The sequence below is a fragment of the Myxococcota bacterium genome, from assembly GCA_039030075.1.
Lineage (GTDB): Bacteria > Myxococcota_A > UBA9160 > UBA9160 > SMWR01 > JAHEJV01.
Genome location: JBCCEW010000005.1, coordinates 173,015 through 230,685, shown reverse-complemented (window position 1 = coordinate 230,685; position 57,671 = coordinate 173,015). Strand labels below are relative to the sequence as shown.

47 protein-coding genes and 1 pseudogene (2 of these 48 running past the window's edge) are annotated in these 57,671 nt (G+C 69.2%); 18 read left to right on the top strand and 30 right to left on the bottom strand.

What is annotated here, in order from left to right; all coding sequences use genetic code 11:
* The 8 genes from AAF430_07685 to AAF430_07650 all read right to left on the bottom strand — a co-directional run.
* Nucleotides 1–119 carry the start of a hypothetical protein gene (locus tag AAF430_07685; protein MEM7410096.1) on the bottom strand. 1,543 nt of this gene lie to the left of the window's left edge, so 119 of the gene's 1,662 nt are visible here — the first part of the coding sequence; it begins with the start codon at nt 117–119; its stop codon lies off the left edge, out of view.
* A gap of 49 nt (nt 120–168) precedes the next feature.
* A complete protein-coding gene (locus tag AAF430_07680) occupies nt 169–1,299 on the bottom strand; it encodes a response regulator (protein ID MEM7410095.1) in 1,131 nt (376 codons plus the stop codon).
* Nucleotides 1,300–1,314: 15 nt separating this feature from the next.
* Nucleotides 1,315–2,661 carry a glutamate--cysteine ligase gene (locus tag AAF430_07675; GenBank protein MEM7410094.1) on the bottom strand — a complete coding sequence of 449 codons (1,347 nt, stop codon included), beginning with the start codon at nt 2,659–2,661 and terminating at the stop codon, nt 1,315–1,317.
* 22 nt (nt 2,662–2,683) lie between these two features.
* Nucleotides 2,684–3,139: a hypothetical protein gene (locus AAF430_07670; GenBank protein ID MEM7410093.1), complete on the bottom strand. Its 456-nt coding sequence runs from the start codon at nt 3,137–3,139 to the stop codon at nt 2,684–2,686.
* A gap of 206 nt (nt 3,140–3,345) precedes the next feature.
* Nucleotides 3,346–4,653 carry a peptidoglycan DD-metalloendopeptidase family protein gene (locus AAF430_07665; GenBank protein MEM7410092.1) on the bottom strand — a complete coding sequence of 436 codons (1,308 nt, stop codon included), beginning with the start codon at nt 4,651–4,653 and terminating at the stop codon, nt 3,346–3,348.
* A gap of 277 nt (nt 4,654–4,930) precedes the next feature.
* Nucleotides 4,931–6,271, bottom strand: coding sequence for an aminotransferase class I/II-fold pyridoxal phosphate-dependent enzyme (locus AAF430_07660; GenBank protein ID MEM7410091.1), 1,341 nt, complete (start codon nt 6,269–6,271; stop codon nt 4,931–4,933).
* 24 nt (nt 6,272–6,295) lie between these two features.
* The gene (locus AAF430_07655; GenBank protein ID MEM7410090.1) at nt 6,296–6,769 is read right to left on the bottom strand and encodes a GNAT family N-acetyltransferase; all 474 of its coding nucleotides are present in this window, start codon (nt 6,767–6,769) and stop codon (nt 6,296–6,298) included.
* Nucleotides 6,770–6,836: 67 nt separating this feature from the next.
* Nucleotides 6,837–8,372, bottom strand: coding sequence for an FAD-dependent thymidylate synthase (locus AAF430_07650; GenBank protein MEM7410089.1), 1,536 nt, complete (start codon nt 8,370–8,372; stop codon nt 6,837–6,839).
* A 492-nt stretch (nt 8,373–8,864) separates the two neighbouring features.
* Here AAF430_07650 and AAF430_07645 point away from each other — a divergent pair, with 492 nt between their 5' ends.
* The 6 genes from AAF430_07645 (at nt 8,865) to AAF430_07620 (ending at nt 16,944) form a co-directional block, all read left to right on the top strand.
* The gene (locus tag AAF430_07645; protein MEM7410088.1) at nt 8,865–10,820 is read left to right on the top strand and encodes a hypothetical protein; all 1,956 of its coding nucleotides are present in this window, start codon (nt 8,865–8,867) and stop codon (nt 10,818–10,820) included.
* 130 nt (nt 10,821–10,950) lie between these two features.
* Nucleotides 10,951–13,077 (top strand): FAD-dependent oxidoreductase, encoded by a 2,127-nt coding sequence (locus AAF430_07640; GenBank protein MEM7410087.1) that lies wholly within the window; start codon nt 10,951–10,953, stop codon nt 13,075–13,077.
* A gap of 164 nt (nt 13,078–13,241) precedes the next feature.
* On the top strand, nt 13,242–13,592 hold the full coding sequence (gene tatB / locus AAF430_07635) for a Sec-independent protein translocase protein TatB (GenBank protein ID MEM7410086.1): 351 nt from the start codon (nt 13,242–13,244) through the stop codon (nt 13,590–13,592).
* A complete protein-coding gene (tatC, locus tag AAF430_07630; protein ID MEM7410085.1) occupies nt 13,585–14,349 on the top strand; it encodes a twin-arginine translocase subunit TatC in 765 nt (254 codons plus the stop codon). The genes tatB and tatC overlap by 8 nt, the downstream gene beginning before the upstream one ends.
* 108 nt (nt 14,350–14,457) lie before the next feature.
* The gene (locus AAF430_07625; GenBank protein ID MEM7410084.1) at nt 14,458–15,819 is read left to right on the top strand and encodes an MBOAT family O-acyltransferase; all 1,362 of its coding nucleotides are present in this window, start codon (nt 14,458–14,460) and stop codon (nt 15,817–15,819) included.
* Between the two features lie 9 nt (nt 15,820–15,828).
* Nucleotides 15,829–16,944 (top strand): hypothetical protein, encoded by a 1,116-nt coding sequence (locus tag AAF430_07620; protein MEM7410083.1) that lies wholly within the window; start codon nt 15,829–15,831, stop codon nt 16,942–16,944.
* A 7-nt stretch (nt 16,945–16,951) separates the two neighbouring features.
* Here AAF430_07620 and AAF430_07615 read toward each other — a convergent pair whose 3' ends face one another.
* The 11 genes and pseudogenes from AAF430_07615 to AAF430_07565 all read right to left on the bottom strand — a co-directional run bounded on the left by AAF430_07615 (nt 16,952) and on the right by AAF430_07565 (nt 34,685).
* Nucleotides 16,952–17,626 (bottom strand): PaaI family thioesterase, encoded by a 675-nt coding sequence (locus AAF430_07615; GenBank protein ID MEM7410082.1) that lies wholly within the window; start codon nt 17,624–17,626, stop codon nt 16,952–16,954.
* Nucleotides 17,627–17,678: 52 nt separating this feature from the next.
* Nucleotides 17,679–18,581: an NAD(+) diphosphatase gene (gene nudC, locus AAF430_07610; protein MEM7410081.1), complete on the bottom strand. Its 903-nt coding sequence runs from the start codon at nt 18,579–18,581 to the stop codon at nt 17,679–17,681.
* A 39-nt stretch (nt 18,582–18,620) separates the two neighbouring features.
* Nucleotides 18,621–19,553, bottom strand: coding sequence for a mechanosensitive ion channel domain-containing protein (locus AAF430_07605; protein MEM7410080.1), 933 nt, complete (start codon nt 19,551–19,553; stop codon nt 18,621–18,623).
* 14 nt (nt 19,554–19,567) lie between these two features.
* Nucleotides 19,568–22,885, bottom strand: a complete 3,318-nt coding sequence (locus AAF430_07600; GenBank protein ID MEM7410079.1) for an ATP-binding protein — start codon at nt 22,883–22,885, stop codon at nt 19,568–19,570.
* A gap of 24 nt (nt 22,886–22,909) precedes the next feature.
* Nucleotides 22,910–23,848, bottom strand: a complete 939-nt coding sequence (locus tag AAF430_07595; protein ID MEM7410078.1) for a nucleoside hydrolase — start codon at nt 23,846–23,848, stop codon at nt 22,910–22,912.
* A 12-nt stretch (nt 23,849–23,860) separates the two neighbouring features.
* Nucleotides 23,861–26,605 (bottom strand): biotin/lipoyl-containing protein, encoded by a 2,745-nt coding sequence (locus AAF430_07590; GenBank protein MEM7410077.1) that lies wholly within the window; start codon nt 26,603–26,605, stop codon nt 23,861–23,863.
* Nucleotides 26,606–28,135 carry a carboxyl transferase domain-containing protein gene (locus tag AAF430_07585; protein ID MEM7410076.1) on the bottom strand — a complete coding sequence of 510 codons (1,530 nt, stop codon included), beginning with the start codon at nt 28,133–28,135 and terminating at the stop codon, nt 26,606–26,608.
* A gap of 317 nt (nt 28,136–28,452) precedes the next feature.
* Nucleotides 28,453–29,700, bottom strand: a pseudogene (locus AAF430_07580) (malic enzyme-like NAD(P)-binding protein).
* 171 nt (nt 29,701–29,871) lie between these two features.
* Nucleotides 29,872–30,663 carry an IclR family transcriptional regulator gene (locus AAF430_07575; protein MEM7410075.1) on the bottom strand — a complete coding sequence of 264 codons (792 nt, stop codon included), beginning with the start codon at nt 30,661–30,663 and terminating at the stop codon, nt 29,872–29,874.
* Between the two features lie 914 nt (nt 30,664–31,577).
* Nucleotides 31,578–32,096 carry a signal peptidase II gene (gene lspA / locus AAF430_07570; protein ID MEM7410074.1) on the bottom strand — a complete coding sequence of 173 codons (519 nt, stop codon included), beginning with the start codon at nt 32,094–32,096 and terminating at the stop codon, nt 31,578–31,580.
* A gap of 165 nt (nt 32,097–32,261) precedes the next feature.
* On the bottom strand, nt 32,262–34,685 hold the full coding sequence (locus AAF430_07565) for a PBP1A family penicillin-binding protein (GenBank protein ID MEM7410073.1): 2,424 nt from the start codon (nt 34,683–34,685) through the stop codon (nt 32,262–32,264).
* 113 nt (nt 34,686–34,798) lie between these two features.
* Here AAF430_07565 and argH point away from each other — a divergent pair, with 113 nt between their 5' ends.
* From argH to AAF430_07535, 6 genes are all read left to right on the top strand, one after another.
* Nucleotides 34,799–36,226, top strand: coding sequence for an argininosuccinate lyase (gene argH / locus AAF430_07560; GenBank protein MEM7410072.1), 1,428 nt, complete (start codon nt 34,799–34,801; stop codon nt 36,224–36,226).
* Nucleotides 36,223–36,414, top strand: coding sequence for a hypothetical protein (locus AAF430_07555; protein ID MEM7410071.1), 192 nt, complete (start codon nt 36,223–36,225; stop codon nt 36,412–36,414). The genes argH and AAF430_07555 overlap by 4 nt, the downstream gene beginning before the upstream one ends.
* Before the next feature lie 5 nt (nt 36,415–36,419).
* Nucleotides 36,420–37,274, top strand: a complete 855-nt coding sequence (gene dapF / locus AAF430_07550) for a diaminopimelate epimerase (GenBank protein MEM7410070.1) — start codon at nt 36,420–36,422, stop codon at nt 37,272–37,274.
* A complete protein-coding gene (gene dapA, locus AAF430_07545; GenBank protein ID MEM7410069.1) occupies nt 37,274–38,149 on the top strand; it encodes a 4-hydroxy-tetrahydrodipicolinate synthase in 876 nt (291 codons plus the stop codon). The genes dapF and dapA overlap by 1 nt, the downstream gene beginning before the upstream one ends.
* On the top strand, nt 38,146–38,946 hold the full coding sequence (gene dapB / locus AAF430_07540) for a 4-hydroxy-tetrahydrodipicolinate reductase (GenBank protein ID MEM7410068.1): 801 nt from the start codon (nt 38,146–38,148) through the stop codon (nt 38,944–38,946). Before dapA ends, dapB begins: the two co-directional genes overlap by 4 nt.
* A gap of 149 nt (nt 38,947–39,095) precedes the next feature.
* Nucleotides 39,096–39,380: a helix-turn-helix domain-containing protein gene (locus AAF430_07535; GenBank protein MEM7410067.1), complete on the top strand. Its 285-nt coding sequence runs from the start codon at nt 39,096–39,098 to the stop codon at nt 39,378–39,380.
* 227 nt (nt 39,381–39,607) lie between these two features.
* On the opposite strand, the gene AAF430_07530 is transcribed toward AAF430_07535, so the two are convergent.
* Entirely contained in the window at nt 39,608–41,071 is a 1,464-nt protein-coding gene (locus AAF430_07530; GenBank protein ID MEM7410066.1) for an outer membrane beta-barrel protein, read from the bottom strand.
* 541 nt (nt 41,072–41,612) lie between these two features.
* Between AAF430_07530 and AAF430_07525 the strand changes: the two genes are divergently transcribed.
* Together AAF430_07525 and AAF430_07520 are read left to right on the top strand one after the other, a co-directional pair.
* The gene (locus AAF430_07525; GenBank protein ID MEM7410065.1) at nt 41,613–42,983 is read left to right on the top strand and encodes an ammonium transporter; all 1,371 of its coding nucleotides are present in this window, start codon (nt 41,613–41,615) and stop codon (nt 42,981–42,983) included.
* A 9-nt stretch (nt 42,984–42,992) separates the two neighbouring features.
* A complete protein-coding gene (locus AAF430_07520) occupies nt 42,993–43,334 on the top strand; it encodes a P-II family nitrogen regulator (GenBank protein ID MEM7410064.1) in 342 nt (113 codons plus the stop codon).
* A 90-nt stretch (nt 43,335–43,424) separates the two neighbouring features.
* Here AAF430_07520 and AAF430_07515 read toward each other — a convergent pair whose 3' ends face one another.
* The 7 genes from AAF430_07515 to AAF430_07485 form a co-directional block, all read right to left on the bottom strand.
* The gene (locus tag AAF430_07515; GenBank protein MEM7410063.1) at nt 43,425–44,138 is read right to left on the bottom strand and encodes a DUF4349 domain-containing protein; all 714 of its coding nucleotides are present in this window, start codon (nt 44,136–44,138) and stop codon (nt 43,425–43,427) included.
* A 76-nt stretch (nt 44,139–44,214) separates the two neighbouring features.
* The gene (locus AAF430_07510; GenBank protein ID MEM7410062.1) at nt 44,215–44,466 is read right to left on the bottom strand and encodes a hypothetical protein; all 252 of its coding nucleotides are present in this window, start codon (nt 44,464–44,466) and stop codon (nt 44,215–44,217) included.
* 127 nt (nt 44,467–44,593) lie between these two features.
* Nucleotides 44,594–44,869 carry a hypothetical protein gene (locus AAF430_07505; protein MEM7410061.1) on the bottom strand — a complete coding sequence of 92 codons (276 nt, stop codon included), beginning with the start codon at nt 44,867–44,869 and terminating at the stop codon, nt 44,594–44,596.
* Between the two features lie 232 nt (nt 44,870–45,101).
* Nucleotides 45,102–45,440 (bottom strand): P-II family nitrogen regulator, encoded by a 339-nt coding sequence (locus AAF430_07500; GenBank protein MEM7410060.1) that lies wholly within the window; start codon nt 45,438–45,440, stop codon nt 45,102–45,104.
* 308 nt (nt 45,441–45,748) lie between these two features.
* Nucleotides 45,749–46,465 carry a TIGR04282 family arsenosugar biosynthesis glycosyltransferase gene (locus AAF430_07495; protein MEM7410059.1) on the bottom strand — a complete coding sequence of 239 codons (717 nt, stop codon included), beginning with the start codon at nt 46,463–46,465 and terminating at the stop codon, nt 45,749–45,751.
* Nucleotides 46,462–47,472, bottom strand: coding sequence for a hypothetical protein (locus AAF430_07490; GenBank protein MEM7410058.1), 1,011 nt, complete (start codon nt 47,470–47,472; stop codon nt 46,462–46,464). Before AAF430_07490 ends, AAF430_07495 begins: the two co-directional genes overlap by 4 nt.
* Nucleotides 47,469–48,473 carry an NTP transferase domain-containing protein gene (locus AAF430_07485; GenBank protein MEM7410057.1) on the bottom strand — a complete coding sequence of 335 codons (1,005 nt, stop codon included), beginning with the start codon at nt 48,471–48,473 and terminating at the stop codon, nt 47,469–47,471. Before AAF430_07485 ends, AAF430_07490 begins: the two co-directional genes overlap by 4 nt.
* Nucleotides 48,474–48,565: 92 nt before the next feature.
* On the opposite strand from AAF430_07485, the gene AAF430_07480 reads away from it, so the two are divergent.
* Both AAF430_07480 and AAF430_07475 read left to right on the top strand, forming a co-directional pair.
* Complete coding sequence (locus tag AAF430_07480; GenBank protein MEM7410056.1) at nt 48,566–49,741, top strand: glycosyltransferase family 4 protein; 1,176 nt, start codon at nt 48,566–48,568, stop codon at nt 49,739–49,741.
* Nucleotides 49,738–50,760, top strand: coding sequence for an isocitrate/isopropylmalate family dehydrogenase (locus tag AAF430_07475; protein ID MEM7410055.1), 1,023 nt, complete (start codon nt 49,738–49,740; stop codon nt 50,758–50,760). Before AAF430_07480 ends, AAF430_07475 begins: the two co-directional genes overlap by 4 nt.
* A gap of 9 nt (nt 50,761–50,769) precedes the next feature.
* Here AAF430_07475 and AAF430_07470 read toward each other — a convergent pair whose 3' ends face one another.
* Nucleotides 50,770–54,180 (bottom strand): PA14 domain-containing protein, encoded by a 3,411-nt coding sequence (locus tag AAF430_07470; protein MEM7410054.1) that lies wholly within the window; start codon nt 54,178–54,180, stop codon nt 50,770–50,772.
* Nucleotides 54,181–54,473: 293 nt separating this feature from the next.
* Here AAF430_07470 and AAF430_07465 point away from each other — a divergent pair, with 293 nt between their 5' ends.
* Nucleotides 54,474–55,334, top strand: a complete 861-nt coding sequence (locus AAF430_07465) for a LamG domain-containing protein (protein MEM7410053.1) — start codon at nt 54,474–54,476, stop codon at nt 55,332–55,334.
* Here AAF430_07465 and AAF430_07460 read toward each other — a convergent pair.
* Complete coding sequence (locus tag AAF430_07460) at nt 55,331–55,921, bottom strand: hypothetical protein (protein ID MEM7410052.1); 591 nt, start codon at nt 55,919–55,921, stop codon at nt 55,331–55,333. The genes AAF430_07465 and AAF430_07460 overlap by 4 nt on opposite strands.
* Nucleotides 55,918–56,427, bottom strand: coding sequence for a hypothetical protein (locus AAF430_07455; protein ID MEM7410051.1), 510 nt, complete (start codon nt 56,425–56,427; stop codon nt 55,918–55,920). The genes AAF430_07460 and AAF430_07455 overlap by 4 nt, the downstream gene beginning before the upstream one ends.
* A gap of 311 nt (nt 56,428–56,738) precedes the next feature.
* Between AAF430_07455 and AAF430_07450 the strand changes: the two genes are divergently transcribed.
* Nucleotides 56,739–57,671: the 5' portion of an MFS transporter gene (locus AAF430_07450; GenBank protein ID MEM7410050.1), read on the top strand. The gene runs 363 nt beyond the window's last position; the window shows 933 of its 1,296 coding nt (coding positions 1–933); it begins with the start codon at nt 56,739–56,741; its stop codon lies beyond the right edge, outside the window.

Below are 57,671 nucleotides of genomic sequence, written 5' to 3'. Positions count from 1 at the left end.
CCGCGATCGCACTCGAAGCGCACCTCGCGCGCGTGGAAGGCATAGGTGAGGCGGAAGGTCAGCCGCAGGCGCTCGACGCGCAGCTCGAGCCGGTCGAGGATCGATGTGGAGCGCGTCACGGCGTCGCGATCGGCGGCTCGGGGCGCAGCGCGCGACACACAGCGAGCACTACAGGGTCGTCTCGCGGGTCTGCTCGCCCGTCTCGTAGTAGTCGACCACCCGCTGGGCCAGACGCGACACCCGCTCGGGCACCTGCTCACCCAGCGGCCAACGTGCGCCGGCCAGGCGCATGCGGTCCTGCAGCACCTGAACGTCCGGGAAGTCTTCCTGGGCGAGCGCGTCATCGACGGCCAGCCAGTTCTCCAGGGACGTCCGAGCCCGCGAGATCCGGTCGGCCAGCTGGGTCATGCCGGGCGACTGGATCGTCGACTTCTGGACCGACTCGGAGAGTTCGGCGAGCTGATCCCGCCCCGCTTCGAACTCGCCGCGCAGCGACTCGGACGAAGCGAGCCAGCCGTCGACCAGCTCGTCGAAGCGACGGCGCAGCGGCTCGTGGGAGATCTCTCGGAACAGCACCACGCGACCCAACTCGTCCCCGCCCGAGGTGAGCTTGCGCGCGGTGACGCGGAAGCGGTGGTTGTCGACGTCGACCTCGTGGTAGGTGACGTCGTCGTCCTCGGCCTCTGCGGGAAGCGCGTCGCGCACGGCCACCAGCCCCTTGGCCTCGAGCAGGTCCTTGAAGCAGTGTCCGCGCGGATCCTCGGAGAGGTCGAAGTACTCCCGCACCGGGCGATTCGCCGCCTGGATGACGTCTTCCGAGTCGAGCGCGATCGCGCCGGAGTCGAGCTCGTCGATCACCGCTTCGAGGAAGCGGTTCGCCTGGGAGAGATCTCCGAGCAGGCGCTCGTTCTCGACGGCCAGGTGATGATGCTCGACGGCCTGCTTCATCACCTGCTTGAGCTGGTCCGGCTCCCAGGGCTTGGTGATGTAGGCGTAGACGTGTCCGTCGTTGATCGCCTGGATGATGGCGTCCATGTCCGAGAAGCCGGTGAGGATCATCCGCACGGTCGCCGGGTGCCGCCGCCACACCTCGGCCACGAACTCGACCCCGCTCATGTCGGGCATGCGCTGGTCGGTCAGGACCGCAGCGAAGGGTCCATCACGATCGAGCACGTCGAGGGCGCGACGCGGATCGTTCGAGGTGTGGACCTCGTAGTCGTCCTCGAAGGTGAAGCTCATCGTTTCGAGGATGGCTTCTTCGTCGTCGACGACCAGGATTCTCGGGCGGTCGTTACTCATCAGGCTCGCAAAGGTTCAGTATTGGGCGTACTCGATCAGCCGGTCCACCGAGCGTTGCCAATCGCCTTCCCAACGCTCGACGACGACCTGACCGGGGCTCCGCCCCTCCGCGAGCTGCTCGTGGATGGGGTCCAAGAATCCCGTCTCGTCGGCGTCTCGTCGACCCGCGTGCCCGATCCGCGCCAGGCCCTCGGTGGCCAGGCGCGCGAGGTCGCGGGCAATCTCGATGACCGGCTCCTCACCGTAGCGCGCCGCGAGGCCACGCCGAGCCACGTCACCCCGGGCGGCCTCCCGGGCCTCGGAGCCCAGGTGGGCCACGCGATCCCAGGCGGCCTGGCGCGAGCGGGCGTCGTAGAGCAGGCCCTTCCAGAGCGCCGGCAGCGAACAGGTCAGGCCCGGCGGGACCGCGTCGGCGCCGCGCACCTCGAGGAAGCGCTTCAATCGCACTTCCGGGAAGAGGGTGGTCAGATGGCGGTCGAAGTCCACCAGGGTCGCCCGATGCCCCTCGAAACCGCGCTCGACGAACTGGCGGAAGGTGAGCTGGGTGGCGTCGTGGTAGGTGCCGTCCCGGATCACGAAGAACATCGGTACGTCTAGCGCCCACTCGACGTAGCTCCGGTATCCGAAGTCTTCGGAGAAGGCGAGGTCGAGCATGCCCGTGCGGTCGGGATCCGTGTGCTGCCAGGCGTGGATGCGCCGGGACACGAAGCCGTTCGCCTTTCCCTCCGAGAGGCTCGAGTTCGCGAAGATCGCCGATACCACCGGCGAGACGGCCAGCGCGGTGCGTAGCTTCTCGATCATGTCGGCCTCGTCGGCGAAGTCGAAGTTCGCCTGGACGGTGGCCGTCGCGAACATCATCTCGAGCGCCAGCGATCCCTGACCGGGCAGGTAGCGCCGCATGATCTGGTAGCGGGCCTTCGGCATCACCGGGATCTCGCTCACCGGGTAGAGCGGGTTGATCCCGAGGCCGAGGAAGACGATTCCGAAGGGTTCGCAGAGCTGCTTCATCAGCGAGAGATGCGTGTGGAACTCGTCGCAGGTCTCGTGAATCGTGCGAAGCGGCGCGCCCGACAGCTCGAGCTGACCGCCTGGCTCGAGCGTGATGCTGGCGCCCTCGTGGGTGAGCGCGATCGGGTTCGGCCCCTCGAACACCGGCTCCCAATGCTCGCGCTCGGCGATGCGCTGCAGCAGCGCGCCGATACCGCGATCGCCTTCGTAGGGAACCGGCGCCCAGGTGCCGGTGTAGAGGCCGATCTTCTCGTGCTCGGTGCCCACCTTCCAGCGCTCGGGCGGTTTTTCGCCCTCACGGAGGAAGGACACCAGCTGGTCGACCGATTCGACGGGGTCGGAGGCCTGGCTCAAGCGGAGTCCGTCCAGCGGGCGCTCACGGGGTCGCGGCCTCCTCGAGGAAGCTCTCCAGGAATCGGGCCAGGTTCGCCTGCAGCTCGTCCCCGGTGTCGAAGGGGAAGCTCTTGCAGGGACCCTCGGTCTTGCCGCTGCGGAACGGGCCGACGAAGGTCACGTCGCCCCGACTCTTGGCGGTGATGATCGCGCGGTAGCGCCCACGCGTGAGGTCGAACTCGACCGAGCGCAGGTGCTTGTCGTCGGTGCGGACCGGCGAGAGCTCGACCCGCAGATGGGGGGCTCCGGCGGCCGCGGCGGCCGCGTGGAAGCTCGCCAGGGCGGCTTCGACTTCGCCCCGGAGTCGCTCGGCGCAGGCCCGAGCGGCGCCCAGACCATCGCCGTGGGCTGCCTCGCGCTCACCCAGAGCCGTCCCGAGCGCCGTCATGCGCTGGTCGAGACTGGCGGATTCCGGGAGGGCGGGGGGGGAGGAGGCCATGCGAGGATGCTCGCACAGATGCCCCGGGCCAGAAATGGTTACCGCCAACCGCTGGCGTCAGGCGACGACCGCGGCTTCCGGATCGCCAGCAAGCGTCCGCAACCGGCCAGGCGAGCGAGTTTCGGTCGCCGGCAAGGCGCTCGAGCGAAGCCGTAGGTCCCTACGGCGAGCGAAGAGCAACGCAGCCCGCGGCCGCAAGACGCCGCCTAGGGGCGGGCCTCGGCCAGGCGGCGGCCCGTGTCCAGCTGGGCGAGCAGGAGGTCCCGCTGCGCCATGAACCGCGGCACGTCGTCCTTCTCGATCGGCGACCCGGAGGGCGCGCGCAGCGTCGCCGGGTTGACGTACTCGCCGTCCTTCTTGACGCGGAAGCACACGTGCGGCCCGGTCGCGAGGCCGGTCTGGCCGACGTAGCCGATCACCTGCTTCTGCTTGACGCGGTCTCCGACGCGCAGCCCCTTCGCGTAACGCGAGAGGTGGGCGTAGGACGAGACGTAGCCGTTGTCGTGCTTGACCTTGACGAGGTTGCCCGAGCCGCCCGCCCAGGATCGGTGCACGATGGTGCCGTTCGCGACGGCCCACACGGGCGTGCCGGCAGCCGCGGCGTAGTCGATGCCGGGATGCCGTCGGGTGACCTTCAGGATGGGATGGCGCCGGGCCGCGCTGTAGTGGGATGTGATGCGGGCATGACGCACGGGCGACATCAGGAAGGCGCCCTCGACCGACGAGCCGTTGGGGCGGTAGTAGCCGCCGCGTCCGGGCTCGGCCTCGAAGTACACCGCGGTATGCGAGCCGCTCCGCGCCACGAAGCGCGCGGCCAGGATCCGGCCGGGGCGCAGGTAGTCGCCGCCGCCCGGTCCCTTCCGGTAGAGGCGCTCGTAGAGGATCTGGTAGCTGTCGCCGGGCTGGACCGTGCGCTGGAAGTCGACGTCCCACGCGAAGATGTCGGCGAAATCGCGGGCCAGCTGACCGTCCTCGCCGAGGTGGGTGATCGATTCGTAGAGCGTCGAGGTGATGACGCCGGCGATGCGCGTCGGGCGGGCCTCGAGCTCCTCGGCCTGTTCCAGCACGTGGAAGCCGTCGTCATGACGCGCGACGTACCAGCCCTTGGTCTTCGACAGGCGGTAGCGGAACTCGACCATGCGGCCTGCGCCATCCAGGACCAGCCGATACTGGTGCCCCGGACGCGCGCGGCGGAAATTGAAGTGGCCCTTCAGGGCCTTTGCGATCTCGGCGATCGTCGACGCGCTCACCCCTTCCGCACGGAGCAGCGCGGACAGGGTCTTCCCCCGCACGATCGTGCCCTCGTGGATGGTGCGGCGCGGGGCCGGCGGCGGCGTGACGGCAGCCGACGGGGCGACGGCCAGGGCTTCGAGTCGGGGCGGCGCCGCGACATCGAGCGAGTCGGCCGCGTCGACCTCGGCGGCGGCGGGGCCCGCACCACACAGCAGGCCCAGCGCGAGCGCCCAGGGCGCGATGACCAGGGAACTGGGGTTTCGATGGCGTCGAAGAATCATCGACGAGAGTCGCCTCTTGCTCCGTCCTCGCAGCGCTCGGAGGCCTGGGTTCGACGGTCGGTGGGAAGCACCCACACCCGCCGAACGCAGCGCCCGATGACTGGCTTCGCGGAATCCGTTGTCGCTTCGCGTGGTGGTTTGGAGGAGGAGCGGGAAGCCCCGGGTACCTTGCGCAGCCCGCCCCCCAGGGGGCGTGCAAGACGCCGTTCGAGTGGTTTCATCGACCGGCATGTCCCCGGCAATCGGCACGGAACACTACCGACTTGACTGGGGATTGTCAGCCAGAACGTAGTTCCTGAATGGCCTGGTGGAGGGCCTCGAAGAGCGGCTCGATCTCGTCGAGCTCGAGGCACGAGAACGCGATCCGCAGATCATGGGTGCCGGTCGCGATGGTTCCGATCCCGAAGGCGTCGAGCAGGTGGACGCGGAGCCGCTCGGCTTCGACGCCCAGGGTCTCCACGCACATGAAGTAGCCGCTGTTGAACGGATAGACGTTCCAGCTCTCGCGGAAACGAGGCTCGTTCGCGATCGCGTACACCTTCTCCGCCCGCGCGCGCAGGGTCTCGATCTTCGCGTCCCGCTCGGCGTCGATCGTCGGCGCCGCGAGAGCGTGCGAGACCAGCGACTGGGAGATCTGGGGGATGTTCGAGATGGCGCTGCGGATCGCGCCCTTCACCTTCGCCTCGATCACGTCGCAGACCTCGTCCGCGGTGTCGGCCCGGCCGGGCCCGAGGGTGAAGAAGCCACAGCGCAGGCCCCAGACGAAGAGCTCCTTGGTGGCTCCGTCGAGCCGGAGGGCGAGCAGGTTCGGGTGGCGATTCACCAGGTGCGCGAACAGCGACTGGGTCATCGACTCCTGGCCGAGGTGGTAGAAGAGACCGAAGTAGGCGTCGTCGAGGATTGCCAGGACGCGGGTGCCCCGCTCGGCCTCGGCAACGAGCGCGTCCACGATCGCGGCGCCCTCGGCCTCGGTCGGCATGTAGCCCGTCGGGTTGTTCGGGAAGTTGAGCATCACGATGACCTTCTCGTGCTGCTCACCCGCCGCGCGCAGCGCATCGGCGAAGCCCTTCGTGTCGTAGCCCTGGCCGGCGAAGAACGGGTAGGTGGCGATCCGCGCACCGAGCCGGACCTCGAAGGTCAGGCGGTAGTTGCCCCAGAGCTTGTCGGGCAGGACGATCACGTCGCCCGGGTCCACGAAGAGATCCCCCGCGAGCATCAGGCCGTGGGTGATCGCGCTCGTGACGATCGGGAGGCCGAAGCTGCGACCGCGCAGCCCCGGGTTCTCGGCGAGGGCCTTCTCGCGCCAGGCCTCGCGCAGGCCCTGCTGGCCGGCCGGCGGCGCGTACGGGAAGACCTCGGCGGGCGGCAGGTCGACGTGGCTCGCCACGCTCGGCAAGTGCATCGGGCCGCCGCCTTCGGTGGCGATCCCGATCGTCGCGTTCATGCGGTGCGCCTTCTGCTTCGCTTCGGCGCTCTGCGTGAGGATCCCCTTCGGAAAGTACAGGCGACGACCGAGCGCCGAGAGCATGCCGAAGACTTCCGGCGCGGCCTTCTCGAGGCGGTCGTTCAGGGCCTGTGCGAGGGGGAGGATGTTCTCGTGGGTGGGGGGAGGGGACATGGGTTGCTCCAGAGTCGGCGGAATCTACAGCCGGCGGTCGAGCACGTCCATGTGCGCGGCATAGCCGCAGGCCTCCCAGAAGGCGCGCCCCTCCGGATTCGACCGGGCTACCCGCACCTCCATGCGCTCGGCCCCGCGCTGGCGCGCCCAGGCGCTGGTCTCGGCGACCAGGCGGCGGCCCCAACCCCGCCGTCGGGCCTCGGGAGCCACGAAGAGATCCGTGATCTCCGCGCGACAGCGCTCGGCATGGATGGGGGGTGCCTGAGCCACCCGGACGATGGCGAGGGCCTGGGCCGCCCCGGCGCCCGGGGCGAGGTAGACCGCCGTGTCCGGATCGCGGAGCAGCGCCTCCACCAGCCGCCCGGCTTCGTCTCGGGCGCCCGCGGCCAGGGAGTAGCGAGCGTCGAAGGCCGCGTGGTGCTCGGTGAGGGCGAGCCAGAGTGCGCTGACCTCGGCACGATCCGCGACGCCCGCCCGTCGCAGCTCGGGGTCCCTCATGGCGCCAGACGCTCGGCGGGAATCGACGCGCGCGAGGGCCGGCCCCGCGCCCGCAGCCGCTGGAAGCTCAGAGCACGCGCTCCACGTTCGGGAAGTCGCGCCAGACCGGCACGCCGCAGAAGTGGGAGCCCTCGGTACAGCGCGGCCGGGCGTGCCCGTTGCGCACCACACACGGAGGCCCGACGTGGTCCATCAGGCTGGGATGGACCCCGCGCACCTGCTCGATCTCGTCCATCGACGCCTGCCAGATCTCGCTCTGCGCATTCAGGCAACTGCGCATCGTCCACTTGTGGATCAGGTCGAGCAGGGTGCCCGACTCCTCGAAGCGCACGGCCAGCGCGTTCGGCAGGACGTAGAGCGCCTGCTCCGCGGACACGCCCCGGTCGAGCAAGGCCGCGCGCGCCTCCCACTGGGCGGCGACCGTGTCTTCGAAGAGCTGGTGGCTCACCGGGTCGTCGCGGATCAGATCGGGCTCGATCACGTCGGGCATGAGCGGCACGGTGCGCGAGAGCAGCGGGCGCGACCCGGGCACCGTGCGGTGACGCTGGTCCTGGGAGTCGGCCGTATGCGAGAGCTTCTTGCGGAACACGTAGTGGGCGTGGGCCAGGGCGCGCATCGCCGGCGCGTGGGTCGAGACGTTGAGGCGCTCCACGCGGTAGCGATTGACCCGCGGGTCCAGCGCCAGGGCCAGCGCATCCGCATCGTCGAGATCGCTCTTTCCCACGACGTGGCGAATCGCGTCGGCCACTACCTCGGGGGCGCGCGCACTCCAATCGATCAAGCGCGAGGTCCGTCCGTCGAGGGACTTGTCGAAGGCCTCGATCGCGACCGGGTCGCCCACACCGGCGGGCGCCCATTCCGTCTCGAGGATCTCGCTCTCGGTGAGCGGCGCGTCGCCGACGCGTCCGAAGAAGCTCGGGTCGAGCTGCTCGACGCAATAGACCATGCGGTCGATGACATCGACCGCTTCGACGGGCACGTCGCCCACGCGCGACATGCGTCGCAAGCGGTGCAGGACGAGTCCGGAGATCGTGTAGACCATCGCCGTGTGGCAGGCGATCGGGATCACGTAGCGCGCCGTCTCGATCGCCTTCTTCTCGGCCTCGCGGGCCACGTTCTTGCCGAAGGCGCGATTGGCGCGGGCGTCGAGGCGCCAGAGATCGCCGAGGATCTCGCGGGTCCGCGGCTTGAGCTGGTCGGTGAGGTCGCGGTAGGCCTGCCAGGCGCGCTCGATCGAGGCTTCGTAGAGCTGACGGGCCTCGGGGTCGAGCCCGCGCGGCACGTGAGCCTCGGCCTCGCCCAGTTTCACGTAGCGCTGGCTCTGTTGCTCGGTGTTGTAGAAGGGAAAGCCGTGGAGCATCGACCAGACGAGCTGCCGCGAGATCCCGGACAGCTCGAACTCGAAGGTCGCGTGTTGGAACACCGTATGGTGTCCGCCGCCGTAGGTCAGCGGGCCGATGTTGCGGCGCTGCTGCTCGGTGATCTCCGCGGGAGAGACGACGCGCGGCGAGTAGCAGGTGCGTGCCGCGGCGATCGCGTCGTCGTAGGGCTCGTCCGTCGCGTGGCGCAACTGCACCCGCGGGCCCGCATCGATCACCGCCACCGCACCCCTCCTGCCGGTTCGTCTCTCGGCCGGCGCCACCCGCGACGCCGGGTTGCTCCACCTCCGGAGCGTTACGCCTTCGAGACCGCTCTTTCCAGATCGCTCCGCGTTCCCCAGTGCTCCGAACTCCAGAGCATGCGGCGACCTACCGTGCGTCCGCCGACGAGCGGCCACGTCGCGTGCGTCGCGCAGGAGCGATGCACCGTGCGGAACCTCGCGTCGGACGCCCCGAGCCACCCCCGGATTCAGAGCGAGGCTTCACTCTGGCAGAGATCCCAGAGGGTCGCGAGGGAAATCCTTTTCCCAAATCGCGGCGCCCGAGGGTCGACCCAGACGCGTCTCCCCCGACGGGAAGGGGCTTTCCAGGGGAACGGCTTTCGACCGCCGCCGCAACGCCTTCTGCGCGGTGTTGCCGGCTCGAGAAGGACTCCGTCAGCTTGGCACGGGGCTTGCGCCAGGAACCGTAGAATTTTTCAATCTCCGTGGACCTTCATGCCCTCCCTCTGGATCGTTCATCGCGCCGATCGTGAACGGCAAGCGCTCGCCCGCCTCGCGGGTGAGGAGCCCGCCGTGCTGGGCGCGCCGGGAGACGCCGTCTTCGACGAAGCCGCACCGCCCCAGACCGTCGTGTTGGGCGTGACGGGAGTGCCCGGCCAGGGCAGAGGGTCTTCGGAGGTCGCGGCGTCCCCCAACTGGGAGCCCGAGCTCGAGTTCGTGCACCGGCAGCGCGCACGCCTCGTCGGAGCGCAGTGGATCGTCGTCGGCGCACCCGAGGCCGCGCCCTGGGTCGAAACCCTGTTCGATCAACTACCCGTCACGTTCCTCGCGTACCCGCCGCACCCGGCGCGCCTGCGCGAGCAGCTGCAGACGCCTCCGGCGCCGCTGCCTTCCCTTTCCCAACGGGCCGAGCGCGACGCGGTCGCGGCGCGCTTTCGGCGCTGGTTCGGCGAGGGACCGCCGGAGCTGCTGCGCGCCCTCGACCCGCGTCTCGCCGGCGTCCCCCTGCTGGTACGCGGTGAACCGGGCAGTGGCCGCGGCGCCCTGCTGCAGTACGTCCACCATTTCGGTGGGACCTCCGACGGGGCGTGGCTCCATTGCCCGTGCTCCGAAACGACGCGCCTCGAGCAGCTGGCCGAACGGCTACGCAGTTTCGCCGCAGACGACCCCGGGGCCCGGCGCGTGTGTTGCTGGCTCGACGATGTCGGCCGGCTGCAACCCGCGGTGCAGCGCGAACTCGCCGGTTGGGTCGAGCAGACGCGCCCCCGCGGTGTCCGGAGCGCCGTGCGCTGGGTGGCGAGCTTCGACGAGACCGGACCCGCCCTCGAGCCCACCCTCGCCCAGGCCCTCGGCACCCTCGAGCTCCGCGTCCCGACGGTCCGCGAGCACCCCGAACGCATCGCGACCTGGGCCCACGCGGCCGTGGAGGCCTTTTGCAAAGCGCGTCGCGTGCCGCCGCGCGCACTGGGCGCCGACGCCCTGACCGTTCTCCAGGAGTACCCGTGGCCGGGCAACCTGCGCGAGCTCGAGGCCGTCATCGACCAGACCCTGGCGGCGACGGACGACGACCCGGTGGGCGCTTCGGACCTCTCGCTCGACGGCATCGCCCTGGCACCGCTCGATGCGAGCGCGGTCGGCACCCTGTTGCCGGACCCGGCGCCGGAGGCCGCCGCCAACCGGCTGGAACGACCCGACCTGGTCGAGCGATCCGACGAGGCCCCGCGACTGGGCGCGGGCCCCTGGGTGGTCGGTGCCGCGGATTCGGAACCGGCAGCGATCGCAGAACCGCCGCCGGCGACGCCCATCGACGCCGACCCGGCGGCCGAACCGCCCCTCGTAGCGCTCGCCCGCGCGCTGTCGGGCGAGGTGCGCAACCCGCTCAAGACGCTGCAGACCTTCGCGGAGCTGCTGCCGAAGCGCTTCGACGACCCGAACTTCCGCTCGCGCTTCGCCGAGACGGTCATCGACGACGTCGCGCGGATGCAGCGAGGCCTCGGACGCCTCGAAGATCTGGCGGCGCTTCCGGCCCCGCACACCCCCACGCGCGTCGACCTCACCTCCATCCTCGAGGCGCTCCTCGAAGAGCGACGCAGCGTCTTCCGGCGCCGAGACCTGCTCGTCTTGAAGGAGCTCGACCCGGAAGCCGAAGCCGTGCGCGGCGACGCCGTCCGACTGCGCCTCGCCTTCGACGCCCTGATCGAGAAGGCCTTCGAGGCGGTCCCCGAGCGAGGCGATCTCTACGTGGCGTCGCGGCGACAGGGCCACCAGGTGAGGGTGATGCTGCGCTTCCACGACCCGCAGCTGGAGCGCGGAGCCGGGCGCCACGAGCTCGAGCACTCGCTCGGGTGGCTCGTGGCCGACCACCTCTTGACCGAGCTCGGCGGGCGGATCGCCGTCGCCGACGGAGGGAGCGGCGAACGCGTCGTGCTCGCCGAGTTGCCGGCCGCCTGAATCGGGGGCCCGGCGGGCGCGATCGTCAGGCGCACCGGTCCAAGAAACCGGGCGACGCTGGGCTCGGCTGGCGCATCATGAGCGTCCGCGCGCGGTAGTCCCACTGCGCGCGCCCCCGACGGAGCGTGGCGTGCACGAACACCTGATGGCGCCGGGACGGATCGGCCCGATGGAGCTCTCGAACCGGATCCTGATGGCCGCGATGGGAGCGGAGCTGGGCGACGAGGGTGGCTTCGTCAACGATCGCCAGATCGCCTACTACGCCGCGCGCGCACGGGGTGGCGCCGGTTGCATCGTGCTCGAGACTTCGGCGGTCGCCTATCCGCGCGGCGCGACCGCGGCCTCGCAGATCGGGCTCTCGGACGACCGCTTCCTCCCGGGCCTCACGAAGCTCGCCGCTGCGATCCACGCCGAGGGGGCGAAGGCGGCCGTGCAGTTCACCCACCATGGGAAGACGTCGCGCGTCGACACGGCGGAAGGACGCGCACTGCTGGTTCCGTCGGTGCCGCGCTTCCACGGCGCGATGGACATGGCCGGGCAGGTCACGCGCGTCGAGCTCGAAGCGATGATCGCGGCCTCCGGCGGCAAGAAGCCCGAGTACCATGAAGCCACCCCCGAAGACCTCGACGAACTGGTCGAGTGCTTCGCTGACGCAGCCGCGCGCGTCGAACGCGCGGGCTTCGACGGCATCGAGATCCACGCCGCGCACGGCTACATCCTGTCCTCGTTCCTGTCGCCTGCCTGGAACTTCCGCGAGGACGCGTATGGCGGCGACCACGGTGCGCGCTCTCGCTTGCTCGCCGAAGTGATCACGGCCATCAAGGCGCGCACCGAGGGTCGCGTCGCCGTCTGGTGTCGCATCGACGCGAAGGAGTACCGGATCCCGGGTGGGATCGAACTCGAGGAAGCGCTGCAGACCGCTCAGGTCGCCGAAGCGGCGGGCGCCGACGCAATTCACGTCAGCGCCTACGCCGACCCGACGAGTGGTGCGGGCTTCACCGACGGACCGCTCGTCGATCGCGCGGGCGCCTACCTCGACTACGCCAAGGCAGTGAAGGGTTGCGTATCGGTGCCGGTGATCGCCGTCGGGCGCGTCGAGAGCGACGTGGCCGATCGGGTGATCGCCGACGGCGGTGCCGACTTCGTCGCCATGGCGCGCAAGCTGCTCGCCGACCCGGACCTCCCGCGGAAGTTGGCCGAGGGAACCCCGGAGCGCGTCCGCCCCTGCATCTATTGCTACCAGTGCGTGGCCCAGGCCTTCTTCGATCGCCCGGTGATCTGCTCGGTGAACGCGGAGACCGGTCGCGAACACGAGGTGGTCCCGAGGCTCGGGACCCCTGTCGCCGAGCCCAAGCACGTGCTCGTCGTCGGAGGTGGGCCCGCCGGACTCGAGGCCGCGCGCGTCGCGTCGCTGCGCGGACACCGAGTGACCCTCTGCGAGAAGCAGTCCCGGCTCGGGGGCACCCTCTTCTTTGCGGGACTCGTCTACGAACCGAACGAGCGCCTCGCCAACTGGCTCGCGGCCGAGGCACGCGCAGCAGGTTCGACGATCCATCTCGATACCGAAGCCACGCCCGAATGGATTCGAGGGCAGACACCGGACATCGTGCTGGTCGCCACCGGTGCGGAACGCGCACTGCCCGACGTCCCCGGGGCCGACGGCGACCACGTCTTCAGCGGCGACGACCTGCGCGGCCTGTTGACCGGCGACGCGGGCGCCGAAGCCGCCGGTCAGAAGCTCGGCTGGGCCCAGCGCGCAGCAGTGCGTGCCGGGCGGGCCCTCGGCGTCACCGACAGCGCCAGCCAGCTGCGCGAACTCTCGAAGCGCTGGATGCCCCTCGGCAAGCGGGTCACCGTCCTCGGCGGCGGTCTGGTTGGCCTCGAGCTGGCCGAGTTCCTCGCGGAACGCGGGCGGGAAGTCACGGTCCTCGAGGAGGGCCGCGACTTCGCCCCCGAGATGGCGATGCCCCGGCGTTGGCGGATCCTCGACGAGCTGCGCACGCACGGCGTGACGCTGCGGGCCCGCACCCGGCTGGTTCGGATCGAACCGGACGCCGTAGTGGTCGAGCACGACGAGAAGTCGGATCGCTGGCCTGCGGATGCGGTCGTGGTCGCTACCGGCGTCTCGGGAAAGCGCTCGCTGGCCGACGCGATCGCGCCGCACGTTCCCGAGGTGCGCGTGATCGGTGACGCGGACGGGGTGGGCTACATCCACGGCGCGATCCGGGCCGGCTTCGACGCCGCCCTGGAGGTCTGAACACCGCTCCAGTTTTCCTGCACGATTCCGATGCCTTGAGGAGCCGTGCGAGGGTGACCCGGGTCACGAGACCACGGGAGAGGAGCGTCGATGGCCGTCCAGGCGCCTCGCGGTCCTGCACCCGCCCCGCGGCCCACAATCGCTTTGGAGGCTACGCTGTTCCCATGTTCGGCATCGGCATGACCGAGCTGATGGTGGTGTTCGTGATCGGTTTGGTGGTGCTCGGACCGAAGCGCCTCCCCGAACTGGCGCGTTCGCTCGGCAAGAGCATGGCGGAGTTCCGTCGCGCCTCGAATGAGATGCGCCGCGAGTTCATGAGCGTCACGGAAGAGGCGCGAATCGAACCGCCGCCGCTCGAACCAGCCACGCCCAGCCCGCCGCCCACCGACGGGCCGGTCAGCACCGAAGCGGCGCAGGCGAGCGCGGGCTCCGCACAACCGGCACCGGCAGAATCCACGCAAGCGGCGTCGGCGAGCCCTGCGAAGCCGGCGTCGGGCACCGCCCAAGATGGATGAGACCAAGCTTCCGATCACGGAGCATCTCGCCGAGCTGCGCAACCGCCTGATCTGGATCCTGGCCGCGTGGGTGATCGGCGCGGCGGGCGCCTGGAACTTCAGCGAGCAGATCTTCGCTTGGCTGCTCGCACCCGCCGTCGAGGCGCTCGGCGAAGGCGAGCGCACCCTGCAGGCGATCGCGCCCACCGAGATCTTCTTCACCTATCTCAAATGCGCGTTGCTCGCGGGCTTCATCTTCGCCCTACCCGTGATCTTCTGGCACATCTGGGGCTTCGTCGCGCCGGGCCTCTACCCCAGCGAGAAGAACGCGATCGTCCCGTTCGTGGTGGTCTCGACCTTCCTCTTCGTGGGCGGAGCGATCTTCGGGTACAGCCAGGTGTTCCCGCTGATGTTCGACTTCTTCACGAACTTCGACAGCGAGTTCGTGCAATCCGCGTGGACGATGCGCGAGGTCTTCGCGCTGACGACGCGCCTCTTCCTCGCCTTTGGCATCGCTTTCGAGATGCCCGTCTTCGTGTTCTTCCTGTCGATCACGGGCATCGTCGATGCCGCCACCCTCTGGCGCGGCACGCCCTATGCAGTCGTCATCGTCTTCGTCGTCGCGGCGATCCTCACGCCGCCGGATTGGGTGAGCCAGGTCTTCCTGGGCATCCCGATGGTCCTGCTCTACCTGGTGGGCGTGGGCGTCGCGTACATCTTCGGCGCGACCCGCCGCTCCGACGTCGAGGAAGCCGGTCCCCAGGCCTCCGGGTCCTGATCCGCCGCGCCGCTAGCGGCGCGACATGGGTGCTCTTCCCCTCGCCGGAACGACACGGGCGCCTGCAGCCGGCTCCAGCGACCACGGAACCCTGCCGATCCAGGAGACGTGCTCTTCTTCGATTTCGCGTTCCTGTACGCGTTCCTGCCGGTTGCGCTGGGGGTCTACTACGCGCTGCCGGCGCGGGCGCGCAACGGCTGGCTCTTCGTCGCGAGCAGCCTCTTCTACGCGAGCTCGAGCCTGCGCTTCCTGCCCCTACTGTGGCTGTCAGTGCTGGTCGACTACGCGGCCGGCGAAGGATTGGCGCGGGCCGAAGGCGCGCGGGCGCGAAAGCGTTGGCTCCTGCTCTCGCTGGGCGTGAACCTCGGCATCCTCGCCTTCTTCAAGTACGCCGGATTTCTCACGCTGAATCTCCGCGCGCTCTTCGGGGAAGGGCAGGTCCCGCTCCTCGAGGCGGCGCTCCCGATCGGCATCTCCTTCTACACGTTCCAGTCGATGAGCTACACGATCGACCTCTACCGGGGTCGTATCCAGCGGGTGCGCTCGATCGTCGACTTCGCCGCGTACGTCACGATGTTCCCGCAGCTCATCGCGGGTCCGATCGTGCGCTTCTCCCACCTCGAGTCGCAGCTGCGCGAACGAGAGCACGACGTCGAGCGTTTCGCGTCGGGCCTCTACACCTTCGTGGTGGGCCTCGCCAAGAAACTCCTCGTTGCGGATACGCTCGCAGCGCTCGCCGCTCCGCTCTTTGCGGCGGGCTCGCCGGGCTTCTTCGACGCCTGGCTCGCGATGCTGCTCTTCGCGGGCCAGATCTACTTCGACTTCTCGGGCTACTCGGACATGGCCGTTGGACTCGGACGCCTGTTCGGCTTCGAGCTCCCGCGCAACTTCGACGCACCCTACCGCGCCACGTCCTTCTCCGACTTCTGGCGGCGCTGGCACATCACGCTGTCATCGTGGCTGCGCGATTACCTCTACATCCCCCTCGGCGGCAACCGCCGCGGCGCACTGCGCACCGCCGTGAACCTCGCCGTGACGATGCTGCTCGGCGGGCTCTGGCACGGGGCGAGCTGGAACTTCGTGCTCTGGGGCGGCCTTCACGGCGCGCTGCTCGGGATCGAACGCGCGCTGCGCGGCGTGGTGGCGGTGCCCCCGCTCGCAGTGCGCCGCGCCCTCGTGTTCGTCGCGGTCGTCCTCGCGTGGACGCCGTTCAAGCTGGAGACCTTCGGCGAGACGGTGATCTGGTGGAGCGCGATGGCCGGACTCTCGGGCTGGGGACAGGCCGACCTGCCGCGCGTGCTCGGGGTCGGCGTCTTCCTGGCCCTCGTCTGGATGCCACCGCTCGTTCTCGCCGAACGGCCACGCTTTCGCGTGCGCGACGCCTGGATCGTGGCCTCCCTCTTCGTGGCCGCCCTGCTCGTGGGCTACGGCAACCTCGACCCCTCCCCCTTCCTCTACTTCCGGTTCTAGGGGGAAGCGGTGAACGACGCACGACGCTTCGTCCTCGTCTTCCTCGCGCTGTGGACCGCGCTCGGCGCGGTCTCGCTGGTGCGCTTCGATGCGCCCGAGTTTCGCGCCTGGGAGCATCTCTACGATCCGGACCAGCATCGCTTCGCGCCCGAGCGCCGGATCGTCATGCAGGAGATCGGCGATCTCGGCTACCGCACCTGGAACCGCGCCTGGCAGGCGCCTCGGGACACGGCGTTCACCACCGACCGCTTCGGCTACCGCAACCTGGAGGCCGAGACCCACCCGCGGATCGTCGTCATCGGAGACTCCTACGTCGCGGGTGCGGGACTCTCGGACGACGAGACGGTCACGGCCCGGCTGAGCGCGGCGCTCGGCGTGCCCGTCTACAACTTCGCCGGCGAGAATCTGAACGCGCCGGCCCTGTTCCTGCGCGAGCCCCGCTTCGGACGCCAGCCCCCCGACGTGGTCATCTGGGCGCCCGTCGCCCGGGGGATCGCGCCGCGTCCGCTCTTCTTCCGCCCCCCGGACGAGGCAGAACCGGGGCTGTTCGAATCCGTCCAGACCGCGGGCGCCGCGGTCGAGGCATCGCTCGGTCGCGTCGCCGAACGCCTCAACCGGGACAACGGGTTGGTGCGCGAGTCACGCTTCGCCCTGCAAGGAGCCCTCGCCCGTTGGCGGGGCGACCCCCTGCTGCGCACGCTGCCCTCGGGCGAACAGGTGCTGGCCCTCGACCTCGTCGACCAGGGCCTCACGACGCCGCCGGAGGCGCGGGACGTCGCCCAGTGCATCGAGATGGTGGCCGCACTCTCCCATGTCCTGCGCCAGGCGGGCGTCCGCTTCGTCTTCAGTCCGGTTCCGGAGTCGGGCACGATCTACCCCGAGCTCTTCCCCGAGGCCGAGCGGCGTGCCCGACCGACCCCGCCGTTCCTCGAGCAGCTGCTCGCCGGTGTGCGCGCACGCGGCGTCGAAGTGGTGGACCTCTCGCGCGCCTTCGAGGCATCGCGCTGGCCCTATCTCTACCTCCCGGATGACTCGCACTGGAACGCGCGCGCCACCCAGCTCGCGGCCGCCAGCTGGGCCGAGGTGCTGTCCGGGGAAATCGACCTGGCGCGCACCGATCGCTGACGCGCGCCTAACGGACGCGGCTGCGGTTCTCGGCGAGGCCGTCGAGAATCCGCGAGGCGTCGGTCACGATGAAGAGACCCTCTGCCTCGACCGTGACTTCGTCGGCGCACAGCAGCGCCCCCCGACTGGTCAGGCGGCGGCCCTCGACCCCTTCGACCCAGGCTTCGAAGCGCAGCGGGCGGTCGAGCGGCGTGGGTCGTCGATAGCGCAGCGACAGATTCGCGGTCGGCCCGGCCTGACCGCTGAAGATGTTGGCGACGTTGAACACCTGATCGAAGACGGCGGCGATCACGGCACCGTGCACGCAGCCCGGCGGGCCCTCGTAGGGCGTATCGAAGACGGCGCGGCCCACCGCTTTCGGTGGCTCCCAGTCGACCTCGACCGGCAGCGCCAGCGGGTTGTAGGGGCCGAGCACCGGGTCATAGGGGAAGAGTTGTTCGCTGGTCTCGGGCGCGCGCAGGGCGCCGTAGCGCGGCGGCGCTTCGTCGGGGAGCCCCTCGGAGAGGCGCTCCGCGAGGGACGCGACGTCGCGGGCCGCGGCTTCGGTCCAGGCGCGATCACCGGTGTTGGTCGTGACGACCCGCACCAGCGTTCGCACCGCGTCGGTGAGGGCGCGCAGCGGCTCCTCGCGCCCGGCGATGTTGGCGTGGTTGCTGGGCGACGGCGGCTTCGGCGTGCTCATCGCGCGCACTCGGGCGAGGCGGAAGGACTCCCGCGACCGCCCCGCACCGGGCTCACGTATGGACCCAGTGGCGGATCAGGTGGTGCGCGATCGCCATCGGCGGCGGGACGCCGACCTCGCTGGGCTTTCCGTCGATCGCGTCGCGCAGCGCTTGCTTCGAGAACCAGCGCGCCTCGGCCAGCTCGACTTCGTCGACCTGGAGCTCGGTCGTCTCGGCTTCCGCGACGCAGCCGAGCATCAGCGACGAGGGAAACGGCCAGGGCTGGTAGTGCAGATAATCCACGGCGCCGACCCGCACGCCCGCCTCTTCGAACACCTCGCGTCGCACCGCTTCCTCGAGCGATTCCCCCGCCTCGACGAAGCCCGCCAGCGCCGAGAACATGCCCTCGGGCCAGCCGGGTCCGCGCCCGAGCAGACACTGGTCGTCACGCACGACCACCGCAATCGCCACCGGGTCGGTGCGCGGGAAGTGCTCGGCCCCGCAGTCGACACACACGCGCTGTGCTCCGCCCTGCACGGCACGCGTCGCGCCCCCACAGACGGCGCAGTGGGTGTGACGGCCGTGCCAGTCCACCATCGTGCGCGCCTGGGCAGCGATCGCCCCGTCCGCCACGGGCAGGGTCGCCACCGCCGCGCGCAGGTCGCCGAAACTGGCCACGCCCTCCAGACCGAAGCTGTCGTCGGGCTTCTCCACGCTCGACACGTCGACGGCGAAGTGGGGCACGCCGTCGTCGAGACCGAGCAGCACCGGGTCGGGCGTCTCGAGATCATCGAAGAAGTCGCGCTTCGCCCAGGCCAGCGCCGGGGACTCCTGCTTGATGAGCGGTTGACCGCGCCAGATGGGGAGGAAGCGGCTGGCGTCGTCATTCAGCTGGGCGTCGACCCAGCCGCGCTCGCGTCGTTGGAGCGCCGCACGATCGAGCGGGCTGCCGCAGAAAGGGATCGGGTGTTCCATGGCGGGGCATCCTACCCCAGGCCCGCCGGCGGGTGCGGATCAAGCAGCGCGGGCGACGCTCGGCAGCGCGATCTGGGCCTTGCGCAGCGCCCGCAACACCCGCTGGGTGACGTCACTCGCGAAGGCCTTCTCGTGGCGCGCATCGAACACGTAGGCCTTCGCCGTGATCTCGATGACGACGCCCAGCTGCTCCACGAGCTTCATCCCGATCAGGAGCGAGATCGGCTTTCCCAGATAGCAGAAGCGCGAGCTCATCACGGCGTCGCGCACGATCTGGCTGGCCCGATCGTGGTCTGCATCGGCGTCGACGTAGAACGACATCACCACCATGCAGTCGAGCTCGCCCGCGTTCGCGCTCGCGACGGACTCGGAGAGGAACTTGTTCGACGGGATCGTCACCAGGTTGTCGTCGAGGGTGACGAGACGCACGGTGCGCAAGCCGATGTCCTTCACCTCCCCGTAGTACCCCCCGAACTGGATCCGGTCGCCCACCGAGAACGGGCGGCTGATCAGGATCGAGAGTCCCGCCACGATCGCCTCGGCGACGTCGCGCAGCAGGAACCCGGCCGCGACGGCCAGGGTGCCGGAGAGGGCGAAGAGCGCCTGGGCCGACAGCTCGAAGACGCTGCCGATGCTCGCCACGACGCCGATCGCATAGATTGCGAAACCAGCCAGCGTCGCCCCCTGCTTGATCGCCAACCGGTGGACGGTCATGCGATCGGCCAGGCCGTTCGCGAGACGATGCACGAGCCGCACGGCGATCGCGGCGCCCAGCAGCAGCAGCAGGGCCAGGGGCAACGCATCCGGGTTGAAGAAGGCGAGTGCCTCGCCCGCCGGTGCTTCGCCCGAGCTCACGCCCACGAGATCGAGCGGCGTGGTGGGCGGCACCACGTCGGCGATCGGCTGGGTGGCCGCGGCCTGGGTCTCTACGGCCGTCTCGGCCGGCGCTGCGGTCACGGGTTCGGTCTGCATCGGGGCCTCCTGGCTCACTCGAAGAGCAGGTGCTTCTTGCGCAGGGCGCGCAGAGTCTGGCGGTAGTAGTTCGCGGCGAGCGTGACGCGGTCGACGCTGCCGTCCTTCGGCACCACGAGCCCGGCCTCCCGCAGGAAGCGCACGGCAAAGCGCGCCAGGCTGTCGGAGACGTTGAGCACGCGGCGGAGCTCCTGGGTCGAGAGATTCTCGTGTTGGGTGACGGCGGCCAGGGCGAAGAGCAGCTCGTCGCTCATGCCGTCGAGTGCGTCGCTGTGGGGTTCGCGGAACGCGGACACCCGCAGCTTCTTGTCCCCAACGACCGAGAGGGAGGACAGCCACAACCGCGTCGCGATCCGCGGGTTGCCTCCGCTCGACTCGCGCAACAACCGGAAGAATCCATCCGCCCCTTCCACCAGCTCGAGACGGCCGCGGCTCTCGCGTTCGCCATCCAACAAGAGGTCGTCGAACTCGACCTCGAATCCGGTCTGCCGGTTGCGGCGGCGGATCAGTTCGCGGATGTCGTCGGCGCTCCACTTCGGCACCTCGAGCAGCCGCCGGAAGTAGTGCAATCGCGAGTGGCTCTCGTTGAGGAAGCGCCAGGTGAAGCTGTTGAAGAGCAGGATCCAGAAGATCTTGCTCGAGGTGGCGTTCACCAGCTCGACCAACGCGTCGTAGGTCTCGTAACCGCCCACCGTGCGCAGGAAGGCGTTGTGCGCCTCGTCGAGCAAGACCACGCGCTCGGGACCCGCGCACAGGCCGTCGATCCACTCCTCGAGATCGCTGGCGCCATTCACCGGCAGGTTCGGCGAGAGGGCGCGGAAGAGTTCGTCTGCCCCCATGGGCTTGCCGCGCAGGGTGTGCTGCACGACCACCAGCTCGTCGTCGACGCGCCGGGCGACCAGCGCCGCGAGGGTCGTCTTTCCCGAACCCTTCTCGCCGACGATCGCCACCGACCCTTCGCTGCGTGATTCCCGCCAGGTCGCCAGCTGCCCGAGGATCTCGGACACCACCTCTTCTCGGGGCAGCAGGACCGCGTCGTCCTCACCGAGAATCGGCCGCAGCGGGAACTCCTTCAGATACTCGTCGGGAACCTCGGGATCGCCGGCGTTCTTGCCCACGTCTTCGTTCTTCGCCGCGCGGCGAAGCCGGCGAGCGGCCAACAGTTCGGCCAGGTCCGTGCGGCGCGACAGCTCGCGCAACCCGTCGGCCAGCCGGGCCAGGAACACGCGCACCAGCGCCACCGGCGAGAGCAGGCAGCCCCAACGGGAGCGCTGCATCCAACCAGCGACGCGTACCTCGAAGGAAGGCGGCGTTTCCGCATCGGTGGTGCCGCGCGCCGCCCAGGCCTCGGCGAGCGGCACCCGCCAGCTGAACGCCTCCCAGGCCGCCCACACCCCCACCCAGAGGAGTGCGATGCCGTCGACCAGCGTGACGATCATGCCCTCGCCGATCACGAGCCGTGCGATCCCATCGAGGACGGCGGCGATCGCGATGAACCAGCCGAGGCGCGCGTAGGTCACCTCGAGCCGATCGCGGGTGACCTTGCGCACCTCGATCAGTGCCGGGCGGCCCGGGGTGATGCGCTGGGTCAGACCGAGCAACACCCGCAGCCCGAGCCAGTACCAGAGGAGCGGCGTACCCACCGTGCGCAAGACCGCGGCGGGCAGGCTGTCGGGACCGAGGATTGCGAGCGCCAGTCGGAAGGCCACGTAGGCGAATACGACGGGCAGCACCGACTCGAACAGGCCCGACCAACGCACGATGGTGCCGTAGCGAATGCCCACCCGGTTGCGCGCTGCGCGCGCCGTGGCGCGAACCCCCGCCACGACGATCGCCCCTGTGGATCGCCGCGCGAACCACCAGGCCGCGAACACCCCGAGCAACCCCAGCAGCCGCATGAGCGCAGCGCGGCCGCGTTCGGAAGCGAAAAGCGCCGTGACGCTCGGCACCTCGTCGCGTAGGTCCTCCCAGTCGCGGCTCATCCGGCCCCAGGCCAGCCCCGCCTCGGCGCGCACGTCGCGCAGCACGGTGCTCGACAGGGCGTAGGCCTCGCGATGCACGGCGGGCGAGGACAGCCCCGAGAGCACGGTGACGACTTCGTTCTCGAACGCGAGCCGCCAGCCGGCTTCGGCACGAGCGCTGGCGAGCAGCTCGGCATCGAGCTCGGCGAGGAGCTCGGCGACGGGTTCCGCCAGCCCTGCCGCCGCCGCGACGGTGCCCACGCGACGCGGATCCGGCAGCAGTGCCTGCGCCCGGGCGTTCGTGCGATCCAATCGCTCGGGATCGACACCGAGCTCCGAGCGCGACACGCCGCGCTGTAGCTGTCGCTGGGCCTCGATGTGACGCAGGAAGAGCGTGTCGATGCGTTCCGCGTGGTCTTCGGCGCGCAGGGTCACGAAGACCGTGCGACGCAACTCGCGCGCCTCGGTCTCGAGCCGACTGGCGAGACGCTCCTGGGCGTCGGCCACCTGGCGCAGCCGGGCAGCGCGATCCCGCAGGCCCTCCGCCGAGGCCCCGAAGACACCGGCCACGCGCCGGGCCTCGGTGACGAAGCCGACCAGTGCCCCCGAGCGCAGACGCAGCTGCAGGTCGTCGAGACGACCCGCCGTTTCGTCGAGGGCCCCCGCGAGCTCGCGCTGGGCCAGACTCTGCTCGCGCAGCATCGGCCGCGACTCGGCGATGCCCGGCAGGATGCGCAGGGCGGCCTCGGGCATGTCGTCGAGTCGCGCGAGCAGCGGCTCGAGGTAGGCCACGCGCGCGGCGGCGATGTCGCGCTGGAGACGCAGACTCACCTGCTCGCCGTGCAACACCTCGCGGCGCTCCTCCCGCTCGGCCCGCGCCCGCTCGCGCTCCGGTTTCCGCCCCGGGTCGGGCAGCGCGGCGGCCGCGCCCGGGTCGTCCTCGCCCGCGAGTTCGCTGTCCGGGTCGACGGGGGGAGCCGACGGTTCGGGTACGTCGTCCGACGGCACCTCGAGACCGGCCAGCACCTCGCTCGCCGCTCGGAGTTGCGCGTCGAGGGAGGCCAACTCATCGCGGAGCCCGGCCAAACGCCCTTCGATCGCCCGCGGCTGGTCGAGGGGGACCGCGAAGAGGCTGGCAACGCCGGTCTCCGCCGGCAGGGCACCGCGGTTGAGCGCGCGCAGGCTCTCGAGCAGCTCCTGCTGCAAGAGCGGACCGGGGTCGGCGCTGGACGACGCGGCGGACTCCTGGGCGCTGGCAACGCCGGCCACCCACCACAGCAGCACCAGCAGTACCGCGCCACGACCCGCTCGGGGGGCAACGGTCACGACGCGTGCGGTTCGCTCGTACCCATGCGAATGCCAGAGTCGCATCGCAGTGTCGCTCCCGTAAAGCCGCTATTCCGCGAGCAGGCGAGCCACGATGGCATCACGGGCGGTCGGCGCGTCGACGGCCGTGGCCACCCGCATCTCGGCACCGAGGTTCGGGTCCGTCGTCTCCTGGGTGCGCAACACACCCCCTGCGATCGTTGGGACGATGCGCAGCGACTCGAAGTGCAGGCAATCCGGGTCGATCAGCGCCTGGACGGTCAGGGGGTCGTGCAGGAACGACACGTTGTCGTCCGTCAGCGTGCCGCCCATCCCCGTGAAGATCTTCCGCTGGACGGGGTTCCAGTAGTCGATCTGACGGGCGAGCTCACGGGTGAGTGCCGAACCCTGGCGCAACCGCTCCAGGTCTTCCTCGCGCAGCCAGGTCTGGAGGGTGACGTCGGCCGTGACCAGGGTGGTCTCGAAGCCCGCCCCCAGCACGCTCATGCTCGCCTCCGGATCCGAGCAGAGGTTGTAGTCGATGCCGAAGGGGCACACGAAGTCGCCCAGCCGGGCCTCGCGCACGTGGCCTCCCATGATCGTCACCCGGGCGCGCTCGGGCAGGCCGGGGTCGAGGGCGAGCGCCCGTGCGAGATTCGTCATGGGACCGACCATGAGGATCTCGAGACCGGGATGTTCCTGGGCTGCCCGCACGATTCGTGTCGCCGCCTCCTCCGAGGAGAATGCGGTGGGCTGGCCGGGAGTCACACAGTCCGCTTCGTAGCCGAACCAGTTGAACTGCTGGTCGCTGCGGTTGAGCCCGCCCGCCGACCCGGCACACACGTCGACGCCGCCGCGGCCGGCGAGGGCCAGCAGCGAGGCGGCGATCTCCGCGCGGACGGTGGGTCGGCTCGACACCGTGGTCACGGCCACGAGTTCCAGCCGCTCGGACGCCTGCAACAAGAGCCCGAGAGCCACTGCGTCGTCGCAGTCGCTGCCGATGTCGGTGTCGAACAGAACCGGCCGCAAGGGCGACTCGGACTAGCCCAGCAGTTCGAGGGTGGACGCCCGGATGCGCGCGGTGCGATCCGCATCGCTCTCGGGCTCGATTCGCTCGTCGGGCTCGATGCGCAGGATCCGCTGGCCCTTGGCCACGACCGCGCCGTCCTTCCCGTCCATCAGACACTCGACGACCGTGCCCGAGAACGGGGCCAACACCTTGTTGAACATCTTCATCACCTCGATGATGAAGAGCGGCTGACCCGCTTCGAAGTGCGCTCCGACCTCGACCATCGGCGGCAGGTGCGGCGCTTCCCTGGAGTAGAAGGCACCGCCCATCGGCGTCACGATCTCGTCGGCGCTCGCCGGCGGCGGCGGCGCCAGTGCCTTGGTGAAATCGGCTGCGGCGTCCGCGTCGAGGAACTTCTCGGGGAAGACGACCTGCAGCGTGTCGTCGACCTGAATCTCGGAGAAGCCGGAGCGCAGACCGATGCGCGGGATCACGAGCAGCAACTCGAGCCCGGCCTGATGTCCCTGATGCGCCGCCTGGCACGCCTGCCAGAGCGCGTCGTCGCCGTCGGCGAGACGATCGTCCCGCGATCCGGCGAAGAGCGCGTTCAGGCCCTCGGCGTCGCGTACCCCGGTGCGCTCGGCCACGTCGGCGTAGAACGCCTCGGCCGCGGCCAGGAGATCCTGGTCGTCGTCCCAGATGCGCTCCGACGGCGGGTTCTCCTCGTTCTCCTCCATGTGGAGGTAGTGATAGAGCTCGCGCAGGAAGCGGACCGGATTGTCGGCGAATACCGGCTCGTCGCCCTGGGTCTTCCAGAGCGTGCCTTCGAAGCGGCCGAGGAAGCCACCCAGCACGTGGGCGTTCGCGAGCAGTCGCTCGAGCGGACGCACCAGGAGGTTCTGCTTCTGACCGAGGACGCCGCGCGCCTCCGCGTCGCCCTCGCGCTTCGCGAACTCGCGGGCGGCGAGTTCGAGATCGACGCCGCGCGCCAGCTGTTCGAGCGCGCCGACCGCCGCCAGGTACGACTGCATGAAGCGTGTCGTGGGCTCGGCCATCGGGTCCTTGCCGAGGAACCAGTTGATCAGGCCGTAGTGAACGGGCGTGTTCGTCTGGAGGTCGTCCCCGCGGAGTTCCATCCGGCGGAGCACCTCGGCCATCCGCTCGTAGTTGTGGGTGCGGTTCTCACCGTCGGTGAGGAGCAGCGCAACGTTCGAGTCGTAGGCGCCGGCCAGCGAGTAGTAGACGAAGGACCCAGTGTCGGGGTTGCGCTCGCCGATGCCCTGATCGAAGCGGATCTCGCCCTGGATCGGCGCCGACCAGCTGCGAATCAGGCCGCCCGCGTGGGGCTGCAGCGCCTGGTTCGTGGCGTTGATGCGGACCTCGACGCCCGACACGTACCGCACCACCCGCTCGGGCTTCGGCAGACGCTTGCCGTGCACCGCGAGCAGCGCCATCGCCTCGATCAGGTAGTCGACGTAGAAGCAGTCGGCCGCGTCGTTCGGGTTCGTGAACTTCAGGCGGTAGGCGAGCTCGGTGACGCCGTGCTCCACCTGGATCCGCGTGTTCATCTCCATGAAGAAGTGATTGAAGCCTTCGACGATGCACTCGAAGGTCGAGACGCTGTCGAGGCCGGTCGCCTCGCCGAACTTCGCGCCCTCGTTCTCCATGCGCTCGAGGGTGCCCTTGTCACCCGCGAGGATCTCCGCGGTCTTGCCGCTGGTGCGCGCAATCTCGGCGTCGAGGAGCTCCTGGGTGAGCGACACCTCCACCAGCTTCTGCTCGTGCATCTGCACCGAGCAGTCGCGTCCGCCGAGCGAGATGCTCCAATCGCCGTTGCCGATCAGCTGGATCTCGTTGTGGCGGGTGCTCTCGAGGTTCAGCTCGACCAGGAAGTTCCGGTTCGACCCCGGCGGCAGCACCTTCGATTCGGCGAGGATGTCCATCACCGCCGAAGGGATCTCCTCGGAGCTCGAGACGACGCGCTGTCCCTTTCCACCGCCACCGCCGATGTGCTTGAAGCGGATGCGATTGTTCGGGTACTCGCGCCACATCTCGCGGCACTCGCGGTCGGCCTGGGCCTGGAGCTCCTCGATCGTCACCAGCTCGACGGTCTTCCCGTAGCCGGCCTGGAGCAACGCTTCGGCGTTCTCCTCGAGGGAGATGCCCTCGTCGAAACCGAACTCGAGATCGTGCTGGCTCGCGAGCACCTCGAGGCCCGAGCGATCGCCGGCCCGCTGTAACAGCGCGCGCGCCGAAATCGTGTCGACGCCCGGGATGACCGAGTTGCCGAGGCTGCGCGCAAGCTTCTTGGCCTCGTCCTTTGCGCCCGCCTGGCGAACCACGCCGGACGAGGGGCCCATGAAGAGAACCCCCGATGCTTCGATCGCCTCGATGAACTCGGCGTCTTCGGCCATGAAGCCATAGCCGGCAAAGATGTGGGTGTAGCCGTGGGCGCGGGCGATCTCGACGATCTCCGCGATGCGCTGCTGCTTCTCTTCCTGGCCGACGCCCATGTAGTCGGGCACCCGGTGGACGTTCGCCGGGAACTTGAAGTTGCGCAGCTCGGGCGCCAGACAGCGCGGGTAGATGACCGAGTCCTTCTCCGACAGCAACATCCCGTACTCGCGGATGCCGATCGCGTCGAAGATCTCGAAGGCCTCCAGGCGAACCGGCCCGCGGCACACCACCAGGCACTTGATGTCCGACGGGTCGAAGGAGCGAATCCACTCGGAGGGGCTGTCCGCGTAGGCCACGGTTTCGAGGCTCTTGTCCAGCACCTATTCGAACTCCCGCTGCACGCCGCCCATCGGGGAGGGTTCGTACGTCCGCATCAAGAAGTCGAGGTTCTGCGCCAACACTCGGCGACTCGTCCCGGGCATCACGACGCGAGAGACCGAACCCAGCGACAGCGCTTCCTTCGGATTCATCAGGTCGGCCTCGTACCGGTCCGAGAGGTCGGCCAACCCGGCATCGCGGGCCTTCGCCGCAGCTTCCTCCGAACCGCCGTCGGCCACCGCCTTGCGGTAGGTCGCGTCGAGCGCCCGGATCTCGTCCTTGTAGACGAAGTCCTTCCCCGCCGGCCCCATCACCGCGATGCGCGCCATCGGCATGGTGAAGACCATGTCCGCGCCCACGAAGTAGGAGTTGTAGGCCGCGTAGGCGCCGCCGAATGCGTTGCGGATGATCAGCGTCATCGACGGCACGCGCACGTCGATGATCGAGTCCAGCAGGCGCCGTCCCTCGAGGATGATGCCACCCGACTCCTGCTCCGAGCCGGGCAGGAAGCCCGTGGTGTCCTCGAGGAACACCAGCGGGACGTTGTAGAGATTGCAGAAGCGGATGAAGCGCGTGCCCTTGCGCGCCGCTCCGATGTCGATCTGGCCCGAGGCCACCGCCGAGTTGTTCGCGACGAAGCCCACCACGTGGCCACCGATGCGACCGAAGGCCGTCACCAGGTTGCGCGCGCGCGCCGGCTGAAGCTCGAAGTACTCGCCGTGGTCGCAGATCTGCTGCATGAACAGCGTGATGTCGAGCGGCGAGTTCATCCCCGCCGGCTGGTTGAAGGTCCGGCGGAACAGGATGTCTTCCTCGATCGTGAAGCGATCGATCGGGTCCGAAGTCTCGCTGAAGGGGGCGAGGCTCCGGTTGTTGTCGGGGAGGTACGAGAGCAGTCGCAGCGCCGTGCGCAGGGCGCCGAGCTCGTCGTCGGTGGTGAGATCGGCGACGCCGTTCATGCCGTGCACACCGGGGCCGCCCAGATCGTCGGCCGAGACGTCTTCGCCGAGCACGCTCTTCACGACGCCGGGGCCGGTGAGGCCGATGAAGGTCTCGCCCGCCTGCACGACGAAGGAACCCTGACGCGGCAGGTAGGCGCCGCCGCCCGCGTTGTACCCGAACATGAGGGAGATGCTGGGCACCCGGCCGCTGATCTTGCGGAGCGCGGTGAAGGCCTCGCTGTAGCCGTCGAGACCGCCGACACCGGCTGGCACGAAAGCGCCTGCCGAGTCGTTCATGCCGATCAGCGGGATGCCGCGCTCGGCCGCCATGTAGATGAGTCGGGCGAGCTTCGCGCCGTTGGTGGCGTCCATCGAGCCGGCGCGCAGCGTGAAGTCGTGGCCGTAGACCGCGACGTCGCGGCCGCCGATGCTGAGGATCCCGGTGACGATCGATGCGCCGTCGAGACTCGGGCCCCAATTCTGGTAGAGCAGGTTCGGCTCTTGGTCGGTGAGCACGCGAATGCGCTCGAAGACCGTCATGCGCTGCTTTGCGTGCTGGGTGCGAACCCGGGCGGGACCACCGCCGCGCATCGGGCGTTCGAGCAGCTCGGATCCCAGGGCGATCGCGTCGTCGTAGTGGGTGGCCGGTGCCGCAGCTGCGGCGATCGGCCCCGACGCGAGCGGATTGTCGAGTCGGTAGCGGGGGAGTGTCGCGTCCATGCTCAGGGGGTCGGCGTGGAGCCGAGGTTGGGGGAGGCCGGCCGGCAGGGTCCGGGCGTGACCACCCTGGTTAGCATGGGAGCGGCTCGGGCGCCTCGGGGCCCAGGGCGTGTCCAGAGAGCGCCAGCGGGCCGCCGGGCAGGCCCCCCGGGATCGTCCTAGAGCTGGGCGACAGTCTCTTCGAGGCGGTGGCGATACTCGGCCAGATCGAGCTTGGTCCGAGCCACGCCGCTCTCGATCGCCGCCTGGGCGACGGCCAGGGGCACGTACATCAGGATCCGCGGGTCGAAGGGCTTCGGGATGATGTAGCTCGGCCCGAAGTCGAAGACGTCGTTGGGATAGGCGTCGCGAACCACCTTGGGCACCGCCTCGCCACGCACCGCGAGCTCGGCCAGGGCGTTCACCGCCGCCAACTTCATCTCCTCGTTGATGCGCCGTGCCCGGACGTCGAGGGCGCCCCGGAAGATGAACGGGAAGCCCAGCACGTTGTTGACCTGGTTCGGATAGTCCGACCGGCCCGTGGCCATGATCGCATCGGGACGCACGCGGCGGACGATGTCCGGCGAGATCTCGGGATCGGGGTTGGCCATCGCGAAGATGATCGGCTGCTCGGCCATCGAGAGGACCATCTCTTCCGAGACCACGCCGGCCTGAGAGAGGCCCACGAAGACGTCGGCCCCCTCGAGGGCCTGCGCGAGCGTGCGGGCCTCGTTCGGCCAGGCCCATTCGGCCTTGTAGGGGTTCATCCCCTCGGTCCGGTCCGCGTGGATCACCCCTCGGCTGTCGCAGAGCACGATGTTGCGGTCGGGGACGCCCAGGTCGCGGTAGAGGCGGGCGCAGGCGATGCCGGCCGCTCCCGCGCCGTTGACCACGACCTTGAGTTCGCCGATCTGACGGTCGGTGAGCTGGCAGGCGTTGATCAGGGCGGCGCCCGAGATGATCGCGGTGCCGTGTTGATCGTCGTGAAAGACTGGGATGTCGAGCAGCTCGATCAGGCGCGACTCGATCTCGAAGCACTCGGGAGCCCGGATGTCCTCGAGATTGATGCCACCAAACGTGGGCGACAGGAGCTCGACGGTGCGCACCATTTCGTCGACGTCCTGGGTGTCGAGCTCGATGTCGAAGACGTCGATGTCGGCGAAACGCTTGAAGAGGACCGCCTTCCCCTCCATGACCGGCTTGCCGGCCAGGGGTCCGATGTTGCCGAGGCCGAGCACCGCGCTGCCGTTGGTGATCACGGCGACCAGATTGCCGCGCCCGGTGTAGCGGAAGGCCTCGTTCGGATCGCGGGCGATCTCCCGACACGGCTCGGCGACGCCCGGCGAGTACGCGAGGGAGAGATCTTCCTGGGTCTTCGTCGGCTTGGTCGGGCTGATCTTCAGCTTGCCCGGCCGACCATCGGAGTGATAGGCGAGTGCCTGCTCTCGGGTGATCACGGCAGTCCTCGGAGAAAAGACGGGGCGGGTGGACCCCGCCCCGTCGGACCCGACAGCGTATCAAGTAAACCGCGGTTATCCATCCGCGCGTAGGGCGAGGCTCCGGCGCGGTCCAAGCGGACCGCGCGGATCACCGCACCAGGGCGCGGTGGGCCCGTGGCGCGTCGCGGCTCAGGCCTGGTATCCCATCGCAGCCGAGAGCTCCTCGGCCGCCGTGACCACCTGGCGACGCAGGTCGCCGGCGACGCCCTCCTCGCCGCAGCGGAAGAGCGGGGCCGACACCGAGAGCGCGGCCACGACCTCGCCGTCTTCCGAGTGGATCGGCGCGGCCGCGCAGCCGAGGCCGACCTCGAACTCGCCGAGGTCGAGGGCGTAGCCGTGGCTGGCCACGCTGTGGAGGTGCTCGAAGAACTTGTCTCGGTGCTCGATCGTCTTCGACGTGCGCTGAGGGAGCTTCCCGCGGGAGACGATCGCCTCCTCGAAAGAGCCCCACAGCCGCTCGGGCGAGCAACCGAGCAGGACCTTCCCGAGTGCGGTGCAGTGGAGCGGCGCGCGGCGTCCCGTCCGCACCCCCGTGGTGATCTCACGCTGGGGAGCGCGGCCGTCGAGGTGCACGACCTCGAACCCGTCGCGCACGGCCAGGTGCACCGTCTCCCCGGAGGCTTCGAGCAGCTTCGCGAGGACCGGACGCCCGCGCTCGAGGAGCGGACGCGCCCGAGAGAACGCCTGCCCCAGGGCATGGCAAGCCAGGCCGAGGCGATAGCGATCGGTGGTGGGACACTGCTCGATGTATCCCGACTGCTCGAGCGTGGCGAGAAGTCGGAACACGTTGTTCTTGTGGAGGCGGAGGCGCCGCGCGAGTTCCGCGACACCGATTTCGTCTTCCTCACGGAAGGTGTCCAACAATCGGAGTGCATTGGACACGGTCTGGATGGCGTAGTCGCTCTTGGGCTTCTTCGACACGGTGGGTCGTCCTTCACCCTTCAGCCGCGATTGAACCCTCCGACAGTCGGCGCGCAGGGAAGGGGGGCACCTGCGTCGCCCTGTACCCGGAGGGCACCCGAACCTGCTTGGCTCGGGCCCCGTGTGTGATGTGCTCGCTTCGGTGCGCCTCCCAACCCTCGGAACGCGGGTCGCGCCGGCACGACGCGCGAGGCGTCGAGGCTGCGGACCCCGTAGGAAGGGTGGGACAGGGTCGATTCCGCGCAGCGAACGCGGCCGACCCGGACCGAACGAGCCGTTTCGGTTCGGAGGTTCGAGGGCCAGCACGGATCGGAGGTGATCCGTGTGCTGTGTCGTGCTTCCCGCTTCAACGTAAGACTCAACGCAACTTCCGCGACACAAGCAGGTTTGGAATCTCCGCCGACGCACCAGATGCGCCGCTGCGTTCCAGACCTTTTGACCCCGAGACGCTCCCGCTTCCGATTCTTGCGGCGATTCCTCTGGCAGGCCCGGTCGACCCGGCTTCAGGTTCACTCAGAAGTCTCTGAGGAATTCGAAGCGCTCCGACCTGTGGTTTCCTGCTCTCAGATCTTCGGTGCTTGGGCCACGGGCTCGGAGTGGAACTCGGAGTCAATCCCGGTGGCGACCGAAGTCGCAAGGTGCTTGGTGGTTTCTCGCCGCACCGTCGGTGGAGGCCCTTTCCTGCGAGTTGTTCGAGGCTCGAACATGCCTCACACCGACGACGATCTGTGTCCGCAGCGTGCCGCTGCGTTCGCAAACCTAGTTATCGCAGCGCCGTGAAACGTGTCAACGCTCTCGTGAAGATTATTTCGCAGTTTCGTGCAGATTCACGAAAGACACGTTCTTGTGTATACCCGGACGGGTGAACCACACCGACGGTAGGCGACTTTTCGACGTTCCCCGACGGAACGGAGCTAGGACGCGGACTCGTCGGGTTCCTCGCTCGCGCGATCTTCGCCTTCGCTGGCGAGCAACTCGAGGACGAGGATGCCGACGCCGGTGACGATGAACGCATCGGCGAGGTTGAAATCCGGCCACGAGAAACCGCGCCAGAGTCTGAAGTGCAAGAAGTCGACCACTTCGCCACGCGTCACGCGATCGATCAGGTTTCCGACGGCACCCCCGAGGATCAAACCCAACGCGAGCGCGGACAATCGATCCCCCGGGGCCAGCTGTCGGAAGAACGAGAACACGATGAACAGCGCCACGATCGACACACCGATGAACAAAGTGAGTCGGATCTGAGGATCGCTATCGGCGAACAGCCCGAACGCGGCGCCCGGATTACGCACATGGGTGAGGTAAAAGAACCCCTCGATCACGGGAATGCGATCGGCGTAGGTGAGATTGCGGTCGACCAGGATCTTCGTGATCAGGTCGAGCGGCAGGGCGATCGCGAACGCAACCGCGGTGAACCAGTGCTTCGGGGTCATCGGCGCGCGAACCGTATCACGCGGCTACGCGCGCAGCTATCGGATCACGCGCGCGACACCGACCGCTGGGAGACGCGGGGTTCGCCGGACCGATCCTCCGCCGGCCCTTCGGGGCGAAGCCCGGGGGCCGAGCGTGGCGGAACCCCTGCGCGCGCGAGTCTGGCGTCAGATGCGTTCGCGGAGCCAGCGCATGAAGCGGCGGTGGATGCGCCGCTCGTCGCCATCGGCCCCGTCGGGGCACACCCCGGTGGGGAGCGTCCCGGGGAGGAACACCTCGGTGCGGCGTTCGGGGCAATCGGCGAGGGCGAGTGCACCCGACGACGGGGCGATCTCGGCTTCTTCGAGATTCTTCGGCCTGCGGAAGGCACCGCGCACCCGGCCCCCCGTCGCCCCCCGGATGAAGTCGCGCCAGATCGGAAGCGCACCCGAGCTGCTGGAGAGTCCGACGCTGCGCGGATCGTCGAAGCCCACCCAGACGACGGCGACGACGTCGGGGGTGAACCCCACGAACCACAGGTCCTTCTCGGCATCGGTGGTCCCGGTCTTCGCCGCGATCGGTCCGCGCAGGCCGCCGCGGCGAACGGCCGCCGCCGTCCCGCGGGTGGCGACGCCTTCGAGCAGCGACGTCGCGAGGTAGGCCGTCCCCGCGTCGAGCACACGCTGGTACCTCATCTCGCGCCGCTCCAGGACTGCCTCCTCCTGGTCGACGACGTCCTCGATGGTCTGGGTCTCGGGACGCACGCCGCCGTTCGCGATCGTCGCGTAGGCGCGCGCCAGTTCCAGCGGGGAGATCTCGGCGGTGCCGAGCGCCAGGCTGGGAACCGCCGGCAGGGTGCTCTCGATCCCGAGACGGCGCGCCACCCGCACCACCTGGCGCAGCCCCACCTCGTCGGCCAGCCGGACCGTGGCCACGTTCAGGGAACGCTCCATCGCTTCGCGCACCCCGACCTCGTCATTGAAGGTCCCGTCGTGGTTCTGGGGTCGCCAGCGCCCTTCCGGCGTCTGCAACTCGAGGGGCGAGTCGTCGAGCACACTCGCCAGTGTGATCGCCGGACCGCTCCCGCGCGGTTCGAGTCCCGCGATGTAGACGAAGGGTTTGAAGACGCTGCCGGGCTGCCGCTTCGCTTGCGTGCAGCGATCGAACTGCGAGCGTCGGTAGTCCCGTCCGCCGACCAGCGCCAACAACTCGCCGGTCTGGGGCCGCAACGCGACCAGGCACCCTTGCAGCTGTCGCTTGGGATCGTCGCTCACCAGCTTCGGTCGGCGCTTCTCGATGCGCGCCAACCCCTCGCGCAGCGCGTCCGCCGCGATGCGCTGCAGGCGATGATCGAGGGTCGAGTAGATCCGCAGGCCCGCTTCCGTGAGCTGGGACTCCCCGTAGGTATCGCGGAGCTGGCGGTGCAAGTGATCGAGGAAGAAACGCGTGTCGCCGGATTCCGTCGTGACGCGCGCCAATCGCAGAGGAGTACCGACGGCCCGCGCGTGGTCGACCTCCTCGAGTCGCCCTTGTTTGTGCATCAGGTCGAGCACCAGGTCGCGACGTTTGCGCGCACGCTCCGGGTCGCGATGGGGGGAGATCCCGTTGGGGCTCTGGATGATCGCCGCGATCAAGCCCGACTCGGCCACCGACAGTCGCGACGCCGGTTTCCCGAAATACAGGCGCGCGGCCTCGCCGACGCCGTGCACCGCCGTGGCACCGCGCTGCCCGAGGTAGATCTCGTTCAGGTACGCCTCGAGGATCGCGTCCTTCTCGTACCGGGCTTCGACCAGCAGGGCCATCACCGCTTCGGTGAGCTTCCGCTGAAAGGTGCGCTCGGGAGACAGGAAGAAGTTCTTCACGAGCTGCTGGGTCAGCGTGCTGCCGCCCTGGGCGACCCGACCCGCCCGCAAGTTGGCGAGCAGGGCGCCCACGATCCGGCGCACGTCGATCCCGGCGTGGCTCTCGAAGCGCTGGTCTTCGACGGCCAACACCGCATCGACCAGATGCTCGGGCAGATCGTTGAGACGCACGAGTTCGCGCTGCTCGCGCGACGGTCCGTAGTAGGCCCCGAGGTGCTCGGGCTCCAGGAGCACCGCACCCAACTTGCTGCCGCCGTCGTGCTCCCGGATGTCGCGGATCGTCGTCTTTCCCAGGCGCAACACCACGTCGCGGGCGGGTTCGGGGCGTGACGGGTGGGCGAAGGCGCGCAGGTGGACCCGCAGCTCCGAGTCGCTCCACACGAACTGCCCCCGAGGAAGCCGCTCGCGCGGATCGGTTTCCCGGTAGCCCAGCCGCTCGAGGGTCTCGCGCAGCCCGAAGGCCTTCCACGGGAAACCCGGATACAGGATGGTCGGCGCCGAGTAGACGCGGGAGGGCACGCGGAACTGGACGTGGTCGAGCCGAGCGCGGACCTGCCGGTCGAGGGCCAGCACCGCACCGACGCTCACGAACCCGGCCGTGAACGACACGATCAGCACGGCCCAGCCGACCGCGCGCATCCAGCGCGGCGACGCCGGACGAGCCGGCTCCCGGCGCTTCCCGCCGCGCTTGCGCGCCTTCGACGCGCTCGCCTTGCGCGATCCCGAGCTGCGACGTCCCCCGCCTGCCACGCCCTCTCCCAGCCGAAGCCGCGACGGTAGGAGACCGCGGGCGCCCCCGCGAACCGAAAGCGTCCGAGGTTCGGCTGCTTGCGAAGCGACCCCACGTCGCCGAGATTGGTTCCATGAGTGACTCGGACGACACCACCGCCGCCGCGCGAAAGCCCTGGGGGGGCCGTTTTCGCGAGGACACCAACCCCGCGGTGGAACGCTTCTCGGCGTCGGTCCACTTCGACCGCGCCCTCGCCCGCTACGACCTGCGGTTGTCGCGCGCCCACGCGCAGATGCTGCGGGCCCAGGGGCTTTTGAGTGGGGAAGACCTGACCGCGCTCGAAGGCGGCCTCACCCGGGTCGGCGAAGAGATCGAGGCGGGCTCCTTCCCCTTCGATCCCGCCCTCGAAGACATCCACATGAACGTGGAGGCCCGGCTGCGGGAACACGTTGGCGAAGCCGCGGGACGGCTTCACACGGGACGCAGCCGCAACGACCAGGTGGCGACCGACCTGCTGCTCTTCCTGCGGGAGACCGCTGCGGCCGCCCGCACGGGGCTGCACGACCTGCAGGAGGTGCTGCTGGTGCGCTCGCGCGAGCACCTCGACACGATCCTGCCGGGCTACACCCATCTGCAGCGGGCCCAACCCGTGCGGCTCGCCCACCACTGGCTGGCCTTCGTCGAGATGTTCGAGCGCGACGCCGGACGCTTCCTCGACCTGATCGAGCGCTTCGACCGGGCGCCCCTGGGGTCGGGAGCGCTGGCGGGATCGACCCTGCCGCTGGATCGCGAGGCCACAGCCGTTGCCCTGGGCTTCTCGGGCCCGACGGCGAACAGCATGGACGCCGTCGCTTCGCGCGACGCGGGCCTCGAGTTTCTCAGTGCCGTGGCCATCGCCCAGGTGCATCTCTCGCGCCTGGCCGAAGAGCTGGTGCTCTGGTCGAGCGCCGAGTTCGGCTTCGTCGAACTCGCCGATGCCTATTCCACCGGGTCGAGCCTGATGCCCCAGAAGAAGAACCCGGACGTGCCCGAGCTGGTCCGGGGGAAATCGGGGCGCACGATCGGCAACCTGGTGACGCTCCTGACGGTGATCAAGGGTCTACCGCTCACCTACAACCGCGACCTGCAGGAAGACAAGGAACCGATCTTCGACAGCGCGGCGACCCTGCGGGATTCGCTCGAAGTGATGGCCGGGGCAATGGCGACCCTGCGCGTCCAGACCGAGCGGATGCGAGAGGCGGCGGGCGACCCGATGCTGCTGGCCACCGACCTCGCCGAAGCCCTGGTGCGCGAAGGCGTGCCCTTCCGAGAGGCCCACGAGGCCGTGGGCCAGATCGTCGCCCACTGCCTGGAGAAGGATGCCGATCTGCGCGGGCTTTCGCGCGAGGACCTGCGCGCCTTCCACCCGGCCTTCCCGTCCGGCGCCGGCGAGCTGCTCTCGCTCGAGCGGGCCCTCGAGGAACGCGACCTGCCGGGCGCGACGGCGCGCCAGCGCGTCGAGGCGGCGCTCGCCGCCGCCGAGTCCCGCTTGGCGTCGGGGCGGCAGGCCACGCGCACGTGAGGCGGCGCGCACTGGCGCTCGCGCTGCTCGGCGTGGGCCTTCTCGTGGCGGCGTGCGGTCGCTACGGTCCGCCCGTCCCACCGCGGCCCGAGCCGCCGCCCCCCGCGACCGCCCCGTCCAGCGTCGAACCCGCGCCGGAGCCGACGGCGGAAGAGCCCACCGACGACGACGAGGAAGTGCGCCCGTGAGCGGAATGCTCCCCTTCACCAAGATGCACGGCGCTGGGAACGACTTCGTCGTGCTCGACGGCGTCCGGGACGCCTTGCCGGCGATCGAGCCGATCGCCGAGCGCCTGTGTGATCGCAACCTCGGGATCGGCGCCGACCAGCTGCTCGTCGTCCGGCCGAGCGCTGCCGCCGACTTCCGGATGGAGATCTTCAACGCCGACGGCTCCCAGGTGGAGATGTGCGCCAACGGGATCCGCGCCTTCTACAAGTACCTCCGCGACCACGCGCACACCGAGCGGGACCAGATCGAAGTCGAGACGCTCTCGGGCGTGGTGCGTCCGCGCTGGGCGGGCGCCGACCGCGTCACCGTCGACATGGGGCTCCCGATCCTGGCCCCCGCGAAGATCCCGACCACGCTCGCGGACGGCGACGGTCCGGTGCTCGATGTCCCGGTCACCGTCGGTGGGGACACGCTCTCCGTTTCCTCGGTCTCCATGGGCAACCCCCACGCCGTCGTCACCGTCGACGACCCGGAGCAGGCGCCCGTCGAGCGCTGGGGCCCCGAGCTCGAGCACCACCCGGCGTTTCCGAACCGGGTGAACGTGGAGTTCGTCGCCGTGCGCGGACGCGACCGGATCGAGCAGCGCACCTGGGAGCGCGGCACTGGCGAGACCCTGGCCTGCGGGAGCGGTGCGTGTGCCGTCGCCGTGGTATCCATGCTCCGGGGCGTCGTGGATCGCGAGGTGACCATTGCCTTGCGGGGCGGGGATCTCCGGATCGCCTGGCCCGGGCCCGATGCCTCGATCGAGATGACCGGGCCGGCTGCCGAGGTCTATACCGGTCAGATCCCGCTTGCGGGTCTGGCCCGGGGAGAGCGCTGATGTTCGAGGGCGTCCTGACCGCGCTGGTGACCCCCTTCCGCGACGGGGAGATCGACGAGGCTGCGCTGCGCGAACTGGTCGAGACCCAGATCGGCGCGGGCGTCGACGGCCTGGTCCCCTGCGGATCCACCGGCGAGAGCGCCACGCTCTCCCACGCCGAGCACCGACGGGTCGTCGAGATCGTCGTGCAAGCCACGCGGGGTCGGGTCCCGATCGTCGCCGGCACCGGCTCGAACAACACCCGCGAAGCGATCGAGCTCACCCTCCACGCGAAGGAAGCCGGCGCCGACGGTGCGCTGTTGATCTCGCCCTACTACAACAAGCCCACCCAAGAGGGTCTCGTCGCCCACTACACCGAGATCGCCCGGCGCACCGCCTTCCCGCTGGTGCTCTACAACGTGCCCGGACGGACGGCGTCGAACGTGCTGCCGCCGACGATCGCGCGACTCGCGGATCTCGATCAGGTGGTCGGAGTGAAGGAAGCCTGCGGCGACCTCGCCCAGATCGCGGAAGTCGTGGACCAGTGCCCGGCGGAGTTCGACGTGCTGTCGGGCGACGACGCGCTGACCCTACCGATGCTGGCGATCGGCGCCAAGGGCGTCATCTCGACCACGTCGAACGTGGCCCCCGCCGACATGGTCGCGCTGGTGCGGTCGTTCCGGGCCGGCGATCTCGACGAGGCGCGGCGCTGCCACCTCCGGCTCCTGCCGCTCTTCGACGTGCTGTTCGCAGAGAGCAACCCGATCCCGCTCAAGGCGGCTCTCTACGCCACCGGCGCCATCGGCCCCGAGATTCGCCTGCCGCTGACGCCACTGTCGGACCCGGTGCGCGAGCGACTCCAGGTGGTGCTCAAGGAACTCGGACTCGTCGGATGAGCGATGCGCATCGCGTACTCGTCGTGGGTGCGCTCGGCAAGATGGGCGAGCGGGTTCGTGCCGCACTGGCGAACGAGCCCAGCCTGGTGCTGGGCGCCGCACTGGAAGGCCCCGGCCACCCCGGGGTGGGGCAAACCCTCGAAGACGGCGTGATCGTGACCGACGACGCAGCCGCGGCGGCGTCCGCCTGTGACGTCGCCATCGACTTCAGCGTGCCCGCGGCCACCCTCGCGATCGCCGAAGCGGCGGCCGATGCGGGGACCGCCTACGTCACGGGCACCACCGGCTTCAGCGAGGCCGAGCTCACCCGGGTAGACGCCCTCGCCACCCGGATCCCCTGGCTGCGGGCCGCGAACTTCTCGTTGGCGGTCAACGTCCTCGCCTACCTCACCCGCGAGGCTGCGCGCTTGCTGGGACCCGACTACGACGCGGAGATCGTCGAGCTGCACCACGCGCTGAAGCGGGATGCGCCGAGCGGAACCGCCCTGCGCCTGGCCGAGGTGCTGGCCGAGGGACGCGAGCACTCGCTCGCCGATCATCTCGTGCTCGAACGCGCCGGGGAGATCGGCGCGCGCCCGGAGGCGGCGATCGGCGTCCAGACCCTGCGCGGCGGCGACAACGCCGGCGAACACACGGTCTTCTTCGTCGGCGGCGGCGAGCGCATCGAGCTCGTCCACCGGTCCCATACCCGGGACCACTTTGCGGCGGGCGCCGTTCGGTGTGCGGCCTGGATCGTCGGGAAGCCCCCGGGGCGCTACGCGGTCGAAGAGGTCTTCGGGCTCCCGACACCTGCCTAGTCCCTGCCGGTGAGAGGCGCCCGAGTGCGCGCGAATGCGCGCGGTTTGGGCAGGGGTTGCCCACGCCCACAGCAAAGCCCGCGTCACCGGGCTCCCTGCGCGCGCGAGCGCGCCCCGGACTGGCGCGGGGGTTGCAATGGCGGGATGAGATGGCCGCTGAAATCCACAACCCCTCTTCCACGCTCACGAACGGATCCGTTCCGTCCGGGGAACACCTCGAAGACCTGGCCCGCACGGCCGATCAGCTCCCCCTCCGGGAGTTCCTCGCCCGTGCCGAGGCCTGGCGCATCGCCCGCGCCCTGCGCGAGCACCGGGGCAATCGCTCGGCTGCGGCTCGGGCCCTCGGAATCGGGCGCCGGACTCTCTACACCAAGATGGAGAAGCTCGGCCTCGTCCCGGTCTGGACCGTTCGAGGCGAGAAGGGGAACGAGTAGAACCGCTCGGCTTCATGCCGTCTCACCCTTCGCGGGCCCTGCCGGCCCCGTGAAGGGTGTTCTGCGTCCTGGGCCCGGAAGCGCCGGGGCGTTCTGAACAGAGCGGTTTCTAAGCGAGCGGCCTCGCCTGAGATCGGCCCAGCGGGCAGCAGCGCAAAGAAAAGGCGCGGTACCGAAGACCGGTACCGCGCCGTTTTCTTGTCGACGCCTCGCGGCGTCAAGCGCACCTAGAAGGCGTAGATGACCTGAGCCAGACCCACGATCTGGTCCTCACGTCCACCAGCGGTGTTGCTGAAGAACGCATCCACCTCCAGGACGCCCGGGAAGGAGGTGTCCTCCTTCACACGGTCCCAACGCACCTCACCGCGCACGGTGAGGTTCTCGGCCACTTCATACGCCAGCGTACCGACGGCGCTGTAGATGTGGCTGTTGCGGCCCGGCGCGAAGACGGGTGCGCCTCCGATGCCCGGGATCGCGGGACCGAAGCCCAGCACGTTGTCCCAGTCACGCGCGTACTCGAGGCGGGCAGCCGCCGAGAACGCATCGGTGATCGGCACCTTACCGGAGACCGCGATGCCCCAACCGGCCAGACCCGAGCCCTCGATCCAGAACAGGTCCGAGTTCACGTAGGCCGAAAAGGCGTCGCTGTCGTACGTCAGCAGGAAGTCGAGCGTCCCGTTGGCGCGGTCGTTCTGACCCAGGCCGGGAACGTTCGGGGCCAGCCCGGCGTTACCAGCGAGGCCCGGACCGTCCCGCGTGTACAGGATCGTGACCGCCGTGCTCAGCTCGTCGCTCGCCGCGAAGGCGATCTGGCCGAGGTAGCCCTTCTCCTTGTTCACGTCCGGCGAGCTGACCGCCAGCGTACCTTCGTTCACGACCGCACCGGTGATGCTGACCGGACCGAAGGAGGTGCTGGCCATCACGCCGAGGTGATCGATCGGCTGGAACAGCTGATACAGGTTCGCCAGGGTGATGTGGTTGTTCGCCGTCGTGTCCGCGACTTCGGCACCGATCAGCGTGCCGAACTTGCCGAACTTGACTTCCACGCCCTCGCCCAGCGGAGCCAGGTAGCTCACGTAGGCCTGGTGGACGTAGTAGTCACTGGTCGAGTCACCGCGAGCGCGGGCGCCCGCCGAGCTGCCCTGGCCCAGGAACGTCGCCGTGGTGCCGTAGAGCAGGGTGAAGTGGAAGCCGGCACGGCTCTCCTCGGTCGGGGCCTTCCCGATGTCGAACCAGACCTGGTCGATCTGGAAGCTGTTGTGATCGGGATGGAACGGGAGAATCGCGACGCGCCCGTTGTTGGCGCCGATGCCCGGCGTACCGGAGATCCGCGCCGGGCCGAAGCCACCTGCACCCGTAGCAAGGTCCGGGTTGGCGAAGTTCCACGCGTAGCTACCCGCCACGCTCATGTTCACGTCCACTGCTCCCCAGAAGTCGGAGAGGCTCGAGAGCGTCCCGTCTTCCACGTCACTCTGGACGTCGCGCACCACGCGCTGCGCATCCTCAAGCATCTCCCCCTGATGGTGGATCTGCTCTTCTTGCGCTTCCACTTGCTGCTTGAGCCCTTCGACGAGCTCACGCATCTCTGCGAGTTCGTTCTCGACCTCCGAGTCCGTACTCGCGAACGCCGGCCCGGTGACACAAACGAGTGCCGCCGTCAGGCCAACCAGCGTCTTTCCGACCATGGTCATGATGTCCCTCCAATGAGACCGATGGAGGCCCACGCGCCGCCACCACGCACTTCCCCCGAAGGCAACCGGGGGCTCTGTGGGCGCCGAAACGTGGACCGGTCTGGCGGGGGGACGCCGGATGTTAAGCAACCCCCGTACCGAAGCGCGACTGTGTGCAAAAAGACCCGAAAATGGGCTTTCTGTGCGCTGGGATGCTTCGGAGCCGGGAACGCGACGCCCCCGGTGTGCGCGGTCCTGCCCGTTGGCTAGGCGCCGTGCCCGGCCGCTAGGCAGCGTGCTTTTGGTGCGGTCGATCACATTGAGCTGAATTCAGCGCGCTCCGGCCGTATTCGGCCGGGAAACGCCCGCCCGGGCTCCGCCGGGCTGCCTCGCGCAGTTGGCACGAGTGTTGCCCTAGGGATCGGCGACACCAGGGAGCCGCGCGCCGTTTCGTGTGCCTGCGATTTCGCGGGGGGACACAGGCGAAGCGGTTCGCGGCTCCCGGTGACCTCTCCCCGCCTGTCGAGTTCCTCGCAGGCGACACCCCTACAGGAGGATCGAGATGAAACGAATGATCGGATGGGCGCTGGCAGCGGCCCTCGTGCCTGCCGCCGCCCTCGCAGAAGACACGGTGTCTCCGGGCACCTTCGTGGCGAACAACGTCTGGATGATGCTGGCCGCGGGCCTGGTGTTCATCATGCACCTGGGCTTCGCCACCCTGGAATCGGGCATGACCCGAGCGAAGAACACGACGAACATTCTGTTCAAGAACACGTTCATCGTCTCGATCGGCATCCTCACCTACGCCCTCTGCGGCTTCAATCTCATGTACCCGGGTGAGTTCAACGGGTACGTGGGCTTCGCCGGCATGGGCATCTCCACGGACGAAGCGGGTCTCGGCACCGGCTACGCGAGTGGCGGATACACCTACTGGACCGACTTCCTGTTCCAGGCGATGTTCGCGGCCACCGCGGCCACGATCGTCTCGGGCGCCGTCGCGGAGCGGATCAAGCTCCCGTCGTTCATGGTCTTCGCGACCCTCTTCGTCGCGATCGTCTATCCGATCCTCGGCTCCTGGAAGTGGGGCGGTGGCTGGCTCGACGGCATGGGCTTCTACGACTTCGCCGGTTCCACGCTGGTCCACTCGGTGGGCGGCTGGGGCGCGCTGGTCGGCGCCTGGATGCTCGGCCCGCGCATCGGCAAGTACGTCGGTGGCAAGCTCTCGCCGATCCCGGGCAGCAACATGCCGCTCGCGGCGGTGGGCGTGTTCCTGCTGTGGCTCGGCTGGTTCGGGTTCAACGGTGGCTCGGTGCTCTCGGCCGACCCGGCGCTCACGTCCTACACCCTCGTGACCACCTGTCTCGCGGCTTCGGCCGGCGCGGTGGCCGCGATGGCCTGCTCCTGGTTCATCGCCAGCAAGCCCGACCTCTCGATGGCGCTCAACGGCGTGCTCGCCGGCCTCGTCGGCATCACCGCCGGCGCGGACACCGTGACGATCATGGGCTCGGTGCTGATCGGCCTGATCGCGGGCGTGATCGTGGTCGGCTCGATCCTGTTCTTCGACAAGATCAAGATCGACGATCCGGTGGGCGCCATCTCGGTGCACCTCACCTGCGGCATCTGGGGAACGCTGGCCGTCGGCATCTTCTCCACGAACCCGGAGCACAGCTTCCTGGTTCAGCTGATCGGTGTGGTGGCCTACGGCATCACGACGCTGGTCTGCGCGTTCGCGATCTTCGCACTCGTGAAGGCCACGATGGGCCTGCGCGTGAGCGAGGAAGAGGAAATCGAAGGTCTCGACTACGCCGAGCACGGGCAGCACGCCTACGACGTCGGCACCGCGGGCAGCGGTGCCTTCTCGTCGCTGCCCAGCGGCCAGTCGACCGCACCGGCGGGCGTCGCCAGTCGCCTCGCCACCAGCGAAAGCGCTTAGGAGGCGGCCATGAAGAAAGTCGAAGCCATCATCAAACCCTTCAAGCTCGATGACGCGAAGGAAGCCCTGGGCCAGGTCGGCGTGCTCGGTATGTCGGTTTCCGAGGTCAAGGGATTCGGACGCCAGAAGGGACACAGTGAGCTGTACCGAGGCGCCGAGTACGTCGTCGATTTCCTTCCCAAGATCAAGCTCGAGGTGGTGATCCCCGACGAGCTGGTCGAGAAGGTGACGTCGGCACTCGCCGAGTCGGCACAGACCGGAAAGATCGGAGACGGCAAGATCTTCGTGACGGCCGTGGAGGATGCGATCCGCATCCGCACGGGCGAAACGGGAGACGCCGCACTCTCCTAGTTTGAGGACACCTGTCGGGTGCCCAAGGGCGCTCGGGTCTCGGCGTGGGCGCGCCGCTCGGACCCGGGCGCCCTTTCTCTTCGAAGCGCGTCAGCGCGGGAGCGGGATCTTCCAGAGCTTCTCGACGAGCCAGTAGACCCCGTACCCCGCGATCGCCAGGGGCCCGGGCACCGCGCGTTCGGCGCGCTCGAGATGCACGTAGACCGTCGCCAACGCGACGTCCGAGTCCAGGCGCCGCTTCCGCGCCTCGAGACGGTCGAGCTGGGTCTGCACACGGGTGAGCTCGCGTTCGACCTGGAGCACCTCTTCGACCGACTTCGCGCGCTCGAGGAGCTGACGCAGCCGGTCGCGGAACGACCGCGTGTTCTCGATCTCGGCGACCAGATCCGCATGCTGCTCGGTGACGTCCTCGCTGCGCAGCGAGCGGCGGGTGACCTCGCCGAGCTCGGCGACGTGGTCGAGGAAGGCCTCGAGCCGATCGTTCGGAACGCCCACTTGCAGGGAGCGGCGATCGTCGTCGCCACCCGAGTGCCGGACGAGGCCGCCGATCGCGACAACGCGCGCTTCCACCGCAGCGGTCGCCGCGTCCAGGTCTTCGACATCGAGGGCCAGATCGGCGTTGCGGATCAGCAGGCGCTGCACCGCAGCAGCCGACGGCGGAGGCGCGGCCGTGTCGGACGCGGCCATGGCTCCGGCCGTCGACGCCTCACGCCCGGCGCGCGCGAACTCAGCATCGGGCGTGCTCGTGCACGCCAGGAGCACGACACCCATCCCGATCGCCCACAGACACGGAACCACTCGCATGGGTCACCCCCCGGATCGTCGATCCGGACGAGTCTGCAAGCGGAAACGCGGCTGGCAAGCGCGCGGCGGGGGCGGCTCAGGCCGCGGTGAGCGCCCCCAGTCGTTCTTCGGCGGGGTCGCGGAAATCGTGGCGGCTGCACCAGGCCAGCCCGCCATCCTGGTAGATCCGCTCGACGAGGCGCTCGGTCAACCGCAGCGGGCCCAGGAACCGGAGCCGACGGTGCTCGGGCTCGATCATGCAGCTCGCCACCTGGGGATCCTCGAGAACCCGGTCGAAGGCGCGAGAGAGATCGCTGCGGCTTCCAAAGGTCAGGACGTACACGCGCATGGATAGGGCCTCCGCCTCTCTGCAGAAGCAAGAGGCGGGCCAGCTGCGACGCAACGTCCGGGCGCCGCGAACCCCGGGTTGCTCAAAGGCAAGGCAGGTCGGCCGCGTTCCGCGGCGGGGTCCGCGACTAGCGCTCGCGAACCTCGGGGTTCACCCGCGCCGCCAGCCGGAACAGGGCCCAGCCGAGCCACTTGCGGGGTTCGCCGCTGCCCGGGGCCGTCAGGGCCTCGGCCAGCGCCTTCCACTCGGACGCGACGTCCTCCCCGAACTCGCTGGCGAATCGCCACCAGGCCTGGGGGAACCGGCTCGTCGCGGAGCGGGGATCGGCCCCGGCCTCCGAGCCGGCCTCGAAGTCGGCATCCTGCGCGTCGCTCCAGCGATCGCGCGGTTCCGGAAACGTCATCTCCATCATCGCCATCACCGCGATTCCCTTCTGCGGGCGCGCTGCGGGCGACTGGGCGTCCCGCGCTGGCCTCGCGTTGCCTCGGGAAGTCGTGCGCCGGAGCCCACGGCTCCTCCCGACGACGGGTGGAAGCGTAGCGAACCTGGAATCTACCCCCGGGGCAGACCGTCCGCAGCGAGGTGGATGGAGATCCGGGGTGCCGCGGAACGTGTCCCCGCGGCGCGCGAGCGACCTAGACGGCTCCGGCCCCGCGCTCGCCGGTGCGGATGCGAATCGCTTCCTCGACGGGAAGCACGAAGATCTTGCCGTCGCCGATGCGGCCCGTGTTCGCGGCTTCCGAAATCGCTGCGACGGCTTTGTCGGCGAGCTCGTCGCTCACGACCAGCTCGATCTTGATCTTCGGCAGGAAGTCGACGACGTACTCGGCGCCACGGTAGAGCTCGGTGTGACCCTTCTGGCGCCCGAACCCCTTCACCTCGGTGACCGTCATGCCCTGGATCCCGACGCCTTGGAGGGCCTCTTTCACCTCGTCGAGCTTGAACGGTTTCACGATCGCTTCGATCTTCTTCATGGGGCCAGTCTCCTTCCGTTCTCGCCGGACGTGGCGCCCCCCGCGTTCAGACCAGTTCGAGGCTGGTCGACTCCCGCGGGGTGGTCGTGCGGCCCGACAAGGTACCCCACAGCTTCGCAGACATGGGGATTTTCAATCCATCCGTGCGAGTTCAGCGAAGCAATCGGCGTGCCGCCAGTGGCGCCTCTACGGTCCGTTCGGGCCGCACCCGGGCCACTCCTTGCACGGTCCCTGGCCATCGGTCTGCCTGGAATGCAGGCAATCGGGTCGGTCGCGCGGGTCCCTGTTGCGACTTGGATGCCGCACTCTCAGGTAGGGCGATGCGCCTGCCATGACGTGTGGCTTTCGAGCCACGCAAGGGTGCGCGGACACGGCTCGGCGCCGCCAGCCTCGCGCTTCCCCAACCAGTGCGCCAGATCTTCCGCCGTGTCGAAGTCGAAGTGCGCCGCGAGGCGCCGCGTGGTCCAGCCGACCGCGGCGGCGTTCGCCAGCGTGTCCTCGAGCACCGTCGACGTACTCATCGGATGGTCGAAGAGGCCAGGCGTCGGCCGACGCACGCCGATCCAGCTGTAGCCGCCGTCTCGATCCGGTCCGACGACGAGGTCGACGTCGACGAGGGCGCGAAACCCGTCCACCAGGTGCTCGACGGGCAGTGCCGGGCTGTCGCTGCCGCGGAGCAGGATGCGTCCGAACCCCGCGGCCGCCGCCGTTGCCACTGCATCCGTCATCCGCTCGGCCAGATCGGCACCGCGCTGGGGCAGCACCCGAAACCCGGGCGGACAGCGGAGCGTGAGTTCGCGTGCCGCCGACGCGGGGTGCACCAGCAGCCAGGCTTCGGCACCGACGGCGCGGGCGGCATCGAGGCTCGCCTCGAGCACGTCGTCCAACATCGCCGCGTAGAGATCCGCCGCCTCGTCGGGTTGGAAGGGCGGACACATCCGGGTCTTCACCTCGCCGGGTGCCGGCCGCTTCGCGAAGACGATGAGCACCGGCCGACTCTGAGCACGCGCCGTCGGTTGGCTCACGACGCGGGCTCCGGCGGGATCGCGAACAGCGTGGCCTCCGCGTCGCCGACGCGCACCACCCCACCCGGTTCGGCGTGGGCCTTACGCACGAAGGCGAGCCCCAATGCCGAATCGTCGGACGCGACCACACTGGTCAGCTCGCCGACGACCTTGCCGGCGACCTCTAGCGCGGTTCCCGTCGGCGGTGCGGCGGCGTTCGCGTCGAAACGCACGCCGAGCAGGCGATGGGAGAGGGCACCGCGCGACTCCATGCGAGCCACCACCTCCTGGCCCGTGTAACACCCCTTGCTCAGGCTGACCGCCTCGCCGATGAGCCCGACCTCCGCGGGAAGCACGTCGGGCCCGAGCTCGCTGCCGAACTGGGGAATGCCGGACTCGACGCGGAGCCGCTCGAAGTCGGAGGGATCTCCCTCGACACACTCTCCGTCGGCGCGCGCCGCGACCTCGCGCAGATCGGCGAGCACGCCATCGATGCTCGCCGTCGGCAGGAAGAGCTGCAGACCGTCGTCGAGGCAGGCGCCCCAACGCGCGACGAACGCGGCACCGACCGGAGTGCCCACGTCGACACCGCAGTGCCGTTGCAACGCGTCGAGGGGTTGCTCGGCCCATCCTGCGAACCATTCGACCGCGCGCGGGCCCTCCAGCGACGCGCGCTCCCACGCATCGGTGTGATCGCCGAGCGTGACGTCGTCGGCGATGATGAAGGCGTCGAGGCGCTCGAGCAGGGTGTCGCGCGCCGACCGGGCGCTCTCGAGCCAGTAGTGATCGCCGCGTTCGAAGACGTGGAGATCGGCCAGGATTCGACCCTGGGGTGTCAGCAGCAACGCGTAGCAGCCCGATCGCTCGAGCCCGGGCACCAGGACCGCGACGTCGTTGCTGACCATGCCTTGCAGCCAGCGCACCCGGTCGCTGCCCGAGACCTGGATCAGCGCGCGGTCGGGTCGCCGGAAGAACCCGGCGCCGCAACGAATCCGCGACGGTGCGTCGGTTCCCTGCGCCGCGCTCATGCGTCGCCGCTCGCTGGGCCGTCCGTCGAGGAGGGCAGGGAGAGCGGTCCGTAGATGCGCTCGACGCGCTCGCGCTGGGCGGTCTGCCAGCTCTCGAAGCGTTCGTTCGCCACGTCGAAGTCGTGCTCGTTGTCGATGTCCACGCCGCAGCCTCCGCCCTCGGTAATGACGAAGCGGAACCCGCCGCGCAAGAGGCCCTCGATTCCACCCTCGATCCGGCCGAGCGGAATCCAACGGCGCACGCGATCGGCGATGCGTCGCCAGCCCCGGCGATCGAGCGCACCGGCGAGGTGCATCAGGCCGTAGTAGGCGACGACTGCGAAGCCGCCGCGTTCGCTGCGTAAGAGCCGCCAGGCGAGCCCGAGGATCGGCCCCCATTCGCGCTGGTAGCGATGCTCGTACATCTCTTCGACGTAGAAGCGGTTCGCCACGCGGCCCGGTCGGATCAGGTGCAGGTTGCTCTGCCGGAAGCGTCCCTCGCGCAGGTTGAAGTACGCCATGTGGATCCCGCCCTTGCCGGGCGCTTCCGGATAGAAGGCCTGCATCGACTCCTCGGTCACGAGCCCGAGGCTGTAGTCGACGTCGATCTCGAAGGAGCGCTGGATGAACGCCGAGATCTCGTGGGGCGTCGCGAAGGGCAGGTCGGTCGAGAGGAAGAGTGCGGGCCCGTCCTCGACGGTCGGATCGCGGCCCTCGGGAGGCGCGCCTGGCAAGGCGCGGCGGTAGGTCTCCCACCCATTCTCATAGAGGTTGCGGAACTGGGGCACGAGATGGAGCGGCTTCGTGAGCGTGCGGGCGAAAGCGGGATCGCGCAGGACGGCTTCGAGGCGCTCGAGGTTGCCCACCACCCACACCTCGGACACTTCGGGAACGGCTTGCAGGGTCGTGACCACCTGGGCGACCAGCGGCACCCCGGCAATGACCAGGTAGGCCTTGCTCTCGCCGTAGATCGCACGGGAAGCCTTGCGGTCACCGGCCGTGACGATCGCGGGAACGGGCATGTCGAACGAGAGTAGTTCGCGCGCAGACGCCGTCACAACCCCTCGTCCCTCAAGCGCTTGTTCCGGACGGCCGATCCGCCGGAACGAGTCCCATGCGTGTCCTCTGTCTCACCATCGGCCCGGAAGCCGAACCCTCGAGTCGTTTTCGCGTCTACCAGTACCGCGCGCCGCTGGCCCGTCTGGGGATCGAGCTCGACGTACGTCCGCGGGTCGACCAGCGCTTCTTCGAGGTCGGCTACGGATTGCGCGCACCGTCGGCCGCGACTCGGCTCGGCCTGTTGGGGGCGAGCCTGGCCCGCCGCAGCGTACGACGCGCCCGCGACTGGTGGTCGGCGGCAGGCTTCGACCTGGTGTGGCTCCAGAAGGAAACGCTCCCGACCGCCTTGCTCCCGACGCTTGCCCGCACCGGAACGCCCTGGGTCTTCGACTTCGACGACGCCATCTACGCGCCGCCGCCCGGCGACGACGGCTTCGGTCGCGGGATCCGCGCGATCGCCGATCGCTGGCGACAGCGTGACACGGCCCTGGCCGCGCTGCTTCCCCGCTGCGCGCGCGTCTTCGCCGGCTCGGCCGAGCTGGAAGGCTGGGCGCGTCGGCACACGGACCGCGTGAGTCGGGTCCCGACGGTGGTCGACGCCGCCGCGTATCCGGTGCGACCGGTCCGCGACGACCAGACCCTCACGCTGGGCTGGGTCGGTGCGCCGGCCGGGCGCGCCTACCTCGAACCGCTCCGCCCGGTGCTCCGGTCCCTCGCACGGCGTCACGATCTGCGTCTGGTGCTGCGCGGCGTGACTGACTTCTCATGCCCAGGCGTGCGCGTCGAGACCCGGCCATGGCGCAGCTACGCGAACACGGACGATGAAGCCCGCGACCTCGCCGGCATCGACATCGGTCTGATGCCGCTCCCCGAGACGCCCTACACCGCGGGCAAGTGCGCGTTCAAGGCCATCCAGTACATGGCGAGCGGCATTCCCGTCGTCGCCAGCCCGGTGGGTGCGAATGCCGACGTCGTCCTGGAGGGCGTCACCGGCTACCTCCCGGCGGACATCGCAGCCTGGGAACCGGCGCTGGAACGGCTGATCCAGAGCGCTCCCCTGCGTGCCCAGTTGGGACGCGCCGGGCGCAGTCACGTGCTGCGCCACTACGCACTCGAAACCCAGGCGCCGCGGGTCGCCCAACTCTTGCGCGGGGCCACCGGCAAGCGCGCAACGAGTCGGTACCCTCGCCGCGCCCTCCCAGTGCGCCGCGAGGAGACCCACGCCCGATGAGTCGAACCTGTGTCCTGATCCCCGGTGATGGGATCGGTCCGGAAGTCAGTGATGCGGCTGTCCGCATCTTGGAAGCGGCGGACGCCGGAATCGACTGGGAGACCCAGCGCGCCGGGGTTGCGGCCCTCGAAGCGGGCGACGACGACGTCCTGCCCGAAGCGACGCGGGCCGCGATCCGCCGCCACGGTGTGGCGCTCAAGGGCCCCTGCACGACGCCCATCGGCGGCGGTTTCTCTTCGGTGAACGTCGCGCTCCGCCGCGAACTCGATCTCTACGCGGCGGTGCGCCCCGTACGAAACCTGCCCGGCGTCGAGAGCCGCTACGACGGCGTCGACCTCGTGATCGTTCGCGAGAACACCGAGGGCCTGTACTCGGGCATCGAGAACGTCATCACCGAGGGCGTCGTGACCTCGCTGAAGGTGGCGACCGAGAAGGGTTGCCAGCGAATTGCGCGCTTCTCTCTCGACTACGCGAGAGCCCGTGATCGAAGGCGCGTCACGGCGTTCCACAAAGCCAACATCATGAAGAAGAGCGACGGGCTCTTCCTCGACTGCGCGCGCGCCGTCTTCGAAGGCAGCGAGGTCGAGTACGACGAGCGCATCATCGACGCGGGCTGCATGCGACTCGTGCAGGACCCGGCCTCCTTCGACGTCGTGCTCTGCGAGAACCTCTACGGCGACATCGTGTCGGACCTCTGCGCCGGACTCGTCGGTGGGCTGGGCGTCACGCCCGGCGCGAACTTCGGCGACGCGGCGGCCGTGTTCGAAGCCGTCCACGGCTCGGCGCCGGACATCGCCGGCCAGGATCTCGCGAACCCCCTCGCCCTCGTGATGAGCGCGGTCATGATGCTCAACCATCTCAGCGAGCGAGACACCGAGCCGCGCTTCCGCAGCGTCGGGACGCGCATCCGCGATGCCTACGACGCCGCCCTGCGCGACGGACAGAAGACGCGCGACATCGGCGGGACGCTCGGCACCCGCGCCTTCGCGGACGCGGTGATCGAGCGACTCGCCGGCTGAGCGAGCCGCCTAGCGCCGCCGACCGCGTCGCGCCCGGAGCCCCAAGACCAGCAGCGCCCCGGCGAACAGCGCCCAGGGGCCAGTCGGCTCGGGCACGGTCAACGCCACGGTGGCGGGTGCGCTCTCGAGCGCGCCATCGCTCGTCTTGAAGGTGAAGCTGTCGGAGCCCGTATAGCCGGGCGCCGAGGTATAGAAGAGCACGGGCCCGGTTCCGATCAGGGTGCCCGCGCTCGGCGGATCGACGATGGCGACGTCGAGGGTCGACTGTTCCGCATCGCTGCCACCCAGGGCGATGGCGAGGGGCACGCCGGACGCCACGTTGATCGCCTGGGGCGTCGCGCTCGGCGCCGTGTTGGGCAGGCTCGCCGTCACCGGTGTGCGCGGCAGACTCGCCGATTCCCAATCGACCTGGATCACGGCCCGGCCACCCGCTTCGTAGTACTCCACGACGAAGGGCACGGCCTGCCCCGCCACGAGCGCGATCGTGCCGCTGGCCTCGCGCGCCGCGTGCACCGACCAGTCGTCGACCACCAACGTGCCGTCCACGAAGACGCGAACACCGTCGTCGGAGGTCGCCGTGAAGGTGTAGGTCTCGCTGAACTCGGGGATCAGGGTCCCGGTCCAGCGGATCGAGAACTCGTCGTTTCCGACGGATGCGTCGGGCGTCCCGCCGCCCCAATCGAAGTCGATCACGACATCGTCCCGCTGGAAGACGAAGGTGTCGAAGTTACGACCGTCGTAGTAGTCGCCCGAGAGCGGAGCGACCGGCGGTTCGTTGACGACGCCGATCCAGTCGCGCAGGACGGCCAGCCACGCGAAGTCGACCACGTTCTTCGCCAGCGGCGGCATCTGGGAGGTCCCCAGCAGCGCATCGCGGTGGAAGAGCGCCGAGAGCAGGACGTCTCCCGGCACCACCACCTTCGCCCCTGTCACGCCGAGGTCCTCGGCGACGTCGGTGTTCAGCAGATCCTGCTGGGCAAAGGGCGTCTCGTAGCGCGTGTCGAAGTCCCCGCGCCCCTGCCCTCCCGGTCGGTGGCACTGGGCGCAGTTCGACTGCAGATAGGAACGCACCCGCTGCTGGGTGAACGCCGTCAGGTCATCGAGCGCCGACAGCGCGGGCAGATCGTCGGGGGTCGCGCCGCCGAGCCCCGGCACCAGCAGACCCACGTGGTCGAAGGTTTCGAGCTGATGGGCGGTACGTCCCGTGCTCGGGTAGAAGAGCTCGGCGTTCTGTTGTGAGGTGCGGAGCCCGAGCACCCCGCCTGCGACCGGGTTGTGGCAGAGGTTGCACTCGGTGCGCGAGGGGTACTGCCAGAGTTGCCCCTCGATCATCTCCTCCATCCCGTCACTGAGGAGATCGGCTTCGAGACCATCTGGCCGCCAGCGATAGGTCACGCCCCAGAGCTGGCCGTCGGTTCCCTGCGCGAGCACGCGCGTTTCGACCCGGCGTGCCGGCGCACCCGCGACCGGGATCTCGAAGTGTTTCACGAAGACCGAGCCGGAGGGGAAGCCCCACTCGGAGGTCTCCGAGTACTGGATGCGATCGTTGTTCCCGTTTCCGTTGGGGACCGCGAACCAGCGCCGCTTCAGGGATCCGTCGGACCAGAGCGGGTTGATGACCTCGTAGGGGATGAAGGCGGGGTCGATCGTGAGGCTCGTCAGATCGCTGAACACCCCCGTCTGCGAAAGCAGCGCCGGGGGCTCGGGCACGATGGTGCTCGGGGCGAGCCGGTAGAGCACCGACGACGCCGTGCCCAGATAGACCTCGCCGGCGTCGTCGCGCCCGAAGGTCACGAGCTGGGCGGGCGCGGTGGTGATCAGCTGCTTCGGTCCGTTGCCCGAGGCATCCTGGGCCGCCCACACGTTGTTGTTGGTGCAGTCGCCGAAGATGTAGCGGCCCTGCAGCGATGGAATGCTGCTGCCGCGGTAGACGTGCCCCCCGATGATGCAGGCGCCCTCCGCCCGCGGGTAGGTCAGGACGGGATCCGTGACGACCCCGATCGGGCTCGCCGGCGGCGTACCGATGTCCGCGTAGCCTTCGCGGAAGGGCCACCCGTAGTTGGCGCCAGCGACCAGGACGTTCAGCTCCTCGACGCTGCTGGCCATGTTCGAGCCGACGTTCCCGATCACGATCACGCCGGTCTCCGGGTCGATCGTCATGCGGTGCGGATTGCGCGACCCGAGGCTGTAGTACTCCTCGAGCACGCCGGTGACACCCACGAACGGGTTGTCGTCGGGGATGGTGTAGTTCTGGGTGAACGTGCTCGGATCCGCCGGGTCGGGCTGCCGGGGGATCGGGTGGCTCGAAGCACCCTGATCGACGTCGATGCGCAGCACCCCGCCGACGAAGAGATCGTCGATCTCCTGGGATTCGTTCGGCCAGCCGAGGTCGCCGATCGACAGGTAGAGGTAGCCATCGTTGCCGAAGAGCAGGCCGCCGCCGCGGTGCAACGTCGGGCCGAGCTTCTGTTGGAGCAGGATCAGCTCGGAGCCGGGGCTGGCGGTGCTCTGACCGTCGGGACGCTCGAAGCGCGAGAGTCGGATGAACTCGTCGGATCCGTCGGAGTGGACGTAGTAGAGGTAGAGGTAGTTGCGGTTCGCCGAGACCGGATCGTCGTAGTCGGGGTGGAACGCCATCCCCAGCAGCCCCGAGTCCTGGCCGGTCCAGACGCGGTCGGTGATGTCGAGAAAGAGCGTCCCCGTCTCACTCGTCGATCCCGGCACGATCTCGACGATCTCGCCGTTGCGGCTGCCCGCGTACATCACGCCGTCGCCACGGGTGAGGGTCAGGATCAAGCCGACGCCGAGGTTCGCGGAGACCGCCTGGGCTTCGATGCCGCCGGGCCCGGGCGTGGTGCTCGGGAAGACCCCATTGAAGAACGGGTCCACCGGCACGAGGGCGTCGAAGCCGGGCGGATCGATCGGCAACGCGGCCGGGGTCGTCCGCGCCTGGCTGGGCGACGCCCATTCGAGCCGGGCCACCGCGTGTCCGGCCTGCTCGTAGAACTCCATGACGACGGGCACGATCTGGCCGGCCGAGAGCGCGACGTTCGCGCTGAACTCCTGGGCCGGGTGGACCGTCCAGTCGTCGATCACCAGGACACCATCCACCCACAGCCGCACGCCGTCGTCGGTGGTGGCGTAGAAGGTGTAGGTCTCGTCGTAGCTCGCCTGGAGGTTGCCGGTCCAGCGGATCGACGCGTTGTCGCTGCCGACCGCGGGATCGATCTCGCCGGTGCCCCAATCGAAGTCGATCACGGCGTGACTGCGCTCGGCGACCTTCGTCGTGAGCGTGATGTCGTCGTAGAGCTCGGCGAGGTACTGGGCCGCGGCGGGAACCGGCAACACGACGGCAAGCAGTCCGGCGAGCCATGCGCAGGTGCCCAGGAAAATCGGGACGTCACGGCAGGAGCAGAGCATCAACAGCACCTCAGGAAGAACGCAACAGCGCATACTCGCCGCTCAGCAGTTGAGGGTCAACGTGATCGGAGTTGCCCTCCGACCCGGTCTCGTGTCGCGTTTTCCGCGATCGCGGCAGCCGCAACCACGGTGAGTTGCACGCGCAGCTGGGCGCAGGACGGCACGGTCCGGGAACTCGCCCACGTGCAACCTGGGCGGCTAGCTCCTCAGAACAGTGTCACTTCTGCCGTCCGACCGCGGCGCGGCGCCGTCCCGCTCTCAACTCACGACGCGCTTCAGCCGACACTCTCTAGGTGTTTCCCCCCACCTCTCACCTCCTCTGCGCATTCGTCGCCGCCCTGTGCCTGGGATCGTCGGCCCAGGCCGTGACCCTCGGCTACTGGCGCATGGAGACGGACCTCGAGCCGAGCGCGGAAGGGCTGCGGGTGCCGAACGAAGTGCTGGGCGGGAACGATCTGCTCTCGAGCAGCGCCTTCGTGGACTCGAACCTCCCGACGACCTCGGTTCCCCAGACGGGCACGCCGAACAACGGCAGCCTCGGTGGCACGCGCCAGGGCGGCTCTGCGGGTATCAATGGCTCGGTGGTCGCCTACGCGGCGCTGAACAGCCCGAGCCTCACCGTCGAGTTCTGGGGCCGAACCGTCGAGAACGACGCCGACCTCTTCCTGCGCACCACCGGAAACAATGGCCTCCGCATCGGAAATCCGAGCTCGCTCGACGTCGTGTTCTGGGTCGACGACGGTGCCGGCGGCGCGAGTCCGCTGCAGATGCTCAACCTCTTCGACATGGACGCCAACTGGCATCACTTCGCGTTCATGTACGACGCCGGCACCGGCCTCGGCCAGTTCTTCGTGGACGGCGGCGAGGTGGGCCGCGTCCAGGGCGCGGCGGGTCGAGCGCTCTACTGGGACCCGAGTGCACCCGTCGAGATCGGCGTCCGCATGGACTACGCCGCCGCCTTCAACGGGACGATCGACGAGGTCCGGATCGACGGAGATGCGCTCGGAGCGAGTTCGCTCCTACTCGCGCCGGAGCCGAAGACGGTGCTCTTGATGGGTGCAGGTTTGGGCGCGTTGGCGTGGGTCGGACGCAAACGCCGCCGCCCGTCCACTCCCTGCACCGAAAGCGAACGGGCGGCGGCTTCTCTCGCCTAGGCGGCCTTCGACTTCGTCTCGATCTCGGAGGCCAACTTCCGCAGCAGTCCGGTGAACTGCCCTTCGTCGAGCTTGCGCTGGCGCAGGTCCGCCAGGCCCTCGTTCGCGATCTTGAGCACGTGATCACCGCGCGTGGTGATCATCTCGCAGAGCTCGTTCGACATCTTGAGGATCTGATCGCGGAGCTCGGTCTGACCGCGCGTGGTGCGCGTGTCGATCTCGACGAGCCGCTCCTCGAGACGCTTCTCCAGCTTCTCCATCTCGAGCTTCACCTGCTCCTCTTCGTGAGCAAGCTTCGCCTCGAGTCCGGCGACGGCCGTATCGAAGTCGCTGATCTGAGAGCCGAAGACGATCTCCCGCAGGCGATCCAACTCACCGCCGGTCGGAGTCGCAGCCGGGGCCGGTGCCGCTTCGGGAGCCGCTGCCGCCGACGCATCGGGGGTCGCGGGCGCCGAGGCGGTCTCGGTCTTCGGAGCCGTGAACAGGTCGGAGAGCGTGTGGGTCTTGGCTTCGCTCTCGGTGTCGTTCTCTTGGCGCTGCGCCCGAGTCTCCTCGGCGCGGCGCAGGGCGTCGTATACCTTGGTCATCGCGCGTCCTCGTTCGCCACGTCGGTGTGCTCGCCTTCGAGGCGGGAACCGAGGTCGAGCAGGAACTCGGAGAGCTTCGTGCGATCGATCTTGTGCTCGCGCAGCTCCTCGATCCCGCGGTTCACCAGCAGCAGGGTCTGGTCCGAGCGCTCCTGGACCGAGTTCTTCAGCAGCTCGGACTGACCGAGCAGCTGCTCGCGGACCGAGTTCTGATCCTGGTTCGCCCGCGCGCCCAGTTCGGAGATGCGATTCTCGAGGCGACGACCGAGGGCATCGATCTCACCGCGCACCTCGGCGGCGTGGGCTGCCATCCGGTTCTCGATCCGCGCGAGGGCCTGTTCCTGCTCGTTGATCGCCGAGCCGAACAGAATGCCGCGCAGCCGCGAGAGCTCGTCGGCCTCGGCAGTGGACGCGGGCGTCGTCTCGGTCGCTTCGGTTTCGGTCGCGGGCGCTTCGGGCGCCTCCGCCGACTTCTTCGAGATCTTCTTGAGATTGAGTTTCGCCATGGGGGGCTCCTCGTGGTGCAGGTGGGTGCAGTCGGGAAATCGCCACCGCAGGTTCACCGGCGGCTTGTTCGAGAAGTGACCGCTCCTCTGGGAAAAGTGACAGGGAACACAATGGGTTGCGGTTCTTCCGAAGGCGCGCGCGGTTCGCGGTTCGGGTTGCGCAGGCGTGAGCGGCGCGGTTCGCGAACCGTTGCACTTTTCCTACCACCGGGTGGAACGACTCCAGCACGGTTGGAATCGCTGCCAGCGGGTGATGGGTCGTTCCGCGTGGATTGGGGGCGCTGCCGAAAAGGTGCGATGCTCGGGCGCGCATGAACGCCCCGGCCCCCCATACCGAGAAGGCTGCCGCTGGTGTGCGGGGATTCCTCGGCTGGCGCGTCGTCTTCATCGCGTTCCTGGCGCAGCTGCTCTCGAACACGGTGACGCTGTCGAGCTTCGGCGTCTTCCTCGAACCCCTGACCGAGACCTTCGACAAGTCGGTGGGCGAGCTCAGCCGGGCGATGTCGATCGTGTTCGTGGTGATGGGACTCTCGGGTCCGATCCTCGGCCAGTTCCTCGACCGGGGATACGCCCGCGTCATCATGCCCCTGGGCGCAGCGGTCGCGGGTGGTGGCCTGATCCTGATGAGCCGCGTCGAAGCCTTCTGGCTGTTCGGGTTGCTCTATTGCAGCGTCGTGGCGATCGGCGCAGCCGGCTTCGGACCCATCCCCTCTTCGTCCCTCGTCGCCAACTGGTTCGTGCGTAAGCGCGGGTTGGCCCTCGGCATCGCGGTCGCCGGAGCCACGATCGCCGGGGCCGTCGGGCCCGAGCTGGCTGCCTACTGGATCGAGAACCAGGGTTGGCGCGCCGCCATCTTCTACTTCGGGCTGCTGGCACTTGGGTTGGGCGTGCCGGCCTTCGCCTTCGGCGCGATCGGACGCCCCGAGCTGGTGGGCCAGTTGCCCGATGGCGAACCCGTCCCCGATGCGACGGACGGCGAAGCCGTCACCGGAGAAGCCATTCCCGAGACCTCCGAGCTGGCCCGCGACCCGCGGCTCTGGATGCTCGCCGTCGGCTTCGGGTTGATCTTCACCTCGCCGATCGTGATGACCCTGGTCGGGATCCCCTTTGGACGCGAGCTCGGGTTCTCGGCCCAGGAAGCGGCCCGCTTCTTCACCGCGATGGTGCCGTTCTCCCTGTTCGGGAAGATCGCCTTCGGCGCCCTGGCCGATCGCATTCCGCCTCATGCGGCCATCTGGGGGCTG

Bases quoted from the DNA above. Each gene is read 5' to 3' on its own strand.
- nudC (MEM7410081.1), bottom strand. From the start codon at position 18,581: ATGGAACACCCGATCCCTTTCTGCGGCAGCCCGCTCGATCGTGCGGCG.
- AAF430_07520 (MEM7410064.1), top strand. From the start codon at position 42,993: ATGAAGAAAGTCGAAGCCATCATCAAACCCTTCAAGCTCGATGACGCG.
- lspA (MEM7410074.1), bottom strand. From the start codon at position 32,096: ATGACCCCGAAGCACTGGTTCACCGCGGTTGCGTTCGCGATCGCCCTG.
- argH (MEM7410072.1), top strand. From the start codon at position 34,799: ATGAGTGACTCGGACGACACCACCGCCGCCGCGCGAAAGCCCTGGGGG.
- AAF430_07480 (MEM7410056.1), top strand. From the start codon at position 48,566: ATGCGTGTCCTCTGTCTCACCATCGGCCCGGAAGCCGAACCCTCGAGT.
- AAF430_07655 (MEM7410090.1), bottom strand. From the start codon at position 6,769: ATGAGGGACCCCGAGCTGCGACGGGCGGGCGTCGCGGATCGTGCCGAG.
- AAF430_07475 (MEM7410055.1), top strand. From the start codon at position 49,738: ATGAGTCGAACCTGTGTCCTGATCCCCGGTGATGGGATCGGTCCGGAA.
- AAF430_07470 (MEM7410054.1), bottom strand. From the start codon at position 54,180: ATGCTCTGCTCCTGCCGTGACGTCCCGATTTTCCTGGGCACCTGCGCA.
- AAF430_07615 (MEM7410082.1), bottom strand. From the start codon at position 17,626: ATGAGCACGCCGAAGCCGCCGTCGCCCAGCAACCACGCCAACATCGCC.
- tatB (MEM7410086.1), top strand. From the start codon at position 13,242: ATGTTCGGCATCGGCATGACCGAGCTGATGGTGGTGTTCGTGATCGGT.
- AAF430_07670 (MEM7410093.1), bottom strand. From the start codon at position 3,139: ATGGCCTCCTCCCCCCCCGCCCTCCCGGAATCCGCCAGTCTCGACCAG.
- AAF430_07645 (MEM7410088.1), top strand. From the start codon at position 8,865: ATGCCCTCCCTCTGGATCGTTCATCGCGCCGATCGTGAACGGCAAGCG.
- AAF430_07490 (MEM7410058.1), bottom strand. From the start codon at position 47,472: ATGAGCGCGGCGCAGGGAACCGACGCACCGTCGCGGATTCGTTGCGGC.
- AAF430_07535 (MEM7410067.1), top strand. From the start codon at position 39,096: ATGGCCGCTGAAATCCACAACCCCTCTTCCACGCTCACGAACGGATCC.
- AAF430_07460 (MEM7410052.1), bottom strand. From the start codon at position 55,921: ATGACCAAGGTATACGACGCCCTGCGCCGCGCCGAGGAGACTCGGGCG.
- AAF430_07455 (MEM7410051.1), bottom strand. From the start codon at position 56,427: ATGGCGAAACTCAATCTCAAGAAGATCTCGAAGAAGTCGGCGGAGGCG.
- AAF430_07515 (MEM7410063.1), bottom strand. From the start codon at position 44,138: ATGCGAGTGGTTCCGTGTCTGTGGGCGATCGGGATGGGTGTCGTGCTC.
- tatC (MEM7410085.1), top strand. From the start codon at position 13,585: ATGGATGAGACCAAGCTTCCGATCACGGAGCATCTCGCCGAGCTGCGC.
- dapF (MEM7410070.1), top strand. From the start codon at position 36,420: ATGCTCCCCTTCACCAAGATGCACGGCGCTGGGAACGACTTCGTCGTG.
- AAF430_07510 (MEM7410062.1), bottom strand. From the start codon at position 44,466: ATGCGCGTGTACGTCCTGACCTTTGGAAGCCGCAGCGATCTCTCTCGC.
- AAF430_07665 (MEM7410092.1), bottom strand. From the start codon at position 4,653: ATGATTCTTCGACGCCATCGAAACCCCAGTTCCCTGGTCATCGCGCCC.
- AAF430_07605 (MEM7410080.1), bottom strand. From the start codon at position 19,553: ATGCAGACCGAACCCGTGACCGCAGCGCCGGCCGAGACGGCCGTAGAG.
- AAF430_07500 (MEM7410060.1), bottom strand. From the start codon at position 45,440: ATGAAGAAGATCGAAGCGATCGTGAAACCGTTCAAGCTCGACGAGGTG.
- AAF430_07505 (MEM7410061.1), bottom strand. From the start codon at position 44,869: ATGACGTTTCCGGAACCGCGCGATCGCTGGAGCGACGCGCAGGATGCC.
- AAF430_07600 (MEM7410079.1), bottom strand. From the start codon at position 22,885: ATGCGACTCTGGCATTCGCATGGGTACGAGCGAACCGCACGCGTCGTG.
- dapB (MEM7410068.1), top strand. From the start codon at position 38,146: ATGAGCGATGCGCATCGCGTACTCGTCGTGGGTGCGCTCGGCAAGATG.
- AAF430_07485 (MEM7410057.1), bottom strand. From the start codon at position 48,473: ATGCCCGTTCCCGCGATCGTCACGGCCGGTGACCGCAAGGCTTCCCGT.
- dapA (MEM7410069.1), top strand. From the start codon at position 37,274: ATGTTCGAGGGCGTCCTGACCGCGCTGGTGACCCCCTTCCGCGACGGG.
- AAF430_07585 (MEM7410076.1), bottom strand. From the start codon at position 28,135: ATGCGCGGCGGTGGTCCCGCCCGGGTTCGCACCCAGCACGCAAAGCAG.
- AAF430_07525 (MEM7410065.1), top strand. From the start codon at position 41,613: ATGAAACGAATGATCGGATGGGCGCTGGCAGCGGCCCTCGTGCCTGCC.
- AAF430_07530 (MEM7410066.1), bottom strand. From the start codon at position 41,071: ATGACCATGGTCGGAAAGACGCTGGTTGGCCTGACGGCGGCACTCGTT.
- AAF430_07680 (MEM7410095.1), bottom strand. From the start codon at position 1,299: ATGAGTAACGACCGCCCGAGAATCCTGGTCGTCGACGACGAAGAAGCC.
- AAF430_07660 (MEM7410091.1), bottom strand. From the start codon at position 6,271: ATGTCCCCTCCCCCCACCCACGAGAACATCCTCCCCCTCGCACAGGCC.